At 70.7% G+C, this 56451-nt stretch carries 55 protein-coding genes and 3 pseudogenes (1 of these 58 only partly in view); 27 read left to right on the top strand and 31 right to left on the bottom strand.

All coding sequences use genetic code 11. From position 1 onward, the window contains the following. The 3 genes in view from VIG79_RS03325 to VIG79_RS03315 are tightly spaced (at most 27 nt apart) and all read right to left on the bottom strand, a layout consistent with a single transcriptional unit that may run on beyond the window. On the bottom strand, positions 1-99 hold the 5' end (the start) of the coding sequence (locus tag VIG79_RS03325) for an HD-GYP domain-containing protein (protein WP_331882112.1). It extends 1227 nt beyond the left edge of the window; only the first 99 of its 1326 coding nucleotides appear in the window; its start codon is at positions 97-99; its stop codon lies beyond the left edge, outside the window. Next, complete coding sequence (locus tag VIG79_RS03320; protein WP_331882109.1) at positions 96-1607, bottom strand: HD-GYP domain-containing protein; 1512 nt, start codon at positions 1605-1607, stop codon at positions 96-98. The genes VIG79_RS03325 and VIG79_RS03320 overlap by 4 nt, the downstream gene beginning before the upstream one ends. Before the next feature lie 27 nt (positions 1608-1634). After that, entirely contained in the window at positions 1635-1760 is a 126-nt protein-coding gene (locus tag VIG79_RS03315; protein WP_331882106.1) for a hypothetical protein, read from the bottom strand. 317 nt (positions 1761-2077) lie between these two features. Between VIG79_RS03315 and VIG79_RS19705 the strand changes: the two genes are divergently transcribed. After that, positions 2078-2152, top strand: coding sequence for a 50S ribosomal protein bL37 (locus tag VIG79_RS19705; protein ID WP_414672574.1), 75 nt, complete (start codon positions 2078-2080; stop codon positions 2150-2152). Positions 2153-2244: 92 nt separating this feature from the next. On the opposite strand, the gene rsrA is transcribed toward VIG79_RS19705, so the two are convergent. From rsrA to VIG79_RS03295, 4 genes are all read right to left on the bottom strand, one after another. After that, the gene (gene rsrA / locus VIG79_RS03310; RefSeq protein WP_331882104.1) at positions 2245-2556 is read right to left on the bottom strand and encodes a mycothiol system anti-sigma-R factor; all 312 of its coding nucleotides are present in this window, start codon (positions 2554-2556) and stop codon (positions 2245-2247) included. After that, the gene (locus VIG79_RS03305) at positions 2553-3326 is read right to left on the bottom strand and encodes a sigma-70 family RNA polymerase sigma factor (protein WP_414672572.1); all 774 of its coding nucleotides are present in this window, start codon (positions 3324-3326) and stop codon (positions 2553-2555) included. Before VIG79_RS03305 ends, rsrA begins: the two co-directional genes overlap by 4 nt. 102 nt (positions 3327-3428) lie before the next feature. Next, positions 3429-3998 (bottom strand): alpha/beta family hydrolase, encoded by a 570-nt coding sequence (locus VIG79_RS03300; protein WP_331882099.1) that lies wholly within the window; start codon positions 3996-3998, stop codon positions 3429-3431. 98 nt (positions 3999-4096) lie between these two features. Then, complete coding sequence (locus tag VIG79_RS03295; protein WP_331882097.1) at positions 4097-4936, bottom strand: SOS response-associated peptidase; 840 nt, start codon at positions 4934-4936, stop codon at positions 4097-4099. Positions 4937-5079: 143 nt separating this feature from the next. Here VIG79_RS03295 and VIG79_RS03290 point away from each other — a divergent pair, with 143 nt between their 5' ends. The 6 genes and pseudogenes from VIG79_RS03290 to hisN all read left to right on the top strand — a co-directional run bounded on the left by VIG79_RS03290 (position 5080) and on the right by hisN (position 9791). Then, entirely contained in the window at positions 5080-5583 is a 504-nt protein-coding gene (locus tag VIG79_RS03290; RefSeq protein ID WP_331882095.1) for a DoxX family protein, read from the top strand. A 16-nt stretch (positions 5584-5599) separates the two neighbouring features. Then, on the top strand, positions 5600-6985 hold the full coding sequence (gene aroA / locus VIG79_RS03285; protein WP_331882093.1) for a 3-phosphoshikimate 1-carboxyvinyltransferase: 1386 nt from the start codon (positions 5600-5602) through the stop codon (positions 6983-6985). A 6-nt stretch (positions 6986-6991) separates the two neighbouring features. After that, a pseudogene (rsgA, locus tag VIG79_RS03280) lies at positions 6992-8031 on the top strand (ribosome small subunit-dependent GTPase A). An 83-nt stretch (positions 8032-8114) separates the two neighbouring features. Next, positions 8115-8543, top strand: coding sequence for a DUF2231 domain-containing protein (locus tag VIG79_RS03275; RefSeq protein WP_331882090.1), 429 nt, complete (start codon positions 8115-8117; stop codon positions 8541-8543). Positions 8544-8683: 140 nt separating this feature from the next. Next, positions 8684-8974: pseudogene (locus VIG79_RS03270) on the top strand (phosphatase PAP2 family protein); the annotation flags it as partial. Between the two features lie 22 nt (positions 8975-8996). Next, positions 8997-9791, top strand: a complete 795-nt coding sequence (hisN, locus tag VIG79_RS03265) for a histidinol-phosphatase (RefSeq protein ID WP_331882087.1) — start codon at positions 8997-8999, stop codon at positions 9789-9791. A 97-nt stretch (positions 9792-9888) separates the two neighbouring features. On the opposite strand, the gene VIG79_RS03260 is transcribed toward hisN, so the two are convergent. Beyond that, a complete protein-coding gene (locus tag VIG79_RS03260) occupies positions 9889-10803 on the bottom strand; it encodes an alpha/beta hydrolase (protein ID WP_331882084.1) in 915 nt (304 codons plus the stop codon). Between the two features lie 120 nt (positions 10804-10923). On the opposite strand from VIG79_RS03260, the gene VIG79_RS03255 reads away from it, so the two are divergent. Beyond that, positions 10924-11559: a TetR/AcrR family transcriptional regulator gene (locus VIG79_RS03255; protein WP_331882082.1), complete on the top strand. Its 636-nt coding sequence runs from the start codon at positions 10924-10926 to the stop codon at positions 11557-11559. 159 nt (positions 11560-11718) lie between these two features. Here VIG79_RS03255 and VIG79_RS03250 read toward each other — a convergent pair whose 3' ends face one another. The 6 genes and pseudogenes from VIG79_RS03250 to VIG79_RS03225 all read right to left on the bottom strand — a co-directional run bounded on the left by VIG79_RS03250 (position 11719) and on the right by VIG79_RS03225 (position 21455). Next, positions 11719-12234 (bottom strand): methylated-DNA--[protein]-cysteine S-methyltransferase, encoded by a 516-nt coding sequence (locus VIG79_RS03250; protein WP_331882079.1) that lies wholly within the window; start codon positions 12232-12234, stop codon positions 11719-11721. Continuing rightward, positions 12231-13607 (bottom strand): pitrilysin family protein, encoded by a 1377-nt coding sequence (locus VIG79_RS03245; protein ID WP_331882077.1) that lies wholly within the window; start codon positions 13605-13607, stop codon positions 12231-12233. The genes VIG79_RS03250 and VIG79_RS03245 overlap by 4 nt, the downstream gene beginning before the upstream one ends. After that, complete coding sequence (locus VIG79_RS03240) at positions 13604-14890, bottom strand: pitrilysin family protein (protein WP_331882074.1); 1287 nt, start codon at positions 14888-14890, stop codon at positions 13604-13606. Before VIG79_RS03240 ends, VIG79_RS03245 begins: the two co-directional genes overlap by 4 nt. 137 nt (positions 14891-15027) lie before the next feature. Next, positions 15028-16404 (bottom strand): NAD(P)/FAD-dependent oxidoreductase, encoded by a 1377-nt coding sequence (locus VIG79_RS03235; protein ID WP_331882072.1) that lies wholly within the window; start codon positions 16402-16404, stop codon positions 15028-15030. A 120-nt stretch (positions 16405-16524) separates the two neighbouring features. Next, positions 16525-18013: pseudogene (locus tag VIG79_RS03230) on the bottom strand (purine-cytosine permease family protein). Positions 18014-18152: 139 nt separating this feature from the next. Beyond that, positions 18153-21455, bottom strand: coding sequence for an amidohydrolase family protein (locus VIG79_RS03225; RefSeq protein WP_331882070.1), 3303 nt, complete (start codon positions 21453-21455; stop codon positions 18153-18155). A 194-nt stretch (positions 21456-21649) separates the two neighbouring features. Between VIG79_RS03225 and larC the strand changes: the two genes are divergently transcribed. Then, positions 21650-22891, top strand: a complete 1242-nt coding sequence (gene larC, locus VIG79_RS03220; protein WP_331882142.1) for a nickel pincer cofactor biosynthesis protein LarC — start codon at positions 21650-21652, stop codon at positions 22889-22891. A 144-nt stretch (positions 22892-23035) separates the two neighbouring features. On the opposite strand, the gene larB is transcribed toward larC, so the two are convergent. The 3 genes from larB to gndA are packed head-to-tail and all read right to left on the bottom strand — an operon-like array spanning position 23036 to position 25984. Then, positions 23036-23695: a nickel pincer cofactor biosynthesis protein LarB gene (larB, locus tag VIG79_RS03215; protein WP_331882066.1), complete on the bottom strand. Its 660-nt coding sequence runs from the start codon at positions 23693-23695 to the stop codon at positions 23036-23038. Then, positions 23688-24518: an ATP-dependent sacrificial sulfur transferase LarE gene (gene larE / locus VIG79_RS03210; RefSeq protein WP_331882064.1), complete on the bottom strand. Its 831-nt coding sequence runs from the start codon at positions 24516-24518 to the stop codon at positions 23688-23690. Before larE ends, larB begins: the two co-directional genes overlap by 8 nt. Beyond that, positions 24515-25984, bottom strand: coding sequence for an NADP-dependent phosphogluconate dehydrogenase (gndA, locus tag VIG79_RS03205; RefSeq protein WP_331882062.1), 1470 nt, complete (start codon positions 25982-25984; stop codon positions 24515-24517). The genes larE and gndA overlap by 4 nt, the downstream gene beginning before the upstream one ends. Before the next feature lie 163 nt (positions 25985-26147). Between gndA and VIG79_RS03200 the strand changes: the two genes are divergently transcribed. The 6 genes from VIG79_RS03200 to VIG79_RS03175 are packed head-to-tail and all read left to right on the top strand — an operon-like array spanning position 26148 to position 32227. After that, positions 26148-27506, top strand: coding sequence for an ABC transporter substrate-binding protein (locus VIG79_RS03200; RefSeq protein ID WP_331882059.1), 1359 nt, complete (start codon positions 26148-26150; stop codon positions 27504-27506). A gap of 13 nt (positions 27507-27519) precedes the next feature. Further along, positions 27520-28500: a sugar ABC transporter permease gene (locus VIG79_RS03195; protein ID WP_331882057.1), complete on the top strand. Its 981-nt coding sequence runs from the start codon at positions 27520-27522 to the stop codon at positions 28498-28500. Continuing rightward, the gene (locus VIG79_RS03190) at positions 28500-29414 is read left to right on the top strand and encodes a carbohydrate ABC transporter permease (protein WP_414672571.1); all 915 of its coding nucleotides are present in this window, start codon (positions 28500-28502) and stop codon (positions 29412-29414) included. The genes VIG79_RS03195 and VIG79_RS03190 overlap by 1 nt, the downstream gene beginning before the upstream one ends. A gap of 4 nt (positions 29415-29418) precedes the next feature. Continuing rightward, positions 29419-30246: a sugar phosphate isomerase/epimerase family protein gene (locus tag VIG79_RS03185; RefSeq protein WP_331882055.1), complete on the top strand. Its 828-nt coding sequence runs from the start codon at positions 29419-29421 to the stop codon at positions 30244-30246. Beyond that, entirely contained in the window at positions 30243-31349 is a 1107-nt protein-coding gene (locus tag VIG79_RS03180; RefSeq protein ID WP_331882053.1) for a Gfo/Idh/MocA family oxidoreductase, read from the top strand. Before VIG79_RS03185 ends, VIG79_RS03180 begins: the two co-directional genes overlap by 4 nt. Beyond that, entirely contained in the window at positions 31346-32227 is an 882-nt protein-coding gene (locus VIG79_RS03175) for a sugar phosphate isomerase/epimerase (protein WP_331882050.1), read from the top strand. The genes VIG79_RS03180 and VIG79_RS03175 overlap by 4 nt, the downstream gene beginning before the upstream one ends. A gap of 18 nt (positions 32228-32245) precedes the next feature. Here VIG79_RS03175 and VIG79_RS03170 read toward each other — a convergent pair whose 3' ends face one another. The 4 genes from VIG79_RS03170 to VIG79_RS03155 form a co-directional block, all read right to left on the bottom strand. Continuing rightward, positions 32246-32716, bottom strand: coding sequence for a VOC family protein (locus tag VIG79_RS03170; RefSeq protein ID WP_331882047.1), 471 nt, complete (start codon positions 32714-32716; stop codon positions 32246-32248). An 82-nt stretch (positions 32717-32798) separates the two neighbouring features. Beyond that, positions 32799-33629, bottom strand: a complete 831-nt coding sequence (locus VIG79_RS03165; protein ID WP_331882045.1) for an alpha/beta hydrolase — start codon at positions 33627-33629, stop codon at positions 32799-32801. 29 nt (positions 33630-33658) lie between these two features. Continuing rightward, on the bottom strand, positions 33659-34444 hold the full coding sequence (locus tag VIG79_RS03160) for an SDR family oxidoreductase (RefSeq protein ID WP_331882042.1): 786 nt from the start codon (positions 34442-34444) through the stop codon (positions 33659-33661). A gap of 4 nt (positions 34445-34448) precedes the next feature. Continuing rightward, on the bottom strand, positions 34449-35285 hold the full coding sequence (locus VIG79_RS03155) for an alpha/beta hydrolase (RefSeq protein ID WP_331882040.1): 837 nt from the start codon (positions 35283-35285) through the stop codon (positions 34449-34451). 189 nt (positions 35286-35474) lie between these two features. Here VIG79_RS03155 and VIG79_RS03150 point away from each other — a divergent pair, with 189 nt between their 5' ends. Both VIG79_RS03150 and VIG79_RS03145 read left to right on the top strand, forming a co-directional pair. After that, positions 35475-36518 carry a LysR family transcriptional regulator gene (locus VIG79_RS03150; protein ID WP_331882038.1) on the top strand — a complete coding sequence of 348 codons (1044 nt, stop codon included), beginning with the start codon at positions 35475-35477 and terminating at the stop codon, positions 36516-36518. Between the two features lie 9 nt (positions 36519-36527). Next, positions 36528-37433: an NAD(P)-dependent oxidoreductase gene (locus VIG79_RS03145; protein WP_331882035.1), complete on the top strand. Its 906-nt coding sequence runs from the start codon at positions 36528-36530 to the stop codon at positions 37431-37433. 110 nt (positions 37434-37543) lie between these two features. Here the strand turns inward: VIG79_RS03145 and VIG79_RS03140 are convergent, their stop codons facing one another. Continuing rightward, positions 37544-37735, bottom strand: a complete 192-nt coding sequence (locus VIG79_RS03140; protein ID WP_331882033.1) for a hypothetical protein — start codon at positions 37733-37735, stop codon at positions 37544-37546. Positions 37736-37742: 7 nt separating this feature from the next. Continuing rightward, positions 37743-38201, bottom strand: a complete 459-nt coding sequence (locus VIG79_RS03135) for a nucleotidyltransferase domain-containing protein (RefSeq protein WP_331882030.1) — start codon at positions 38199-38201, stop codon at positions 37743-37745. A gap of 123 nt (positions 38202-38324) precedes the next feature. On the opposite strand from VIG79_RS03135, the gene VIG79_RS03130 reads away from it, so the two are divergent. From VIG79_RS03130 to VIG79_RS03115, 4 genes are all read left to right on the top strand, one after another. Then, entirely contained in the window at positions 38325-39326 is a 1002-nt protein-coding gene (locus VIG79_RS03130; protein WP_331882027.1) for a Gfo/Idh/MocA family oxidoreductase, read from the top strand. 41 nt (positions 39327-39367) lie between these two features. Continuing rightward, on the top strand, positions 39368-40399 hold the full coding sequence (locus tag VIG79_RS03125) for a zinc-dependent alcohol dehydrogenase family protein (protein ID WP_331882024.1): 1032 nt from the start codon (positions 39368-39370) through the stop codon (positions 40397-40399). 142 nt (positions 40400-40541) lie between these two features. Beyond that, positions 40542-41135 (top strand): hypothetical protein, encoded by a 594-nt coding sequence (locus tag VIG79_RS03120; RefSeq protein ID WP_331882022.1) that lies wholly within the window; start codon positions 40542-40544, stop codon positions 41133-41135. 62 nt (positions 41136-41197) lie between these two features. Next, on the top strand, positions 41198-41629 hold the full coding sequence (locus tag VIG79_RS03115; RefSeq protein WP_331882020.1) for a DUF6992 family protein: 432 nt from the start codon (positions 41198-41200) through the stop codon (positions 41627-41629). 23 nt (positions 41630-41652) lie between these two features. On the opposite strand, the gene VIG79_RS03110 is transcribed toward VIG79_RS03115, so the two are convergent. Next, on the bottom strand, positions 41653-42918 hold the full coding sequence (locus VIG79_RS03110) for a helix-turn-helix transcriptional regulator (RefSeq protein ID WP_331882018.1): 1266 nt from the start codon (positions 42916-42918) through the stop codon (positions 41653-41655). Between the two features lie 131 nt (positions 42919-43049). On the opposite strand from VIG79_RS03110, the gene VIG79_RS03105 reads away from it, so the two are divergent. The 5 genes from VIG79_RS03105 (at position 43050) to VIG79_RS03085 (ending at position 48216) form a co-directional block, all read left to right on the top strand. Then, complete coding sequence (locus VIG79_RS03105) at positions 43050-43319, top strand: hypothetical protein (protein ID WP_331882016.1); 270 nt, start codon at positions 43050-43052, stop codon at positions 43317-43319. 504 nt (positions 43320-43823) lie between these two features. Next, positions 43824-45686 (top strand): glycoside hydrolase family 3 protein, encoded by a 1863-nt coding sequence (locus VIG79_RS03100; RefSeq protein ID WP_331882013.1) that lies wholly within the window; start codon positions 43824-43826, stop codon positions 45684-45686. A 457-nt stretch (positions 45687-46143) separates the two neighbouring features. Further along, positions 46144-46866, top strand: a complete 723-nt coding sequence (locus tag VIG79_RS03095) for a TIGR02206 family membrane protein (protein ID WP_331882010.1) — start codon at positions 46144-46146, stop codon at positions 46864-46866. A 285-nt stretch (positions 46867-47151) separates the two neighbouring features. Further along, positions 47152-47844, top strand: coding sequence for a hypothetical protein (locus VIG79_RS03090; RefSeq protein WP_331882007.1), 693 nt, complete (start codon positions 47152-47154; stop codon positions 47842-47844). A gap of 90 nt (positions 47845-47934) precedes the next feature. Then, a complete protein-coding gene (locus VIG79_RS03085) occupies positions 47935-48216 on the top strand; it encodes a hypothetical protein (protein WP_331882005.1) in 282 nt (93 codons plus the stop codon). Between the two features lie 114 nt (positions 48217-48330). On the opposite strand, the gene VIG79_RS03080 is transcribed toward VIG79_RS03085, so the two are convergent. From VIG79_RS03080 to uxaC, 6 genes are all read right to left on the bottom strand, one after another. Continuing rightward, positions 48331-48786 carry a MarR family winged helix-turn-helix transcriptional regulator gene (locus VIG79_RS03080; protein ID WP_331882003.1) on the bottom strand — a complete coding sequence of 152 codons (456 nt, stop codon included), beginning with the start codon at positions 48784-48786 and terminating at the stop codon, positions 48331-48333. A gap of 26 nt (positions 48787-48812) precedes the next feature. Beyond that, positions 48813-49187, bottom strand: coding sequence for a cupin domain-containing protein (locus VIG79_RS03075; protein ID WP_331882001.1), 375 nt, complete (start codon positions 49185-49187; stop codon positions 48813-48815). A 223-nt stretch (positions 49188-49410) separates the two neighbouring features. Next, on the bottom strand, positions 49411-50148 hold the full coding sequence (locus VIG79_RS03070; protein WP_331881999.1) for a GNAT family N-acetyltransferase: 738 nt from the start codon (positions 50146-50148) through the stop codon (positions 49411-49413). A gap of 128 nt (positions 50149-50276) precedes the next feature. Then, entirely contained in the window at positions 50277-51293 is a 1017-nt protein-coding gene (locus VIG79_RS03065) for a Gfo/Idh/MocA family oxidoreductase (RefSeq protein WP_331881997.1), read from the bottom strand. Then, positions 51290-52681: a mannitol dehydrogenase family protein gene (locus VIG79_RS03060; protein ID WP_331881994.1), complete on the bottom strand. Its 1392-nt coding sequence runs from the start codon at positions 52679-52681 to the stop codon at positions 51290-51292. Before VIG79_RS03060 ends, VIG79_RS03065 begins: the two co-directional genes overlap by 4 nt. Then, the gene (uxaC, locus tag VIG79_RS03055) at positions 52678-54105 is read right to left on the bottom strand and encodes a glucuronate isomerase (protein WP_414672570.1); all 1428 of its coding nucleotides are present in this window, start codon (positions 54103-54105) and stop codon (positions 52678-52680) included. Before uxaC ends, VIG79_RS03060 begins: the two co-directional genes overlap by 4 nt. Before the next feature lie 91 nt (positions 54106-54196). Here uxaC and VIG79_RS03050 point away from each other — a divergent pair, with 91 nt between their 5' ends. Next, entirely contained in the window at positions 54197-55516 is a 1320-nt protein-coding gene (locus tag VIG79_RS03050) for a lactate racemase domain-containing protein (RefSeq protein ID WP_331881990.1), read from the top strand. Here the strand turns inward: VIG79_RS03050 and VIG79_RS03045 are convergent. Beyond that, positions 55417-56451 (bottom strand): LacI family DNA-binding transcriptional regulator (locus VIG79_RS03045; protein WP_331881987.1); only part of this gene is annotated, 1035 nt, incomplete at its 5' end. The genes VIG79_RS03050 and VIG79_RS03045 overlap by 100 nt on opposite strands.

Below are 56451 nucleotides of genomic sequence, written 5' to 3'. Positions count from 1 at the left end.
CGCCGCGGCGACTGCGGCCGCCGCCACGGCGATGCTGACGACCGGTAGCAGGCGGTGCAGTCGTAGGCGGCTCGGCAGGTCGCGCAGCGCGGGCCTCACGGCGCCCTCACCTGCTCCACGACCGGGACGTCGTCGGGTTGGCCGGCGACCCGGTGCGGGGGCGACGGCACGTCGGCCACGGGGTGAGGGCTGGACCCGGGCCAGGGCACGCCCGGTCGCAGCGGCGGCGTGCTGGCCCAGACCTGCTCCCAGGCGATCGGGTCGTCGTGGTCGAGATAGCCGCGCATCCGGTCCAGCTCGTCCTCGTCGGCGCTCGTGACCGGCCAGTCGTGCCGCTCGAGCACCGTGACGAGCGCGGCGACGACGTGCGGGTCGAACTGGCGCCCGCGCCGCTGCTCGATCTGCCGGAGGGCCTGCTGGGGAGCGAAGGCGGGTCGCTCGGCGCGGTCGGTGGTGAGCGCGTCGAAGGCGTCGGCGACAGCGATGACCCGGGAGATGAGCGGGATCTCGTCGCCGGCGAGGCCGTCGGGGTAGCCGAGGCCGTCCCACCGTTCGTGGTGGTGCCGGATGCCGGCGAGGGAGCCGTTGAGGAACTCGATCTCGCGCACCAGGACGACGCCCAGCGCCGAGTGGTGGGTGAGCGCCTCGACGTCCGCCGGCGTCCAGGTCCTTGGCCGGCGCAGCAGGCGGGTCGGGACCCCGACCTTGCCGACGTCGTGGAGCATCGCCGCATACACGAGGGCCTGGACGTCCTGCGTTCCCATCGACAGGTGCTCGGCCATCCACTCGGCGAGCCGCGCGATACGGCCGCTGTGCCCCGCGGCGGAGGGGTCCTTGGTCTCGACGGCGGTGACGAGCGCGCTGAGCGTCCGCTCGTGGGCGCGCTGCTCCTCCCCGTACTGGACGAACGCCCATCGCGCGACGTAGAGGGGCGCGAGGATGAGCACCGCGCTGAACCAGCCGACATCGGCGGGACCCCACAGGATGACGAACAGGAACCCGATCACGCCGTAGCCGATGTAGGCGACGCCCGAGTTCGTCACCATCTGCACGATGAACCGACGGGGCGGGATCCCGGTACTGAGTCGGACCACCCCCGCGAGCAGCACCGCGTTGACGAGCATCTGCGCCACGTCCGCGACCATCAGCGGTAGGCCGACGTGCATGATCAGGGCGGCCGCGCCAACGACCTCGTCCAGATCCATGCTGCCGCCGACGGCGAGATAGACCATGCCTCCCACGACCCCTTGCAGCGCGAACATGCTCGCGTTGAAGAGGCGGGCGTGAAGGGTGCGCGTCCCGCGTTCGAGCCCCATCGAGAGGGCTCCGACCAGCGCGCTGCCGACCGGACCCACCAGGACGACCGACGCGATGACGATGATGCTGAGGAAGGAGAAGGTGATGTTGGCGCCGACGTCTCGTTCCCGCACGAGCATGCTGAGCACCCCGAGAACGAGCAGGGTGATGAGGGCGACCGGTTCGGCGAAGGGGTTCGCGGCATCCCAGGCCCACCAGATGCTGAGGACGGCGGCGAGGGTCGTCGCCGCGATGTAGAGAGGCACGGCCCGCGAGGAACCCGGCTCCCGCGCGGCACCCGCCTTACTCATACACCTACGGTACGGCTCAGCCGAGCGTCACCCACCCCATCCCCAGCCGGCCTCCGGACCGATCTGCGGCTTGAGGGCCGGACCGGCCGTGTTCCAGGAGGGGGTGGCGGGCTTGGACAGCATGGTCTCGAGGACCTTGGCGATCGTCTTCATGGCAGGGGGCAATCCTTCTAGCCGCTCGGGGCGTGCGGCCTGACGGGGACACGCCGCTGACCTGCGGCGTTGCACGAAACGTGCATCAATCAGGGTCACACAACGTGGCGTCGCAAGGCGCCGAAGGTGACGTCGCGTATAGCCGTCTTTACCAAGATTTGAATCGGTTGGCGGGCAGCCGCCACGCCGGAGTCGTGGTATGTCGCCCTCACGGCTCCGGGCGGAGGACCGTCACCACTGTGGGAGACTTGCTGCAGAGTGGGTCAAAACCGGCGAAAGGGCCGGCTGGTGCCCTCGCAGACCCGGAAGGAGCCCAGATGAGCAAGCGGTCCAGGAAGCGGCGCAGCCGCAAGAGCAACTCGGCGAACCACGGTCGGCGTCCCAACGCCTGACCGGGTTCACGCCGGAAACCGACAGTGGGGCGTCCGGGGATCCGGACGCTCCACTGTCGTTGAGGACGCCGCCTCGGCGGGAGACCTCTCGGTCAGTCGCTCGTCTCGATCCGCACCATGGTCAGCCGGCGAAGGATGGTGGTCCGCAGCTCGACCGGGGCCGTCTCGCAGCCGCAGGAACGCTTGACCACCATCTTCAGTGCCTGGTCGACGTGGTACTCGCGCAGACAGGGGCCGCACTCGTCGAGGTGGGTCTGCATCCGGCGGCAGTCCTCGGGACTCATCTCCCCGTCGAGGAACTCGAAGATCCGCATGACGGTCTCCGAGCAGTCCGTGACGGTGACGGCCGCCGCCGGGTGACCGCGCAATCCGTCGGCCGAGGCGGGAGGCTCCTGCTCGCTCATGAGTCCGATCCTTCCGTGGACGCGCCGGCGACGCTGCCGGCCTGAGGTGAGGGGGCGCCCGAGATGCCGCGGTCGGACGCATACTCGCTGAGCAGCTCGCGCAGCTGGCGCCGGCCGCGGTGCAGCCGGGACATCACGGTGCCGATGGGCGTGCCCATGATCTCCGCGATCTCCTTGTAGGCGTAGCCCTCGACGTCGGCGAAGTAGACCGCCAGCCGGAAGTCTTCGGGGATCTCGAGCAGGGCACGCTTCACGTCGCTGTCGGGCAGGTGCTCCAGCGCGACGTCCTCCGCCGAGCGCAGGCCCGCCGAGCTGTGCGACTCGGCGCGGTGCAGCTGGTAGTCCTCGACCTCCGCGGCGTCCGACTTCAGCGGCTCGCGCTGCTTCTTGCGGTAGGTGTTGATGTAGGTGTTGGTGAGGATGCGGTACATCCACGCCTTGAGGTTGGTGCCCGGCCGGTACTGGTGGAAGGCGGCGTAGGCCTTGGCGTAGGTCTCCTGGACGAGGTCCTCCGCGTCGGTCGGGTTGCGCGTCGTGCGCAGCGCCGCGGAGTACATCTGGTCCAGCAGCGGCATCGCCTCGCGCTCGAAGCGCGCACGCCGCTCGTCGGTGGTCTCGGTGGCGACGTCCACCGTGGCGTCGTCCACCCCGAGCCCCTGCTCTGTGTTGGTGTCGGTCATCCCTCCCCAGCCTAGTCGCGGCGACGTGAACGTCTTGCCGACACTGGTCCCCGGGCTGATCGGGCCGCCGACGGCGGGGACGGAGAGCATGAGCACGATGGCGTCAACGCCACCACGGGCGCGACCCATTCCCGGGCCGTGTGGTTGTTCGGCACCCGTCGCAAACTCACGCGGCTGGAGCGGGAGCGGCGGTCAGTCGCGCAGCGGGGCGGTGAAGTGGAGCACGGCCGCGGCGACGGCGGCGGCGCTCCCGCGGGGGATGCTGTGGGTGCCGGTCACCGGGTAGACCGCGCCCTCGGGCAGGTATGCGGCGAGCTCGGCGGCCGTGCCGAAGGCATCGGTCTCTCCCTGCACCGCCGCGATCGGCCGGCCCGCATCCGTGACCAGCCGCAGCTCGGGCGCTCGGGACTTGTCCGGCCGGTCGGCATACCCCGGCAGGTGCAGGGGGAACGACAGGCAGAGGACCGCGGCGGCTCCGAGGACCTCGGCCGTGCGACAGGCCACCCGAGCACCCGCGCTGCGGCCGCCGACGACCAGAGGCCCGCGCACGGTCGCCAGCGCGCCACCGCGGGCCCGCAGCGCCTGCACCAGTGGAACCCACGCCGCGTCGAGAGTCGGCGGTGGTCCGGCGACGCGTCGGCCGGCGACCAGCCAGGGCTGCTCGACCAGCCCCGTCGCCCACCCCTCCGCGTCGAGCAGGGACACCGCAGCCGTGAGGTCCACCGACCTCAGGCCGCCGCCCGCGCCGTGACCCAGCAGCACGGTCCCACGTGCCCCCCGGGGCCGCCGGACGTGGACCCGCGCCGGACCACCCGGGGTCGGAACCTCGACCACGACCGGGCCTCCACGCGTACCGGCCGTCATCGGGCGCCGACGACCTCCCCGGTCACGATGTCGACGACGCCGTGCAGCTCCTCCGCCGACAGCGGCAGCAGCAGGTCGGGACCGTTGTTGCGGGTGTTGTTGACCTCGGTCGAGATCGGGTAGGCGTCGAACCGGCCGGGCTCCTCGAAGGCCAGCAGCCGTCGGACGGTCTCCTCGTCGGTCTCCGGGTCGAGCCAGGCCGCCCAGTCGGAGCGCTCGAGCACGAGGGGCTGCCGGTCGTGGATCCGGTCGAGGCCCGGCTCGGCGTCGGTTGTGATGATCGTGAACGAGGTCAGCCAGGCCTCCGCGTCGTCGGGGTCCTCGATCGCCTTGTCGCGCCAGAACTCGTAGAGCCCCGCGAAGGCCATGACGTCGCCGTCGGCGCGGTGCGTGTAGAACGGCTGCTTGCGCGGCTTGCCCTTGGCGTCCATCTCGGTCGGAGACTTCTGCCACTCGTACCAGCCCTCGGCGGGCACGAGACAGCGCCGGGACTTGGCGGCCCGCTTGAACGCCGGCTTCTCCAGCACCGAGTCGGCCCGGGAGTTGATCATCCGGTTGCCGATCTTGACGTCCTTGGCCCAGCTCGGGACCAGCCCCCAGTTGACCAGCCGGAGCTGGCGAACCGGTGCCGCCCCGTCGTCGGCCCCGCGCGGTGGCCTGGACATCACCACGGGCGCCTTCTTGGTGGGCGCCATGTTGTAGTCGGGCTGCCCGGCGGGCGGGTTCTGCTGGTGAGTCATCACCGCGCGGGCGGGCTCACCGGTGGCGTCGACCTCGACCTCGAACTCCTCGACGAGGTCGCCCTGGTTCTTCGTCGCGGCGTACCGACCACACATGCGCGCCACTGTAGGGCCGGGCTCCGACGGTCGCCGACCTGCTCCTCGGCGGGAACCAGCCGGAGCAACTACGGTGGACCCCACACCCGACCCCGTGAGGAACTGCCGCTGCGATGATCATCGTCCGACGTGTCGCCCGCCCCATGATTGCCGCCATCTTCATCGTCCAAGGTCTCGATGCCTTCCGGCATCCCGGTCCCCTGGCCGAGCGGTCGTCGCCGCTGCTCGACAAGGCGATCCCCCTCCTCGGTCTGCCGGACGACAAGGCGCTGCTGGTCCGCGCCAACGGGGTCACCCAGATGGTCGGTGGCGCCATGCTTTCCGCCGGCTTCCTGCCCCGTGTCGGCGCCATGGCGATCGCGGCGTCCCTGGTCCCGACCACGTTCGCCGGTCACCCGTTCTGGAAGGAGGAGGACCCCGCCAAGCGCAAGGCGCAGCGGATCCAGTTCCTCAAGAACATGGCGATGATGGGCGGCGTGCTCCTGGCCGCCGTCGACACCGCGGGCAAACCGGGGCTGACCTGGCGCGCCCAGAACCTCGCCAACCGGGGCCAGCGTGAGGCCAAGCACACCCTGAAGTCCACGGCCCGCGAGGCGAAGATCGCCAAGCGGGGCGCCCAGATCAAGGTTCAGGACGCACTGAGCTGACCGGAGCCGAGCACCCGTGACGGCCTCCGCGCCGACCGCGACCGGAGAGCCCGGCGATCCCCGCCATCCCGGCGACTGGGCCGCGCCGACCGCGCGCCGACCCGTCGAGGCAACGGTCGCGCTGCCCGGCAGCAAGTCGCTGACCAACCGGTTCCTCGTCCTGGCCGCGCTGGCCGGGGACTGGTCCCGGCTCCGCCAGCCGCTCCGCTCGCGCGACACCCTGCTGATGGCCGCCGGGCTGCGCGCACTCGGCGTCGAGATCGAGGATGTCCCCGCGGAGGGACACCACGGTGCCGGTATGCCGGTCCACGAGGTCTCCGCGGTCGCGGACTGGGTGGTCCGGCCTCCGGAGACCCTCCGGGGTGGCGTCCACGTCGATGTCGGGCTGGCCGGCACGGTCATGCGGTTCCTGCCGCCGGCCGCTGCCCTGGCGCGGGGGCGGGTCGAGTTCGACGGCGACCCGCAGGCCCGGGTCCGGCCGATGGGCCCCGTGCTGGACGCCCTGCGCACCCTCGGAGTGGCGTTGGACGACGGTGGCCGTGGATCGCTCCCGGTCGTCGTCGACGGGACCGGTTCGGTCCGAGGCGGCCCGGTGACCCTCGACGCCTCCTCATCGTCTCAGTTCATCTCGGCCCTCCTCCTGGCCGGCGCCCGTTACGACGAGGGTGTCACCGTCCACCATGACGGCAAGCCGGTGCCGAGCGAGCCGCACATCGCGATGACCGTGGAGACGCTGCGCGACGCCGGTGTGGTCGTCGACGACGCCGAGCCGAACACCTGGCGCGTCGAGCCCAGCGAGATCCGCTCCCTCGACGTGCTGATCGAGCCGGACCTCTCCAACGCCGGGCCGTTCCTCGCCGCCGCGCTGGTCACCGCCGGACGGGTCCGGGTCCCCGACTGGCCACAGCACACGACTCAGGCCGGCGACGCGCTGAGGGACATCCTCGACGGGATGGGTGCCGACGTCAGCCTCGACCGGAGCGGCCTCACCGTCACCGGCACCGGTGAGATCGAGGGCATCGACGTCGACCTCCACGACGCCAGCGAGCTGACCCCGGTCGTCGCCGCACTGGCCGCCCTCGCCCAGTCCCCGTCGTGGATCCGCGGCGTCGCCCACATCCGCGGCCACGAGACCGACCGGATCGCAGCGCTCGCCACCGAGCTCAACGCCCTGGGCGCGTCGGTGACCGAGACCGAGGACGGTCTCCGGATCACGCCGAAACCGTTGCGCGGCGGGCGGTTCCACAGCTATCACGACCACCGGATGGCGACCGCCGGTGCGGTCCTGGGCCTGCGCATACCCGGCGTCGTGGTCGAGGACATCGCCACGACGGCCAAGACCCTGCCTGACTTCACCGGACTCTGGCGCGCCATGCTCCGCGTCGACGCTGTCCGAGCCTGAACCCCGATGAGCTGGCAGCACCTCGACGAGTCCGACATCCGCGTGCGCCCGAACCCGCGCGGGTCGCGGCGTCGTACCAAGACCCGACCCGCCCACGAGGACGCCGTGCCCGGGTTCGTCACGGGCGTCGACCGCGGCCGGTATGCGGTTCTGCTCGGCGCCGGGGTAGGCGGCAAGAAGGCCCCGGAGCGGATGATCACCGCGATGCGCGCGCGTGAGCTCGGGCGCAAGAGCGTGGTCGTCGGCGATCAGGTGGCTCTGGTCGGCGACACCGCCGGCGGCCCGGACGCGCTGGCTCGCATCGTCCGCGTCGAGCCTCGCCAGTCGACACTGCGGCGCAGCGCCGACGACACCGACGCCGTGGAGCGCGTCATCGTCGCCAACGCCGACCAGCTCGTCGTCGTCTCAGCGCTGGCCGACCCCGAGCCCCGGCCGCGGCTGATCGACCGCTGCCTCGTCGCCGCCACGACGCCGGCCTCGACCCCTTGCTCGTCCTCACCAAGGCCGACCTTGTCGAACCGGACGCGTTCCTCGCGGCCTACGCCACCCTGGCCGTCCCCTACGTCGTGACCCGCCGGAACCCGAACGACCCGGCCGACCTTGTCGGGATCGAGGAGGTCCGCGACCACCTGTCCGGCCGGGTTTCAGTGCTCATCGGTCACTCGGGGGTGGGCAAGTCGACGCTGGTCAACCGGCTGGTCCCGGATGCCGAGCGAGCAGTGGGGGTCGTCAACACCGTGACGGGTCGCGGCCGGCACACCTCGACGTCGTCGGTGGCCCTGCCGCTGCCGGGCGACGACGGCTGGGTCATCGACACGGCCGGCATCCGGTCGTTCGGACTGGCCCACGTCGAGATCGCGCGGATCATCACCTTCTTCCCCGACCTCGAACCCGGGACCGCCGAGTGCCCTCGTGGCTGCACGCACGACGAGGAGGAGTGCGCGCTCGACGCCTACGTCGCCACCGGCGCCGCCGGCCCCGCGGGCGTCTCACGGCTCGACTCCCTGCGCCGGCTGCTGCGCGCGCGTCTGGGCACGGACGAGTGAGCGGACGGGTGAACCGACCTCTCTAGGCTGTCGTCACCCCGGAGGACCTTCCGCACCGACAGGCCCCACCGACAGGAGTGACCATGTTCGACACGATCACCGGCCTGCCCGTCCACCCGCTCGTCGTCCACGCCGTCGTCGTCGGGATCCCCGTCATGGCGATCCTCACCATCCTCGTCGCGGTCCGCAAGAACCTTCGCGAGAAATACAGCTGGTGGGTGGCCGGCGCGAACTTCCTCCTGTTCCTGGTGACCCTGGTGGCCAAGGAGAGCGGCGAAGCGCTGCAGGAGGCCAAGGGCGGCCAGCTGGCCATCGAGCACGGCCAGCTCGGAAGCGTCCTGCCCTGGTTCGTCCTGGTCATGACCGCCGCCTCGGCCGCGGTGGCGGGCACGAGCAAGAACCGGGCTCTCGGCCCGATCGCGGTCGTCCTCGCCATCCTCTCCTCGGTCGCCGCGGTCTATTGGACGGTCCGGACCGGCGACGCGGGCGCGCGCGCCGTATGGGGGTCGTGACTCGCTGACCGGATGAGGTCGGGCGAGCAGCGTCGCGCCACTCCGCCCGACGGGCCGGCGCCGACGTCCCAGGTTGAGGCCGGCCGGGCTCGGCCACCGCAAGCGTTCGCAGTGCCGCCGTAGAGACGAGCCCGTCGTTCCCCAGCGGGCACACCCTGAACTCGACGGTCATCGCTATCGTCCTCGCCTACTGGTCCCTGCTCCATGTGAAGAGCCGGACGGGACGCGTCCCCACCGTGTCGCTGCTCGCGTTCTACGCGGTGGCCATGGGGCTGAGCCGGGTCTTCCTCGGGCACCACTGGTTCACCGACGTCGTCGCGGGGTTCATCTCCGGGACCGCCTGGGTGATGGTCGTGATCCTCGCCCACCGGCTGCTCCTGCGCCTGCAGCACCTGCGCGCGCAACGGTCCGGGGCCCGACCCGCGCCCTAGGTCTCGTCTAGGTTGTCGTCTCGTGCCCTCGACTCCCCACTACGACGACGACCTCCGCCTCGCTCACGTCCTCGCCGACGCCGTGGAGCGGGTGACGATGGCCCGGTTCCGCGCGGAGGACCTCGTCGTCGAGCGCAAGCCCGACCTGACCCCGGTCACCGACGCCGACCGGACCGCCGAGGAGCACATCCGGGCCCAGCTCAAGCGGACCCGGCCTCGCGATGCCGTGGAGGGTGAGGAGTTCGACACGACCGGGCACGGTCCCCGTCGCTGGGTCATCGACCCCATCGACGGGACCAAGAACTTCGTCCGCGGCGTACCCGTATGGGCGAGCCTCATCGCCCTCGTCGACGACGGTATGCCCGTGGTCGGGCTGGTCTCGGCGCCGGCCCTCGGGCGGCGCTGGTGGGCGGCCACGGGCTCCGGTGCGTACTCCGGCCGGTCGTTGTCGTCGGCCAAGCCCATCCACGTGTCGAAGGTCGCCTCGCTCGAGGACGCGTCCATGTCGTACTCGTCGACCGCGTCGTGGCGGAAGGTCGACCGGTACGACCAGTTCATCGGCCTCGCCGACACCTGCTGGCGGACCCGCGCGTACGGGGACTTCTGGTCCTACATGCTCGTCGCCGAGGGCGCCGTCGACATCGCCGCCGAGCCGGAGCTCGAGGTCTACGACATGGCCGCCCTCGTCCCGATCGTCACCGAGGCCGGCGGCCGGTTCACCTCGCTCGACGGTCGGGACGGCTGCTGGGGCGGCAACGCCGTCGCCACGAACGGCCTGCTCCACGACGAGGTCCTCGGCCGGCTGGGTGCCGTGTAGCTCACCCTTCGCCCGGTCGGGGTTCACCCGCACGGGTGCGGGGGGGACGCGGCCGCCACGGCCCCGCCTGGCTGCGGTCCGGCGCGGCCCGACCTGGTCAGCCGGCCGGGACCCGAGCCCGGTCCGCGTTGTCGCGGAGGTGCCCAACGAGCGTCGGCCATAGTGGCCGGGGCAGCTCGTGCCCGACACCGGGCAGGATCACGAGGCGGGCGTGGGGAACCTGCCGGGCGATCGCGCGGGCCGCCGACGGGCGGCCGACCGGGTCCGCGTCACCGTGCAGGACCAGCGTCGGAACGGTCAGGGTGCGCAGCTTCGGGCCGTGCCATGGCGCGCGCAGCTGGCGGGCCTGTGCGGTGCCGTCCCGGACGCCGTCGACGGGCGCGTGCTCGAGCCAGGCCCGCATCTCCGCCTCGTCCAGCGGATATGCCGGTGAGGCGCAGAGCCGTGCGACGGCCATGGCGGTCTCGACGTCACCCTCGGGGGTGTCCGGGAAGTCGAGCCTGCTGGTCGCCCGGATGAAGCCCAGGTGGAGGTAGCGCAGGCTGCCGAGGCCGCTCGCGTCGCTGGGCATCGCGCTCATGGTGGCGAGCGAGAGAACCCGGTCGGGATGGCGCAGGGCGATGCGCTGCGCCAGGAGGCCACCCATCGAGAGGCCGAACACGTGGGCCCTGCCCCATCCGACGGCGTCCATGACGGCGACGGCGTCGTCGGTCATGTCCTCCGCGCTGTAGGCGGACGTCCCGCCACCGATCAGGCCCCGGAACGGGCTCTGCGCGGCCACGGCGTCGGTGAACCGGGTCGAGGCGCCGACGTCACGGTGGTCGTAGGTCACGACGTGGAAGCCGGCGTCGACCAGCGCGGCGATGAACGGCGGCGGGTAGGAGCCGCGGCCGCCGCCGAGCCCGGCCACCATGAGCAGCGGTTCCCCCTCGCTTCCGGCCGGCCTCCCCCAGTCCAGGAACGCAAGACGAACCTCGCCGTTCTGGGCGAGCTGGACGGTCGGCTCGGACATGACACCCTTTCGCGTGGTACCTGGTTCGCTAACGATGTTCGCGAACGTTGTACGCATATAATAGCGGAACCGTTCGCCACCAGGCACATCCCTGCGGACCAAGGAGAGACCCTGAGCACGGTGTGGCTCCGGCCAGAACAGTCCGGCGTCGGGCGTCCGGCCCGACGCAGCCGGGCCGAGCTCACCGTTGCCGCGGTGCATGTCGCCGACCGCGAGGGCCTCGACGCCGTGACGATGCGGCGGGTGGCTGCCGAGCTGGACACCGGCGCCGGGAGCCTCTACCGGTATGTGGAGAACCGCGAGGAGCTGCTCGATCTCATGGCCGACCACGTCGCCGGCGAGTACCGGTTCGCCGAGCCGACCGGCGACTGGGTGGCCGACCTCGTCGACGTGGGCCTGCAGGCTCGCGACATCCACCGCCGGCACCCGTGGCTGCCGGACCGCACCCTGACGGCACCCGGTGTCGGACCGAACGCCGTCGACCTCGTCGAGCACTACCTCACCGTCCTCGACGGACACCCGGCCGACGACGCCACCAAGCTCGTCGCGATCGGAGCGGTCAACGCGCTCGTCGCCGCGGTCGCTCGCAGCGAGCAGTCCACGGTCCGGGTGGAGCGCAACGCCGAGTACCTGGCGCACGTCGCGGCGTCGGGGACGCACCCCCACCTCAGCGCCCTGTCCGCGCCGCCCTTGGGGGGCACGGACCCGCTTCCGGCCATCATCCGGGGTGTCCTTGTCGGGCTCCTGCCCGCCTAGCCGACCGGTCAGATGCTCAGCGACTCGTCGTGCAGCTGCCGGGTGCGAGCCGGAGTCCCCTGGGCGTCGACAGCGGTTCGTCAGCAAGGAGGTCCGCCTGGAGCGGGAGACACCGAGCGCTGTTCGGGCCGTCGGCCGAGGTGCGTCGGTCGACGTGGGTCAGTCGAAGAGGACCAGCTGGTCGCGTTCGGTCGCAACCCCTTCGATCCGCAGCAGCGCCGACTTCCGCGGCAGGCCGCCGCCGTAGCCGGTCAGCGTGCCGTCGGCTCCGATCACGCGGTGGCACGGCACGAAGATCGAGAGCGGGTTGGCGCCGTTCGCCGCGCCCACCGCCCGGGACGCGGACAGCGGCATCCCCAGCGCCGTGGCGATCGCACCGTAGGTCGTCGTGGTCCCCCAGGGGATCGCGGAGAGCTGGTCCCAGACCGCCTTCTGGAACGTGGTTCCCTTGGCGCGCAACGGAAGGTCGAACGACTGACGCTCACCCGCGAAGTACTCCGCGAGCTGCACGGTGGCGGCCGCGAGCACCTCCGCGTCCGCACGCGGCAGTTCGGCCTCGTCGGCCGACGCACGACCGAGGCCGTCGAACCAGACATGGGTCAGCGCCCCCTCGGAGGCAACGAGGAGCAGCGGCCCGATCGGCGTGTCGACGACGACCTCGGCCACCGGGCTCACCCCGTGACGACGGTGACGTCCTGCGCCACCGGATGGGCCAGGGCTCTGATCCCGTCGGCGTGCGCCGCAGCGTCGCCGACGACGACGACCGTCCACGAACCGTCGGCGAACCGCCCGTAGGCGTCGACCATCCGTTCCGGGTCGACCGCGGCGAGGTCGCGCAGCGTCGCCGTCGTGAACTCCGTGGTCAGCCCCTCGAACGCCAACGTCGCCGCCTCGTCGGCGATCGCGTCCGCCGTCGCATACCGGCTGGCCGCGGTCATTGCGATGTAGTCGACGCCCTGCTTGGTCTCGATGTCGGTGAAGCCCTGCCGCGCGCCGTCGAGGATGGTGAGCAGGATGTCGAGCGACTCCACCGTCACGTCGCCACGCACGCTGCCGCTGGTGAGGAACAACCCGCCGCGGCGGCGCGGCCGGAACACCGACCGGATGCCGTAGGTGTAGCCCTTCTCCTCGCGCAGCACCGCGTCGACGCGGGCATTCGGGGATCCGCCCAGCACGAACCCCAGGACCGGGTAGGGGGCCCAGCCGCTGTCCACCCGCCGGTCCGGACCGGGCGTCGCCACGATCAGCTCGGTCTGGACCGAACCGGGCCGGTCGACGAGGACGACCCGGCCCCGGTTCGCCGCCGTGCGTGCGGCGACCGGCTCGGGCGGAGCCTCCCAGCCGTCCGGCGCCGACCAGCCGCCGAGGGCCGCCTCGATGGCGGCGAACGCGTCGACGTCGTCGAGGTCGCCGGCCAGGACCAGGGTCGCCCCGACCGGGGAGAACTCCCGGGCGTGGAACGCCGCCACGTCGTCGCGGGTGATCGCTGCCACGGTGTCCCGGGTTCCGGCAGTCGGACGGCTGGAGCGCTCGTCGGGGTCGAAGAACGTCGCGATCAGCTCGATCGCCCCGCGCTGCGCGGCGACCGACCGCTCCTGCTCGATCTCGGCGAGCCGCTGCTTGACGTGCCGAGCCACCTCGGCCGCCGGGAACGCCGGCTCGGTGAGGGTCTGGCGCAGGAGGTCCAGCGCATACTCGAGATGCCGTTTGGCGACGTCGACGTCGACGCTGATCCCGGCCTCGGACGCACCCGCGCCGAGCGCGACGCCCTTCCGCTCGAGCAGCAGAGCGAACTCGCTCGACGAGTGCGTCTCGGTGCCCTCGTCGAGGGTGCGCGCCATGATCGTCGCGACGCCCTCCCGCTCGCGGGGCTCCCGGGACAGCGGGAGCGGGACCGACAGGCGTACCGAGTGCACGTACTGGCCCGGCACGTCGTAGACGACGACGTCGAGGCCGTTCGGCAGGGTGCGCCGCTCGGCCACCGGGAAGGTGTAGGGCTCCGGCGGGAGGACGTCCGGGCGCGGGATGTCGACGGTGGGCGTACTCATGCCGCCGCCTCCTGCTCGTCGACGAGGTAGGACACCACGGTGCGCGAACGGGGCTGGAGGTAGGCGGCGGCGGCCGTCTTGATCCGCTCCCGTCCGATGGCGCCGACCCGGTTGAGCAGCGTGTTGACGTAGTGGCTGTCGTCGGCCAGCAGCGTGTAGTGGCAGATCAGGTCGGCGCGCTCCTCCTGGCTGGCCAGCGAGCTGAGCCAGGAGCGTTCGGTCTCGGCCAGCGAGCTCTCCAGCTCGACGTCGGTCGGACCTTCGGCGATGAGCCGCTCCAGCTCCTCGACGACGGCGGACTCCACGGCCGACGCCTCGGTGCCGGCGGCGACGTCGATGATGAGCAGTCCGAGCGAGACGCCGTCGACGAACCCCATCGTGTGCGCGTGGACGGCGGTCGCCGACTGCTCGTCGCGGACCAGCCGCTGCACCAACCGAGACGTGCTGAGCCCACCCAGGACGTCGAAGGCCAAGGAGCAGGCGAGGTAGTCCTCGTCGCTGTCGACGGGCAGCCGCCACGCGAGGTGCAGCCGGTCGTTGGGCACGTCCTCGAGACGCTCAAGCCGGGCCGGCTCCGTGAGCGGGTCGAGATGGTGGACGTCGCGCGGTGGGGGCTGTGCCGAGGCCGGCAGCGACCCGAAGTAGGTCTCCACCTTGGCGAACGCGTCCTCCGGCTCGATGTCGCCGACGATGGTCAGCACCGAGTTGTTGGGGCCGTAGTAGTGGCGGAAGAAGGCGTGGACGTCCTCGAGGCTCGCGGCGTCCAGGTCCTCCATCGACCCGATCGTCGGGTGGTGGTAGGGATGGCCGTCGGGGAAGACCGTGGCGTAGACGTCGGTGAGGGCGTTGCCGTAGGGCACGTTGTCGTAGCGCTGCCGCTTCTCCTCCTTGACGACGTCGCGCTGGTTGTCGAGGTTCTCCTGGGTCAGCGCGTCGAGCAGGTGCCCGTGCCGGTCGGCCTCCAGCCAGAGCGCGAGGTCCAGGGCGCCCTTGGGGATCGTCTCGAAGTAGTTGGTCCGGTCGAACCAGGTCGTCGCGTTGAGACGGCCGCCCTCGGCCATCAGCGCGCTGAAGTGCTCGCCGCTCTTCACGTTGCGCGATCCCTGGAACATCAGGTGCTCGAAGAGGTGGGCGAACCCCGTCCGCCCGGCCGGCTCGTGCCGCGACCCGACGCCCACCCAGAGGTTCACGGTGACAGTCGGAACGGTGTGGTCCTCGGAGACGACCACCCGCAGGCCGTTGGCCAGCGTGCGCTCGGCGATGGGGTACGCGATGTCAGCCACGGGGCGACGATACGCGACCCGTCCGACCCCGCTGTTCCCGACTTCCAGACCACTGTTGTTGCCAGTTTCGCGCGGCGAGACGGCGCGAAACTCAGCACAACGGTGGTCTGGAAGCGGGAGGGGTAGGCGTGAGGGCGCTACGGGAGGTGGGGCTGGTGCGCTTCGCCGAGCCGCTCGATCGCCTCGCGGGCGAAGACCTGCTGCTCGGTGATGGCCCGCTCGGACCGACCGCGGCCGAGGAACGAGATGAACCAGTGCAACAGCGTTGTTATCCGGGACTTGAACCCGATGAGGTAGAAGAGGTGGATCACCAGCCAGAGCATCCACGCGACGAACCCGCCGAACCGCAGCCGGCCGACGCTGGCCACCGCCGAGAACCGCGACACCGTCGCCATCGAGCCCTTGTCGACGTAGTGGAACGCCGGGTCGGTGGGCTTCCCGGCCAGCCGGTGCTTGACCTGCCTGGCCGCGAACTTGCCGCCCTGGATGGCCACCTGGGCCACACCGGGCAGGTCGTCGAGCGCGATCATGTCGCCGAGGACGAACACCTCGGGGTAGCCCGGCAGGGTCAGGTCGGGGTCGACCTTTACGCGGCCGGCGCGGTCGGTCTCGGCGCCCGCCTGCCGGGCGACGGTGGGGCCGAGCGGGCTGGCCTGCACGCCGGCAGCCCAGACCTTCGCGACGGCCTCGATCCGCCGCGCGTAGCCCGACGGGTCGTTGACGTCCTGCACCTCGATGCCGGTGGCGTCGACGTCGACGACCTTCGCGCCGAGCTGGACGTCGACGCCCATCTTCTCGAGGCGGCGCTGGGCGATCTCACCGAGCCGGTCGCCGAACGCGGGCAGCACCTGGGGCGCGGCGTCGACGAGGGTGACCTGGGCCATCGTCGGGTCGATGTGCCGGAAGTCCGACTTGAGGGTCCGCTTCGACAGCTCGGCGATCTGGCCGGCCATCTCGACACCGGTGGGGCCGGCGCCGACGACGACGAACGACATCAGCCGCGCGGCCTCCTGCTTGTCGCCACGGATCGCCGCAAGCTCGGCCTGCTCGAAGCTGCCGAGAATGAGTCCACGCAGCTCGAGGGCGTCGTCGATGTCCTTCATCCCCGGTGCGTAACGGGCGAACTGGTCGTTGCCGAAGTACGACTGGCCGGCCCCGGCGGCGAGGATCAGCGTGTCGTACGGCGTGACCGCGGTGCGGCCCAGGCTGTCGGACGTGACCGTCCTGGCCGCGATGTCGATGTCGGTGACGTCGCCGAGGATCGTCGTGATGTTGCGCTGCTTGCGCACGATCTCGCGGGTCGCCGGCGCGATCTCCCCCTCGGAGAGGATGCCGGTCGCGACCTGGTAGAGCAGCGGCTGGAACAGGTGGCTGGTCGTGCGGGCGATGAGGGTGATGTCGACGTCCGCGCGCTTGAGGGACCGGGCGGCGAAGAGGCCGCCGAAGCCGGACCCGATGATGACGACACGGTGCCGTGGAGAGGTGCTGGTGGGAGGGGTGGTGGTCTGTGGCATGGCGCTCACATCAGGGGCAACCGGGGCCGCATACCGCTCATTCCGCAACGGTATGCGACCTCTGTCACCTCCCAGAAGACGGGTTTCTCCCCGCTTCGGAAGGGGCCGGACACGCCCCGGTCAGGCCCGGACGAGCGGCGGGTCGGCGGGCAGGACGTGCTCCGCGTGCATGTCGGTGCTGAGGCACAGCGAGCAGATGTGCGCCTCGTGGGCGAAACAGGCGACCATGTCGGGTCGTTCGTACTCGTGGTGGCAGACGTGACAGGTGAGGTGCTCGCCAGAGGGTTGCCGAGCTCGTCGTCCATCGGAAGGTCGATGCCGTCGTCACTGCGCCGTAGGTAGTACCGGCCCTTGGTCCCGAGCGCGATGACCGGTGGGAGGACCAGGGCCAGCCCGATGGCGACGAGCGGCGAGTACGGGCGGATCCCCGAGCCGAGCGCCCCGAAGAACGCGGCCATCGAGACCCCCGCCGCGATGAGCATCGAGCCGAACCCGACCGGGTTGACCGCGTACACCATGCCGCGGCGGAACTCCGGCCGCTTCGGGGAGATCGTCAGCAGGTACTTGTTGATGGCGATGTCGGAGGCGACCGCCACGACCCAGGCCATGCCGCAGTTGGCGTAGAACCCGAGGATGGTGTTGAGGAAGTCGAACATGTTCGCCTCCATCAGCACCAGCGCGATGAGCAGGTTGACGCCGAGGAAGACCAGCCGGCCCGGGTAGTGCTTGGTGACGGGCGTGAACGAGTTGGTCCAGGCCAGCGAGCCGGAGTAGGCGTTGGTGACGTTGATCTTCACCTGGCTGAAGACGACCGGGCAGACCGCTAGCGCCGGAGCGGCCCAGTGCGGCATGAAGCCCTGGTAGATCTCGAGGAACTGCTGCACCGGCTGGTTGGCGAACGCGGCGCCGCCGGCGACGGTGGCGATGAGGTAGACGGCAAGGAAGAGCCCGATGACCTGCTTGATGGCGCCGAAAATGACCCAGCCGGGGCCAGCCAAGAGCATGGCGCTCCACCACTGCCGGGCGTTCTCGGGCGTCTTCGGCGGCATGAACCGCAGGTAGGCGAACGGCAGGACCATGAGGATGAGCCAGAGCGGCGTGGTCCAGAGCTGCAGCTTCGACAGCGCCTTCATGCCGTAGATGACCAGCGGGAAGATGATCAGGGTCGACGCCGCATACCCCGCCCAGAGCGGGATCCCGAGCCCGAGCTGCAGGCCTTGGGCCATGATCGAGCCCTCGAGGGCGAAGAAGATGAACGTGAACGTCGCGAAGATGACATTCGTGACGACCGAGCCGTAGTACCCGAACCCACTACCCCGGGTGATGAGGTCGATGTTGTAGCGCGCGGCGTAGTACGCCACGGGCAGCCCGGTGACCACGATGACCACCGCGAAGACGAGGATCCTCCAGAGGGCGTTCGTCGTGCCGTAGGAGATGCCGATGTTGGCGCCAATGGCGAGTCGGCGAGGTAGGCGATGCCGCCCAGCGCTGACACTGCGACGACGCCGGTGGACCATCTGCGATAGCTCCGCGGCGCGAACCGAAGGGTGTAGTCCTCCAGGGTCTCCTTGGTGGCGGTGAGCACGTCGTGCTCGACCGGCTCGCTCAGGTTGTTCTAAGACGCGTTCTGGGTCATCCGGTCTCCCGAGGGGTGCGGCCCGGGCGCGGGCACCGCGCCCGGCCCGGGAACCGACCCTAGGAACCCACCGTTTCGCCCGTGTCTCCGTCGAGTTACGTGTGCTGGCGCCTCATGGCGTCGAGCAACAGGACTCCCGGGCGGCCGCGAGGACCTCCGGCGCGTTCCACCAGAACCCGCGTTGCGACGCGTGCTTCGGTACGGCCGGAAGGACCCGGTTGCGACCGCCGGAAGACGTGGCCTGCGGCGCCTGCTGGGTCTGCGGCGCCGCGGCGGCACCAGCACCGCCGGTCGTCGCGGTCGCACTCGTATAGGGCGCCAGCAGGTCCTCGACGGTTGCGTATGCGCCGTTGGTCACCACCGCGGTCACCTTGGCCGCGTCCGCGATGTTGCCCAGAGGGTTGCCGTCGACGATGGCGAGGTCGGCGTAGAAGCCGTTCGCGATCCGGCCGAGCTGATCGCCGAGGAAGGTGCCGGAGGTGCTCATCGCCGTGATGAGCGCCTCCTGGGGCGTCATCCCGAAGGTGACCATCGCCCGCAGGTTCATGTGGGTGCTGATGGCGAGGTGGTCGATCGGCGAGTCGGTGCCGGTCGTGACGACCCCTCCCCCACGGACCATGGCCTTGACCTGGGCCACCTGGTTCGCGAGGTTGGCTCGCGCCACGGTCTGGTCCGTCGTCTTCGCGGCGGTGACCGTGGCGGCGAGCGCTGCCTGCCGCCACGGCGGGTACAGCCGCGTCACCCGCGGGTCGGTGACCAGCGAGGTGTCGTCGCGGTAGAGCGTCGTGCTGCCGAAGAGCGTGGGCGTTCGTGCCATCTTCGACTGGTTGAACATGTCGATGACATCCGAGTAGCCGCTCCCGACGTTGGTGACCGTCCGGGAGTACCCGAAGCGGTTGGTCGCGCCGATGTGCTCCGTCCCGTCGCCGCCCAGCGCCATCGCCGGGTAGTGGTAGTGCGACGTGACCGGAAGCCCGCGCGGGTGCGACCACTCGATGACCTGCTTGTGCCACGCGACCGGCAGGCGGACGTAGCACTTCATGAGGTCGTAGTCGAGGGCGGCAGCGCGAGCCAGCTCCTTGGTCAGCTGTCCCTGGCTGAACGTCGGTCGCATGAAGTTGTAGTAGATGCGCGCGCCGTCGACGGCCTCACCCGTCCCGAAATACCTTGGTGCGACACGCTTTCCGGACTGCACCGACTCGCGCTCCTCGACCATGTGGTAGGCCGGGCTGCCGGGCGACCGCGTCGTCGTGATGCCGAGCGCCAGCCACAGCGGACCCTGCCGCGACCCGTAGGAGTAACCCTGCATCTCTCGGTGATGGTGGATGTCGATGATCCCCGGCATGACGAACCGGTTGCTGGCGTCGACGACCTGACCCGGGCGCCCGGCGCGGTGCGGCTCGATGCCGACGATCCGGTGGTTCTGCACGAGGATGTCGACGTTCTCGCGGACCGCGGCGGCGGTGCCGTCCCACATCCGGCCGGCGTGGATGACGAGCCGGTCGGGGCCCTTCGCGTTGACCCAGGTCAGCGGCAGGTCGACGGGCTTGCTCTCGCGGGGCTTGCCCTTCCCGTTGACCTTGACCGTCTGGAGCTTGCCGTTGCTGAGGTAGAGCACCGTCTTGGAGTCGCCGGCCCACGAGGGCGCATCGCTGACGTCGGTCGTCAGCTGCCACGCCGGACCCGTCGGCCGGCCGTCACCCCCGACCGGCAGGACCCAGAGCACGCTCTCCATGGCGAAGACGAACATCGTCCCGTCCGGCGACCACACCGGCCCGTCGTCGCCGCGGGTCTGCAGCGACCGGTCCGGAGCCGGGTCGACGTAGGTCGCCTCGCCGGTACGCCGGTTGACGACCAGGATCTTGCTGAGACCCTCGCGGTAGCGGCGGGAGTACGGCTTGACCGCCGCGAGCGCGATGACGTTGCCGTCCTTGGACCAGGTCGGCCGGCCCGGCTCGAAGGTCGCCTCGAAGACCTGCTGGACGTCGCCGCTCGCGACGTCAACGGTCCAGACCGCACCGTTCTGGTCGAGGTAGGCGAGCATCCGGCCGTCGGGCGACCAACGGCAGGACACCGCCGCCGACTCGGTGAAGAACGTCACCTGCTGGTCGGTGCCCGACTGCAGGTCGCGGACCCAGAGGTTCAGGGTGCCGGTGCGGTCGGAGGCGTAGGCGAGTCGACGCCCGTCCGGGGACCAGTCCGGGTCGCTCTTCCACCACCGGTCGCCGAACAAGGGCTCCGGCTTCTTGCCCAACCGGCCGACGTAGATGTCGTTGAGCGCTCGGAACGCCACCGAGCGGCCGTCCGGCGAGATCACCGGACTGCCGATTCCCACCACCTGCTGCGGCTTCGTGGAGTCGAAGTCCCGACGCTTCTTCGCATACTCGGGGGTCACGGTGGACACCGCCGCGGTGAAGCCGACCGTCGCCGGGGCTGCGGTCGAGCCGAGCTCGCGGCGCCGGACCTTGCCGTCGGACGTGTAGTAGAACCGACCGCCCGCCGTGAACGAGATCCGGAACGGGAACGCCTCCTCGCCGGTCACCACTGCCGTGGTACCGACCATGATCTCGTTGAGGCCGGCGTGGAGCAGGTGGTACGCGACGGTGCTCCCGTCGGGCAGGAACTGCGGCTGGTGGATCACCTGGCCGGCCGGCACGGTCACCAGCGTCGAACGCGCCGAGGTGGCGACGTCGACGACGTCGATGCGAGTATCGGCAACCACGAACGCGATTCGCTTCCCGTCCGGCGACCAGGTCGGCTCGTACTCCTCCTCCGCGGTCTCGACCACCGCCCGGATGACGCCGGTCGTGGTGTCGTAGGTGTAGACGCCGTAGCTGCCGCGCAGGTCGCTGGAGAAGGCGATGTAGCGGCCGTCCGGGGAGTAGCGAGGCTCGCGGTGGTCGTACGGACCCTGGGTGAGCTGGCGGGCCTGGGTGCCGTCGGGGGTGATGGTCCAGAGGTTGAAGACGCCGTCGCGGTAGGACTGGAACACGAGGGTGCGGCCGTCCGGCGCCCAGTCCGGCTGGGCGATGTCGTAGAGGTCGCTGGTCAGCCGAGTGGCGTCACCACCGGACGACGAGTAGGTCCACAGGACGCCGAGCAGGTCGAGGGCGAGCGTCGCGCCGTCCGGCGACACCCGGGCCGAGAAGTCGGTGCCCGCCCCGATGCGGCCGAGCTGCTCCGCGGCCGCCAGCCGAGCGGCGTGCGCCTCCCGGGCCGAGCCCGGCCCGGCGAGGGTGAGCGCGGTCGCGCCGGCCGCCGCGCCCAGGACCACGCGGCGCGAGACCACGGGATCGCGCCAGGGCCCCCCAGTACCGGCTCCCACCGGGTGCTCCGAGTGCTGGTGCACCGAGTGCTCCGGGTGCTGGTCCTCCGACTGGAGCTGCTCGTCGTGACGGGTCCGGAACTGGCGCATCGGTGAGCCTTCCTGGTTCGCGTCCGGCCGCATTACCGGACATCTCCGGCATACCGAGAGCTCGGTCAACGGGGGGTTTTCGGCCCTGGAGACTGCGCTGGAAGGTTGGTTTCCTGCGACGACCGGTCAGTATGCGGAGGTTAGTGACCGACAGGCGGACCGACCGCCGGGCCGAGCGCACTAGCGTGAGCGGCATGCCGTATGCGGGTGTGTTGGCGTGGTTCGACGTCACCGCCGGAGTGGCCGGGGACATGCTCCTCGGGGCCCTCGTCGACGCCGGCGCCGACCTCGCCGAGGTGCAGCGGCTGGTCGATCTCGTGCTCCCGGAGACGGTGCGGCTGGAGGCGAGCACAGTGCAGCGCGCCGGCCTGCGGGCCATGAGGGTCGAGGTGCTCTCCATCATCGAGGACCACCCGCACCGCCGGTGGCCGGAGATCCGCGCCCGCATCGCGTCCGCCGGTCTGCCCGAGCCGGTGGCGGACCGCGCGACGGCGGTGTTCCTGCGGCTGGCCGAGGTCGAGGCGTCGGCGCACGGGGTGCCGGTCGAGGACGTCGAGTTCCACGAGGTGGGGTCGTGGGACTCGGTCGCCGACGTGGTGGGGACGTGCGCGGCCCTCCATCTGCTGGGCGTCGAGGAGGTCGTGGCGACGCGAATCGCGTTGGGGTCAGGGACGGTTCGTACCGTCCACGGGCTGCTCCCGGTGCCGGTTCCCGCCGTGCTCGGCCTGGTCGACGGGTGGCAGGTGGAGGCGGGCGGCGACAGTGAGCTGGCGACCCCGACCGGCGCGGCGCTGGTGACCACGTGTGCGACGGCCCAGGGTCCGCTGCCCGCCCTCGACGTGATCACGTCGGGGGTCGGAGCCGGCACGCGCGACCCGGCTGGACGAGCCAATGTCGTCCGCGTGGTGCTGGGCACCCGGCCGAGCGCAACGGCGTCGGGCGCCCCGCGCCCGATGGTCGTCCTCGAGGCGAACGTCGACGACATGGACCCGCGGGTATGGCCGACGGTGCTGACCACCCTGATGGACGCCGGCGCCGCCGACGCGTGGCTGACGCCGATCCTCATGAAGAAGGGCCGACCGGCCCACACGCTCTCCGTCCTCGGTGACCCGGACCAGGCGCCGGCCCTCCGCGATCAGATGCTGCGGCTCACCAGCACGATCGGCGTCCGCCAGACGGCCGTCGACCGCTGGGCGCTGGGCCGCGGCTGGACCGACGTCTCCGTCCACGGACAGGCGGTGCCGGTCAAGGTCGCCCATCAAGACGGCGTCGTCGTCCACGCGACTCCGGAGTTCGAGGACGTCGCGCGGCTCGCGGCCGGATGGAGGCAGCCGATCCGCGACGTCCTCGCCGTCGCGATCGCATCGGCGGAGGCCTCTGGGCTGACCTCGGGAGCCGACGTACCCGCTGACCTGCGCCCCACACATTCGCCATAGGGGCGACCGGCCGGCCGCCCATCCGAACAGTGGTGTGGCGGCGCTCGGAAGAGCGCTGGGGCACCACTGACCCCTAGGTGTCATCCGATGGAGCCGGCAGCGCGCGGAGATGGTGTCGCCCGAGGTCTTGTCGGCGGTCAACGATCAGAACGGCGACGCGATCTGGGCGGCCAGGTGCCCCGCGCCGTACCCGTTGTCGATGTTGACGACCGCCACCCCCGGCGCGCACGCGTTGAGCATGGCCAGCAGCGCCGCGAGCCCCTCGAACGCCGCACCGTACCCCACGGAGGTCGGTACGGCGACGACCGGCGCCGACACCAGTCCGGCGACGACGCTCGGCAGAGCGCCGTCCATCCCGGCGACCACGACGATGACGCGGGCCTCGCGCAGCTGCTCCAGCCGCCCCAGGACGCGGTGCAGCCCGGCCACCCCGACGTCGACGACCAGCTCGGCGTCACGGCCCAGGTGCTGCGCCGTGAGGAGGGCCTCCCGCGCGACCGGCAGGTCGGACGTCCCGGCGCACAGCACGAGGACGCGACCGCCGACGGGCTCCGGAGGTGAGGGCGGCCAGGCGACCAGCCGCGCCACCTCGTCGACCGCCGGGTCGGGCAGCACGTCGCGCAGCACGGTGACCTGCTCCGCCGAGCACCGGGTGAAGAGCACCGGTCCGCCGGCCGTCCGGAGCGCGGTGGCGATCGCCCGCAGCTGCTCGACCGACTTACCCTCCGCGTAGACCGCCTCCGGGTACCCACGGCGGGATGCGCGTGCGAGATCCAGCTCGGCGATCCCGTCGAGGTCACCCATGCGATACGGCCACCAGCGGGAGGGTGAACGCCCCCGACTGGATCCCGGCCAGGTCGACGGTCACGAACCGGAAACCTGCCGCGCGAACGCCCTCGACCAGCCGCCGGCGCAGGCCCGGCTCCATGACCCGGTCCAGGTCGGCCTCCAGCAGCTCCACCCGGGCCACGTCGCCGTGGTGCCGCACGCGGCAGTCGGCGAACCCCAGCGCCCGCACGGCGGCCTCGGCGGCCTCGACCTGAGCCAGCTTGGTCGGGTCGACCTCCGAGAAGTGCGGTATGCGAGAGGCCAGGCACGGCGCGGCCGGTTTGTCAGCGTTGGGGAGACCCAGCTGCCGGGCCAGGTCGCGGACGTCCGCCTTGGTGAGACCCAGGTCGGCCAGGGGGCGCAGCACCGCGTGCTCGGTCGCCGCCCTGCTGCCCGGGCGGTCCGGTCGCCGTGCGTCGTCGGCGTTCTCGCCGTAGGCCACCGCGTCGAGCCGGAGCCGCTGGACCACCTCGTCGGAGATGCGGGTGAACAGCTCGTCCTTGCAGTGGAAGCACCGGTCCGGGCCGTTCGCTCGGTATGCGGGCACGTCGCCCTCGTAGGTCGCGACCTCGACCACGCGGACCCCGAGGCCGGCGGCGACGTCGTGGGCCGCCTCCCGTTCAGTGCCGGCCAGGCTGGCCGAGACCCCGATGACGCCGACGACGTTCGCGGGTCCGAGGACCCGGGTCGCGAGGCCGAGGAGGACCGACGAGTCGACCCCGCCGGAGTAGGCGACGCCGAGCCGGTGGACGCCGGCGAGCAGCGGGGTCAGTCGGGCGACGGTCTGGTCCAGGGTCATGCGCCCGCCTCGCGTGGCTTCGGGTGCGCGTCCGCGTCGATCTCGGTCCGGTCCCCCGACCACAGCGTGTGGAAGGTGCCGTCCCGGTCGGTGCGCTGGTAGGTGTGAGCCCCGAAGTTGTCGCGCAGCCCCTGGACCAGTGCGGCCGGCAGCCGGTCGGCCCGGACCGTGTCGTAGTACGCCAGCGCCGACGAGAACCCGGGGACCGGGACCCCCGCGGTCGTCGCCGCCCCGACGACGCGACGCCACGCCACCTGCCGCTCCCCCAGCCCCGAGGCGATGCTCGGGGCGACGAGCAGGGTCGCCAGCTGCGAACCCGCATACTCGTCACTGATCTGGGCGAGGAGCCGCGCACGGATGATGCAGCCGCCGCGCCAGATCCGCGCCACCGTGGCGATGTCGACGCCCCAGTCGTAGCTCTCGCTGGCCTTGCGGATCATCTCGAGGCCCTGCGCGTAGGCGACGACCTTCGACGCCCAGAGCGCGTCGCGCACGTCGTCGACCAGAGCCTGGCGTTCGTCGGCGGGGATGCGGCGCTCCGGCCCGGTCAGCACCGGCCGGCTCGCCTCGCGGATGGCAGTGTCGCCCGAGGCGGACCGCGCGAAGACCGCCTCGGCGATGGAGGGCACGGGGACCCCGAGCTCCAGGGCGATCTGGACCGTCCAGCGGCCGGTGCCCTTCTGCTCCGCCCGGTCGAGGATGCGCTCCACCAACGCCGCTCCGGTCTGCGCGTCCACCTGGTCGAGGACCTCGGCAGTGATCTCGACGAGGAAGGAGTCGAGGTCGCCCTGGTTCCACTCGCGGAACACGTCGGCGCACTCGTGGGCCGAGAGGCCGGCTGCGCTGAGGACGTCGTAGGCCTCCGCGATGAACTGCATGTCGGCGTACTCGATGCCGTTGTGGACCATCTTGACGAAGTGGCCGGCGCCGTCCGGACCCATCCATGCGCAGCACGGCTCACCGTCAACGTGGGCGGAGATCGACTCGAGCAGCGGCCCGAGGGACGCATAGGACTCCTTCGAGCCTCCCGGCATGATCGACGGACCCTCGAGCGCGCCGACCTCACCTCCGGAGATGCCGCTTCCGACGAAGTGGATGCCGTGCTCGCGCAGCGCCTGCTCGCGGCGGCGGGTGTCCTCGAAGTGGGCGTTGCCGCCGTCGACGACGATGTCGCCCTCCTCGAGGAGCGGGACCAGCTCGTCGATGACCGCGTCGGTGGGGTCGCCCGCCTTGACCATGACGACGATCCGGCGCGGCTTCTCCAGCGAGGCGACAAACTCCTCCGTGGAGGTGCTCGCCACGAACGACCCTTCGTCACCGAAGTCGCGGACCAGGTCGTCGACCCGGCTCTGGGTGCGGTTGTGCAGCGCAACGGTATGCCCGTGCCTGGCGAAGTTGCGGGCCAGGTTGCGGCCCATGACGGCGAGACCAGTGACCCCGATCTGCGCGGTGGCGGACGTGTTCATCCTGGCAGTCTCTCCCTCCCTCCCGCGGCGCCACAGAGCGCAAGACAACAAATGGCAACTCATTGTTGCCCGTGGCGGCGGCGCGGAACCATCCGGTAACGCCCTACAGATGGCCGGATGCCGTCTGTTACCGCAGGGCCTTTGCTTAAAGGAGAGCAGACCCATGGTTCACACGACGATGCGCTCGGTCGCGGTCCTAGGGAGTGTCGGCCTCGTGGCCGTGGCCCTGGCCGCCTGCAGCAGCAGCAACAGCGGGGGCAGCAGCTCCGGAGGCGACACGAACTCCGGCGCCGGGAAGACGTTGAACGTCTACATCGGCAACAACACTCAGTTCCCGGCCGAGCAGAAGGCCTGGTTCGACTCGACGTCGGCGAAGTTCAAGGCCCAGACCGGGGCCACGGTCGCGTGGGAGACGTTCGCCTCGGCCAACGACGAGCTGACCAAGATCCAGACCTCGGTCGTGTCCGGGCAGGGCCCCGATGTCTACAGCCTCGGCACGACCTTCACCCCGACCGCCTACGCGACGGGCGCCTTCGTCAAGCTCGGCGACAAGGAGTGGACGGCGGTAGGCGGGAAGGACAAGTTCGTGCCGGCGACGCTGGGGATCTCGGGTCCGGACCCGAACAACCTGGTCGGCATCCCCTTCGCGAGCCGGCCGTTCGTCATGGCCTACAACAAGGACCTCCTCAAGGCGGCCGGCATCGACAAGCCGGCGACCACGTGGGACGAGCTGGGCGCGCAGGCCAAGAAACTCACCACCGGCGGCAACTACGGGCTGGCGATCGCCTACAAGGACGGCTTCGACCCGTGGAAGTTCGCGTGGGGCATGTCGATCCAGGCCGGTAACCCGATCATCGACGGCAAGACCGCGAAGATCGACGACCCGACGACGAAGAAGGCGTACGACACGTACTTCGGCTGGCTGACCAAGGACAAGGCGGTCGACCCGGCCTCGATCGGGTGGTCGAACACCCAGGCGCTCGCGGCGTTCGCGGCCGGCAAGGCGGCGTACTTCCCGATGACGACGTACACGTCGGCGCCGACGCTCGACAAGAGCGCCATCAAGGACAAGTACGCCTACACGTTGATGCCGACCATCCCGCCGGGCGCGACCTCGCTCCCCGCGGGCGGCAAGGAGGCGGCCAGCATCCTGTCCGGCGACAACGTCGTCGTGGCGGACTACAGCCAGAACAAGGACCTGGCCTTCCAGTTCGTCAAGATGCTCACCGATCCGGACATCCAGGCGGAGTACTTCAAGATCTTCGGCAACCTTCCGGTCAACGCCCAGTCGGCGGCGGCCCTGAAGTCGGACCCGAAGCTCACTGTGTTCACTGACGCGTCGGCCAAGTCCGTCGCCACCCCGTTCACGGGCGCGTGGGGTGACACCCAGCTGGCGCTGACCAACGTCGTCGTCCAGTCGATCCCGGACCTGTCGAAGGGCTCGGTGTCCGACGCTGACCTGTCGGCCCGGCTCGCGACCGCTCAGAAGGCGGCCCAGTCGGCCGTCGACCGGGCCAAGTAGGAAGTAGAGCGCCATGAGCAGCGCCAAGGCCCCTGAGGCCGGGCAGGGGGTGGCGGTTCCGGCCGCCGCCCCCGGCCCGGCCGGGCAGCGGCCGGCCCCCAAGAAGGTCAAGCCGCTGTCCCAGCGACAGCGCCCGCTGTGGATGCTGATCCCAGGCGGGCTGCTGATGACGCTCATCATCGTCATCCCGTTCCTGATCGGCGTCTGGATCTCGCTGACCGACCTCGACCAGTACACCCTCCGCCGCTGGCTGAGCGCCCCGTTCGTCGGCCTGGCGAACTACGTCGAGTCTTTCAGCGCCGGGCTGCCCGCCGCGATCTGGATCAGCATCTCGTTCGCACTGATCAGCACCATCGTGACCGTCCCCATCGGGGTGGCCGCCGCGATCGTCACGCAGAACAAGTACCGCGGTCGCGCCCTGATCCGTGCGATCTTCCTCATCCCCTACGTGCTGCCGTCCTTCGTGGTGGCGACGGTCTGGCGGACCATGCTGCAGCCCGACGGCATCGTCAACAGCCTGCTGAACAAGGTCGGTATCGGCGACCAGCTCTGGCTGAGCGGCCCGACCGCCTACTGGACGCTGATCCTCGTCGAGATCTGGGCGGCCTGGCCGTTCATCTACCTGCTCGCCCTGTCGGGACTGCAGTCCGTAGACGGTGAGGTGCACGAGGCGTCGGCGCTGGACGGGGCGCCATGGTGGCCGAAGCTGCGCTACATCGTGCTGCCGTACTTGAAGGGCCCCCTGGCGCTGGCCTTCCTGCTGGCCACCCTCAACCACATCAACAACTTCACGCTGCCGTTCGTCCTCTTCGGGGCACCCGCCCCCGAGTCCGTCAACGTGATGCCGATGATCGTCTACGCCACGAGCTTCACGAGCCTGCGGTTCGGCCTGTCCGCCGCGATGGCCATCGTCTCGTTGATCATCATCGCCATCCCCCTGTTCATCTACCTGCGGGCGGTCCGGCTCGATGTCCACGAAGAAGGAGCCAAGTGATGGCCACCGCGACTGCCACCGCCCCACCGGCGCCGCGCAAGGGCAAGGGCCGAGCCGGTTCCGAGGAGGCCCACCGGCTGATGCCGACGCCGCTGTTGGCCACCCTCACCACGCTGCTGTGCCTGATGGTCCTCATCCCGGTGGCCTACATCGTGCTGGCCTCGCTCAACTCCGATGCCGGGGTTGCGTCCGGGGAGTTCTGGCCGAGCAGCTTCTCCGGGGAGTCCTACACGCTGATCTGGTCCACGGTCGGCCTCAGCAAAGCCCTGGTCAACAGCCTCATCGTCGCCGGCTCGGTCGCCATCGCCTCCGCCCTGCTCGCGGTGCCGACGGCCTACGTCCTGGTCCGCTATGCGTTCCGGGGCCGGGTGACCATCCTGCGGGGCCTGCTCGGGTTCCAGAGCATCCCCGGCACCCTGATGCTGCTGCCCGTCTTCGTGCTCTTCTCGTCGATTGGCAGCACCCTCGGGATCGCCATCATCGGCACCCTGTGGGGGCTGTTCATCGCGTACCTGACCTTCGCCCTCCCGTTCTCGACGTGGGTCATGGTCACCTACCTGCGCGGGCTGCCCAGGGAGCTGGAGGAGGCGGCGCGCATCGACGGCGCCTCCAACATCCAGATCCTTGCCCGGATCATCTTCCCGCTCAGCGGGCCGGCGATCGTCGTCTCCGGGATCTTCGCCTTCCTCCTCGGCTGGAACGACGTCCTGTTCGCCTCGGTGATGACCCGGCCGGACACGCATACGGCCGCCATCGCCCTCCAGGTGTTCGGCGCCAGCATGGAGGGCGGGGCCATCCCCGTGTACTCGCAGATGATGGCCGCTTCCCTGGTCTGTGCGGCACCGGTCGTCATCCTCTACTTCGTCTTCCAGCGCTACCTGGTCGGCGGACTGACCGCAGGGAGCGTGAAGTAACACGATGTGGACTCTGTCCGGATTCGTCGACGAGATCTCCGAGGACTTCGAGACCCAGTGCTCGGTGGCGGCGGGTCTCGGCCTGAAGTACGTCGAGATCCGCAGCGCCTGGGGCGTCAACATCCTCGACCTCGACGACACCCAGCTCGCGACGGTGCAGGAGACCCTGGACCGGCACGGTCTCAAGGTCTCCAGCATCGGCTCGCCGATCGGGAAGATCTTCGTCGACGAGGACTTCGAGCCGCATCTCGAGCGCGCTCGACATGCGGCCGATGTGGCGAAAACCCTTGGTGCGCCCTATATCCGGCTGTTCTCGTTCTTCATCCGCCCCGGGGACGACCCCAAGGACCATCGCGACGAGGTGCTCCGCCGTATGCGTGCCCTCGCCGACGTCGGCGAGTCCGCCGGAGTGGTCCTCGTGCACGAGAACGAGAAGGAGATCTACGGCGACACCCCGGAGCGCTGCCTCGACATCATCGAGTCGGTCGGGTCGCCGAGCCTGCGCGCGGCGTGGGACCCGGCGAACTTCGTCCAGGTCGGGGTCCGCCCCTTCACCGAGGGGTACGCGTCGCTGCGTCCGCACCTCGAGTACATGCAGATCAAGGACGCCCACGCGGCCGACGGGACTGTCACGGTCGCCGGCGACGGCGACGGCCAGCTGGTCGAGACCATCCGGGCCTTGCGCGAGGACGGCTTCGACGGGTTCTTCTCCCTCGAGCCGCACCTGGGCGACGTCCACGCGCTCGGTGGCTTCTCCGGCCCCGAGCTCTTCACCCGCGCGCACGCCGCCTTCACGGGGCTGCTGCAGAACGAAGGAATCGAGTACGCATGACCAACGCGGTAACCGAGACACCAGACCGTCCCAAGTTCGTCATCGTCGGCGCCGGGGTGATCGGCAAGCAGCACGGCAAGGTGATGACCGAGCTCGGCGACCGGGTCGAACTGGTCGCCGTCGCCGACGTCGACCTGTCACGCGCCGAGGCCCTGGCCGCTGAGCGGGGAGGCCGCCCCTACGCCTCCCTGGCCGACGCCCTGGCGTCCGAGGACATCGACGTGGTCACCGTCTGCACGCCCACCGGCCTCCACGGCGTAGTCGCCAAGGAGGCGCTCGCCGCCGGCAAGCACGTCATCATCGAGAAGCCGGCCGAGGTGACCGTCGAGAAGACCGACGAGATCATCGCGGCGCAGCGCGAGGCCGGCACGCTGGTCTCGGTCATCTCGCAGCACCGCTTCGACCCGGCCACGGACATCGCCGTCGCCGCGATCGAGGCGGGCGAGCTCGGCCGGCTCACCTCGGGGATCGCGTCCATCGACTGGTGGCGTGGACAGACCTACTACGACTCCGGCGACTGGCGCGGAACCTGGGAGCTCGACGGCGGCGGCGCCATGATGAACCAGGGCGTCCACACCGTCGACCTCCTCATCGCCGCGATGGGCCGGCCGGTCGAGGTGTTCGCCTACACCGGCACGCTCGCCCATGAGCGCGTCGAGACCGAGGACGTCGCGGTGGCCGTCGTGAAGTTCGAGAGCGGCGCGCTCGGCGTCATCCACGCCACGACCGCCGCATACCCGGGACTCAGCGCCCGGGTCCAGATCCACGGCGACAAGGGCTCCGTGGTCATCGACAACGACGAGCTCGCCTACATCCACCGAGCGGCCTACGCCGCCGACCAGCGGGACGTGTCCTACGGCGCCAACTCGGAGACCGACAACCAGAAGGACAGCCTCGACCTTCCCGAGAAGGCCACGGCCGGGGCCGGTCGCGACCCGGGCCAGCTGTCCGACGCGCACCGCGCCCAGTACCTCAACATCCTCGCCGCGCTCCAGGGGCGCGAGAAGCTGCGGGTCGACCTCGAGACCAACCGCCAGGCCATCTCGGTCATCACCGGCGCCTACGAGTCGGCACGCACCGGACAGCCGGTGAAGCTCACGTGAGCGGCCCTCGTATCGCGGCCAACCCGATCCCCTACTGGGCCAAGGCCGGCAAGTCACGCGAGGTGTTCGAGCAGGCCTTCCGCGACTTCTCCGACATCGGCTATACCGCAGTCAAGGCGGACATCCCCGAGGGCATGTCGGCGGCGGAGTACCTCGAGTGGATCGGCGGGTACGGCCTGGCGCCGGCGCTCAGCCTCTACAGCTCGGCGTTCGACGAGACGGTCGACGCAACCCAGGAGCTGGAGTCGGTCAAGCGCTTCGCCGACGACCAGGCGTCCCTCGGCATGGACCGGACGATGGTGTCCTCGATGGCCGTGCCGGCCCGGCTGGCGCGTCCGGCGGTGGGTGCCGACTTCGACGAGGGCCGCCTGTCCCGAGCCATCGAGCGCGTTGGGCAGGCCTGTGCGGCCTTGCAGTCCGCCGGCATCCGCCCGCTGCACCACTCCCACATCGGCGGGGTCTTCGAGACCGAGTCCGAGATCGTCCGGCTGCTCGACGACCTCGGACCGGACGTCATCGGCGTCGGTCCGGACACCGGTCACCTGCGGTGGGCCGGGATCGACCCGGCGACGTTCATCGCGCGGTACGCCGGCCGGATCGGGGGCATCCACATCAAGGACTGCTTCCCCGACTTCCTCGACGGCCGCCTGGATCCCGCGGACGGGCGGAGCTACCACGAGCTGACCGGGACCAAGCGGCTCTGGGCCGAGCCCGGGCTGGGCGTCGTCGACTTCGACGCCGTTCTCGCCGCGCTCCCGGTCGGCTACGACGGCGACCTGATGATCGAGATCGACGAGCCGAGCGTGGACTCGAAGTACGAGTCACACCGGATGGCGTTCGAGTGGGCCCAGCACGGCCTGGCGCCGGTCACGGGCTGACGAGGCCCGTCGAGGTCGCTAACCCTGCTGCAGGATGCGAACGGGGTTGCCGAAGGGGTCCCGAACGCCCATGTCCACGCCGTAGAAGTGCTCCGTCGGCTCCTGGGTGAAGTCGGTGACGCCGCGCTCTCGAAGTGCGTCGTAAAGGGCGCGGACGTCGTCCGTGAGGAGGACCAGGCCGTTGAGCGCCCCCTTGGTGACCAGCTCGCGGAGCTGCTGAGCGGTTGCCTCGTCGTGGAGCGGGGGGCCGGGCACCTCGAGCGAGACTTCGGTCGGGTGGTCGCCGCCGGGCACCCGCACGGTCAACCAGCGGTAGTCGCCCTGCGGCACGTCGTTGCCCTTCTCGAGCCCTAGCTTGTCGACGTAGAACTCGAGCGCCTGCTCCTTGTCCAGGACGTGGATGGACACCGTGTTCAGCCTGCGGATCATCGTGTACTCCCGCGTTGTTCCGACCAGTTCCGGCCGATCCTCCTCGACGGCGCGGCTCACCCCCGACGCTAGCCACGACGACAGGGGTATGCCGCGTTTCACCGGCTGACGTCCCTCGATCGTCGCTCACCGCCGGTGCCCGTCACCTACTCGTCGCGGCCTTCTCGACGAGCTTGACGAACCGCGACGAGTAGTGGGTGAAGCCGCCGGAGTGGCTGGCGTCGTCGAAGGTGACGACGGTCGACCCGGCCCGGGTGGCCATGGCGCGCTGGAGGGCCGGGTCGATGACGCGGTCCGCGCCGGAGACGGCATACCAGGACGGCAGGTCGCGCCACGCGGGTGGCCCGGACGGCGTGAAGAGGATGCTGAGGCTGGTGGGCGTCTGAGCGGCGGCCATCGACCCCGCGAGCTTCGGGTTGAGGTCCTGCGCGAAGTCCTCCCGGTAGTTCGCCGGGGTGATCGTGGCGACACCGTTCTGGTCGACGACGAGGTGGCCGGGTGCCAGGAAGGATGCGGGGGCATACCCGGTGCCGAGGCCGACGATCGTGTCGCCATCATCGGGCAGGAACGCCGCGGTGAACACGAGTCCGACGACGTCGGCGCGACCGGTGGCGGCGTTCGAGACGACGAGCCCGCCGTACGAGTGGCCGACGACGATCTTGGGGCCGGGGGTCGCGTCCAGGGCGGCCCTCACCGTGGCCACGTCGGCGGAGAGACCCGAAAGCGTGAGGGCAGGGGCGACAGTGGTGTAGCCGTCCTTCCGCAGACCGGCGGCGACCTCGTTCCACGCCGACGACCCGGAGAAGGCGCCGTGGACGAGGACGATGGTGGGCCGCGGCGTGCTGGCCTGCGCAGGCGCGGCGATGGTGAACACGACGGACACCAACGCGGCGACGGCGGCGGTGGCGAGGATGAGGAGCCGGCGCGGACTCTGGAGGTTGAGGGACGGGGCGCGAGCAGGGTTGTGGGGCACGGCTTCTCCTTGGAGGACTGTTCGGGCGGTTACGTGGTGGTGGTGAGCCCGCCGTCGATGGTGACGTCGGTCCCGGTGACGTTCCCGGCGGCGTCACTGGCCAGGAAGGCCACCAACCGGCCGATCTCGCCCGGTTGGGTGAACCGCCCACTGACGCTGGCGGCCGCCGCCCCGGCGGCGACCGTTGAGGGGTCGGCGCCGTTCTCCGCGGCGAGGGTGTCGGCGACCCCGCCAGGTCCCAGCCAGAGGTCCGTGGCGACGGGGCCGGGACTGACCGTGTTGACCCTGATGCCCTGGCCACCCAGCTCCTTGGACAGCGCCTTGCAGAAGTTCGTGAGAGCGGCCTTGGCGGCGCCGTAGTCGATCACCAGCGGGTCGGGCAGGAACGCGTTGACCGAGCTGACCGTGACGATCGAGCCGTGGCCGGCCGCAAGCATCATCGGCAGGGCCGCCCGAGTGGTGCGGACGGCCGCCATGACGTTGAGCATGAACGCGGCCTCCCACTCGTCGTCGGTCACGGTGAGGAAGCCGCCGGGCCGTGGGGTGACGGCGCCGACGTTGTTGACCAGGATGTCGAGCCGTCCCCGGCCCGCGGCCGCGTCGATGAGGTGGGCGGGCCCGTCGGCGGTGGACAAGTCGGCGGCGACGAAGTCGACGTGTCCGGTTCGCGCCAACCGCATGAGCTCGGGCGAGGCGCGGCGGGCACCGGCGACGACCGCCACCCCCTCGTCGACGAGGGCCTCGGTGACGGCCAGCCCGATGCCCTTGCTCGCCCCGGTGACGATCGCGACCTGCCCGGTCAGGCCGAGCTCCACGACCTCAGAGCCCCTTGTCGCTCAGCCAGGCGAGTACCGCGTCGGCGACGTCGCGCCACCCCGCGTCGATGGTCAGAGAGTGGCCGCGCCCCTCGAACTGCTTGAGCTCGGTGACCGCCGTCGAGCTCCGGTACTGCTTCAGGGTCGAGCGGGTCACGACGTCGGGCACCGTGTGGTCCTCCAAGCCGGAGATGAGCAGCAACGGCCCGCGGGTGCTGTTGTCGGTGTCGACCTTGGCTTCGGAGTGCATCGAGAAGTTCGCGGCCGCTGCCTGGAACAGCGGCCGAGCCGGGGACGGGATCGTCCACCGCTCGTACAGCTCGTCGGACAATTCCGGGGTCAACGCGTTTCCGAAGCCGAAGCGAAACTCCTTGGCGGTCAGCGAGACCGCCTTGTGCCGGTTGGCTGGGTTACCGAGGGCCGGGAAACCCGCTCGCAGCTGCGCGAGCGGCAGGGGCAGCACGCCCTTGATCTGGGCAGGGTCGATGGCCACGGCGGCTGCGCCGCGACCCTCGCCGAGGAGCTTCTCGGCGATGAGCCCGCCGAAGGAGTGGCCCACGATGACCGGCGGCTGCTCGAGGCCGTCGATGATGGACGCGAAGTGGCCCGTGGCGTCGTCGATCCCCACGTCGGCGACGGCCTCCGGGTCGGCCCGGGCGGCCTCGACGGTAGGCGGTTCGCCCGGCCAGCCAGGAGCCACGGGCTGGTAGCCGGCCTCGCGGAACACCGTGACCCACGGGTCCCAGCTGGTCGCGTGCAGCCACAGGCCGTGGATGAAGACGACCGGGCGCGGTGATGCACTCGGTGATGCACTCGGTGATGCACTGGGTGATGCACTCATGGGTACTGCCTCTCCTGTTGCTGCGCTGGGGCTTGTTGAGCCAGGGTCCACCCCGCAGTCGTCGTGGGTCCAAGACCGATTCGGTGCCGATCGATAACCCGCCAGTCTGGGGGTGAGCCTGCTGGCGCTAGCGTGTCGGCAGAGGGAGACCGTCGAACCCGCCCGGACGGCGCCTTGTCGGAGGCGACTGTGGAGTTGGACCTGCGCCTGGTGCGCTCCTTCGTTGCGGTCGCCACGGAGCTGCACTTCGGACGGGCCGCGGCCCGGTTGTACGTCAGCCAGCCGGCGGTGTCCAAACAGGTTCGCAAGCTCGAGGACCAGCTCGGTGAGCCGCTCTTCGAGCGCGACAGCCGACACGTCACCCTCACGGCCCGCGGTCGTCAGTTCTACGACGACGCCCAACGTCTGCTGGCCATCGCGAACGCGATGCAGCACCCGGCCCGGACCGACGGCGTCCGGATCGCGCACATCCACGAGCTGTCGACCAGCCGTGCGGTGGCCGACGCCTTCGCGCAGGCCCACCCGGACGTGCCGCTGCTCGAGCACGCGATGGACAGCGTCACCCAGCTGAACGCCCTCCTGGAGCGCCGCATCGACGTGGCGATCCTGCGAGTCACCCCCCGGATGCGCGTGGCCCATCCGGCCGGCTGGCGGCACCGACTGTTGCGTCTGGAACCGATGGTGCTGGTCGGGCCACGGGGCGACCCGCCGATGACCACGGTGTCGTTCCACGAGCGCCCCCTCGACGTCCTCGCCGACCCTCCCCAGTCCGGCGCGTACAACGCCCACGGCCAGTACCTCACCGCCCTCGAGCACGACCTCGGCCTCACGATGAGCTGGCTCGGCACCCCAGGGGCGTTCAGTCACTGCCTCGCTCTCGTCAACCGGGTGCCGTCCCGCAACCGCCACCTGGAGTTCCTCAGCTACGCCGAGATGTACGTCGAGGCTGGTCTGCCGATGCACTGGCCCGAGGAGGTCCAGCCCTACTACCCCTGGGCCCTGGCCTGGCGGGACGACGACGAGTCGGTCACCACGCGGAACCTGCTCGAGGTCGCCGCCGGGCTCGCCCGGGAGCGCGGCTGGCTCGATGTGCACCGCGCCGACCTTCCGCTGGCGCCGCCCTGGCTACCGCCCGACGAGCCGGTTCGGGCCGACCCGCTGTGGCGGGCGGCCGAGAGTGGCCGTGCCACGACCCGGGGTCCGGCAGGGGTAGAGACAACGGTCTCGGGGTAGGGACGGTAGATGCGCATCTTCTTCACCGGCGGTAGTGGCAAGGCCGGCCGGCACGTCGCCCCGTACCTCGTCGAGCAGGGCCACCAGGTCACCAACGCCGACCTCGTACCGCTGGGACACCCGTCGATCGCCGACCTTCGCATCGACCTGACCGATGCCGGTGAGACCTACTCGGCGCTCGCTGGGCCGGCGACGTTCGCGGAGCTGGACCTGCCGGAACAGCCGACGTATGACGCCGTCGTCCACTTCGCCGCCGTCCCGCGGATCCTGCTCACGTCCGACGCGGCCACGTATGCGACGAACGTCGTCAGTACCTACAACGTGCTCGAGGCCGCGACCCGGTTGGGAGTGCGCAAGATCGTGTTCGCCTCCTCGGAGACGACCTACGGGATCTGTTTCGCCCAGGGCGAGCGGCGCCCGCTCTACGTGCCGGTCGACGAGGAGCACCCGACGGTGCCCGAGGACGCCTACGCGATGTCGAAGGTCGCCGGTGAGGTCACGGCGCGATCCTTCCACGCCCGCACGGGAGCGGACATCTACGGCCTGCGCATCAACAACGTCATCGAGCCGCACGAGTATGCGGAGAAGTTTCCGCCCTTCCTCACCGACCCGGCTCGGAGACGGCGAAACCTGTTCGCCTACATCGACGCCCGTGACCTGGGGCAGATGGTGCAGCGCTGCCTGGAGACCGACGGTCTGGGCTACCAGGTCTTCAACGTCGCCAACGCCGACATGTCCGTGGCGGTGACGACGCAGCAGATCCTGGACCGGTTCTACGACGGCGTGGACCTGCGCCGCGAGATGAGCCGCGACGAGACCTTCTACGCCATCGACAAGGCTCGGGACCTTCTGGGGTACGCCCCCCGCCACTCCTGGCGGGATGTTGTGCCCGACCCCGGATCTGGTCCCGCCTGAGCGACCGCCGTCACGACGTCGGCACGACCTCGTCGCGGCGGCGACGCACTCTGGGCGGCATGCTGGTGCAGCCGTTGACCACCGAGCACGACGAATGCCGCATGCCGGGGTCAGCGCGCGGGACGCCGGGATCGCTTGGCCAGCGCGCCCAGCCGCGTGCTGTCGGCATCGATGCCCATGAGGGGTCGGCTCTGCGCGATGGTCACATCGTCACAGCCGGCGTCGTGCACGGCACGGAAGATCCGGTCTGCGGCGGCGCAGGACGCGATGAACATCAGGTAACCGAGCCCTGAGAGGTCCACGGGCTGGTCACCCTCCGGGGCGACATCCTGGTCCAGCCGAGACCCCACGGGCCGTGGTCACAACCGGGCCGAGCAGCGCGCGAGTCACGTCGCCGAACGGGATGGTCGACCACACCGCCGGACCGTCGGCGAACGGGACCAGCACCCGGCCCTGGTCGTCGCTCTCGACGAAGGTCAGCTCGAGGAGCACGTCGTCCCGGCGGTACCCCGCTCCGATCGCCTCGTCGTCGACCGGGGCCGGCTGCCAGCCGTCGGCGAGCAGGACCTCGTCGATGAGGGGACCGTCGCGAAGCCGCACCGCCAGGTCGACGTCACCATGCTCGCGCGTCATGCACCCCACCCAGAGGTCGACCGCCCATCCACCGAAGAGCCAGTGGTCGACACCACGCTCCCGGAACAGCCGCGCAACGCTCGCGATCGCGTCGAGCTGCTCTCCCGCCAGCGAGCTCGCGCCGGCCTGGCTCATGGTGGGCGAGAGTAGCGCGGCGCAGGGCGCCCCCGCGTCGGTGTAGCAACGGCGATGTCCCGCAACGCATACCGCGTTGCGCTGGCCGATGCTCGGGAAGCCGGCGCGACTACCCTGGCGACCGTGAAGCGGGTGCGGTGGGGAATCATCGGCGTCGGCGATGTGACGGAGCGCAAGAGCGGGCCGGGCTTCCAGCAGGCCGAGCGCTCCGAGCTCGTGGCGGTGATGCGCCGGAACGGTGACCTCGCCGCGGACTACGCCCGGCGACACGGCGTTCCGCGTTGGTTCAGCGACGCGGACGAGCTGATCGACGACCCCGAGGTCGACGCTGTGTACGTGGCCACTCCGCCCGACTCCCATCGGGACTACGTCCTGCGCGCCGCGCGGGCCGGCAAGCCGGTCTATGTCGAGAAGCCGATGGCGCGTACGGCGGCTGAGTGCGAGGAGATGATCTCCGCCTGCGAGGCCTGCGGGGTGGGGCTGTTCGTGGCCTACTACCGTCGCGCGATGCCGCGCTTCGCCACGGTCAAGGAGCTCCTGACCAGTGGCCGGATCGGCGAGCTTCGTGCGGTCGCGATCCGCAACGAGCGGCCGGCGCCGGCCGATGGGACGGCGTCGGAGGGGTGGCGGGTGGATCCTACGGTCTCCGGCGGAGGCCACTTCGTCGACCTGGCCTCCCACACCCTCGACCTGCTCGACTGGCTCCTGGGACCGGTCACCCACGCGTCCGGCGTCGCGACCAACAGGGGCGGCCGCTACCCCGCCGAGGACCTCGTCACCGCGGCTCTCACGTTCCGCTCCGGCGTGGAGGGGGTCGGACTCTGGAACTACGACTCGTACCAGAACACGGATGACATCGAGATCGTCGGCACCCAAGGATCGCTGCGGTTCTCCTGCTTCGCGGGTGAACCCCTGCGACTGGTGACGGCTGAGGGGACGGAAGAGATCGAGGCGCCCTACCCGGAGGTCGTCCAGCTGCCGCTCATCCAAGCCGTGGTCGACGCCCTGACCGGGGTCGGGGCGTCGCCCAGCGACGGACGCAGCGCCGTGCGAACGGCCCGGGTCGTCGACACGCTGCTCTCGGGGTACCGGGACAGCCACGGGATCACCTACTCGAGCCGCTAGGCCCACCGGACCGGAGCCGGGCACTGCTGGTAGAAGAGACTGTGCGCGCGGTTGCCTTCGACTCCATCGGCGGGCCGGTGCGTGTCGTCGACGTCCCGCGCCCGGACTGCGCTCCGGGCGGCGTGGTCATCGACGTGCGGGCGACCGGGGTATGCCGCTCCGACTGGCACGCCTGGCGAGGACACGATCCCGTGACGCTGCCGCATGTGCCCGGCCACGAGTTCGCCGGTGTGATCGCCGACATCGGCTCTCAGGTCTCACGGTTCGCCGTCGGAGACCGGGTCACGGTGCCGTTCGTCGTGGGCTGTGGGCTCTGCGAATGGTGCCGGTCAGGGCACGCCCAGGTGTGTCCGGACCAGACCCAACCGGGCTTCACCCAGGCCGGTTCGTTCGCCGAGCAAGTGGCGATCGGCGCCGCGGACTTCAACCTGGTTCGGCTCCCCGACGAGCTGGACTACGTCACCGCGGCCATGCTCGGCTGCCGGTTCGCCACCGCGTTCCACGCGCTCACCGCGCAGGCACAGGTTCAGCCGGGCGAGTGGGTCGCGGTCTACGGCTGCGGCGGGGTGGGCCTCTCGGCGGTGATGGTCGCCACCGCGCTCGGGGCGCGGGTGGTCGCGGTGGACCCTGCGTCGGCCGCGTTGGCTCGAGCCTCGGACCTCGGCGCGGAGGCGGTGGTCGCCGACCCGGACCCGGTGCCGGCGGTCCGCTCGATCACGACGGGCGGCGCGCACGCCACGATCGACGCGTTCGGGTCCGGGGTCACGGCGAGCGCGGCGGTGCGGAGCCTGCGCCGCCGGGGCCGGCACGTCCAGGTGGGTCTGATGTTCGGCGACGACCGGCATACGCCACTGCCCTGGGAGCTCGTACTCGCCCACGAGCTCCGGATCCTCGGGGCTCACGGGATGGCCGCGCTGGACTACCCGCCGATGCTCGACCTGATCGCGAGCGGCCGACTTCAGCCGAGACGCCTGCTGGGATCGGTGATCACGCTGGACCAGGTCGGCGCTGCACTGATGGCCATGGACGAGCCCATTCCAGCGCAAGGGGGCTTCTCCGTCGCCACCGTGTGACGGCGTGGACGACGCCGACGACTGCCGCCCTCTGTGCCGACCGGGGACTTGGCGTATCGTCGATGAACGACGGCTTCGGCTCGGCACAACCCGTGCGCTCGCCGATTCCGTACCAGGACAAGCACCTTGGGTGGGCTGAGCCATGATCATCCTCATCGTCGCGACGCTCGTCTTCATGGCCGTCAGACTGGTCGTCACGTTCCTCGCCGCCCTGGTGGCCATCCGGATGTCGTTGGACGACGGCCGAGGGGTTGCCGTCACACACCAACGGCCTGAGGGCGTTCCCCTGATCGGCCCGTGGGACCCGGTCCGGGGGCCACAGGACGCCCCCCGCCCACAGGACGCCAGGACCGACCCGACGGTTCCGCGGCCCCAGGACGCGTCCGGCTCGCCTCAACGGGGGTCGTCGGCCCCGCAAGGTGCGCCGACCCTCCGATGGCTGCCGTTGCTCATCGCGGCTCGCGCGGGGGCCGGTTCCGGTATGCCGGTCGGTACCCCGTGTGCCGAGCAGGCGATGGCCGGCCGTACGACCGTCCTAGATGTGGTGCCACGCCCGACCACCGGCCCGGCCTACCTCGGTGGCCGGGACGACGCCGCCTACCTCCGCGGCTGGGACGACGGAGTCGACTGGATCCGGGAGGGCAACCCGGAGCGGGAGCCCAGCTGGAGCAGCGCGGCCTACATGACCGGCTGGAACGACTCGGTGAAGGCCATCACCAAGGCTCGATGCGGTTGACCGCCTGCGGAGCAGGTGTGCCCGTCGCGCCCTGAGTCCGCGACGGGTGCTCTGATCGTGCCGTGGACATCTGGGAGCGCGAACGGGCGTTGGCGCGCACGACGGTGGCGTGGGGAGTGGTCAGCGTCCTGGCCGGCCTCGGCCTCGCGGCGACGACTCGGTACCCTTGGCGTCGCTCGTTCGCGCTGCAGACGGCCGGATGGGGCGCCGTCGACCTCGGGATCGCGACGCTGGGCTCACGGCTGCAGGATCGGCGGATGCGCCGACTGCCCGACGCGTACGAGCCGTCAGCTCAGGAAGCGGAACGCGTCACGCTGCGGCGGGTGCTGCTCGTCAATGCGGCCGCGGATGCCGGCTACGTCGCGCTGGGGGTCGCGCTGGCCCGTGACCCTCGTCCCCGTCTCGCCGGTGCCGGTGTCGCCATCGTGATGCAGGGCGCCTTCCTGCTCGTGCACGACAGCCTCCACGCTGCCGGCGCTCGCCCGGCCACCTGATGCCCTGCGCCTGGACATCACAGCTAGATGAGGATCTCGACCTGCTGCCGGGCGAGCGTGAGGATGTCGTCGGCGACCTGGATCAACGAGGCCTGTTGGCCTGCAGGGGCGGCGAGGAGCTCGGTCATGTTGATGCTGTCGACGCATACCTGGCAGGCGGCGACCTCGACGAACGCTTGGTACTGGCGCTGTTGCTCACGTCCGAGGTCGGACCAGCGGATCGCCGGGGTGGTGAGCTGGGCATGCCACCGGCGCAGCGCGTGGCCGGCGTGCGTCGCGATGTAGCCCATGAGCTCGGTCGCGCGGCCAAGGATGTCCATGACCGCGTCGAAGCCGAGCTGGGTGGCGGCGAGGTTGGCCTCGGCCTGGTCCAGCTCGATGCGCAGCTGGTCGTTCTGTCGGCGGCTGCGACGGGCCAGCCAGGCGAGGGTGCCGGCGGCGAACAGTGGTGATGCGGCCGAGGCCACGAACCCGGTCAGCAGCATCGTCCCGGCGGCGATGCCGGTCCGGCCGGAGTGGGTGGTGCCCCCGCCCAGGAGGGCCCGGGTGGCTCGCGCGGTCGCGCCGGCCTGCTGGACTGGATGTGCTGCTGACGGGGCGGGAGTGAGCATGGCCGCCGCGACCACGGCGCTGTAGGCGGCCTCGGGGTCCGTCTCGCTCTCAGCCGCCGCGGCGCCGGCCCCCGAGGCGAGCGTGGCGGCGATGCCGTGGGCCGCCACCTGACGCCTCAGCGCGACCTCCGTAGTGGGGCTGAGACCCCTTTCGTCGGGGACTGCGCGGGTGGCCGGGGTCTGCGGTACCGGCAGGCCGGTGATCGTGCTGGATCGGGCGACCAGCTCCAATAGGAAGTCGTCGCGCGCGCTGTCGTGGGCGGCGTTGAACGCAAGGCCCTTCGTGACCGCCTGGGTGTTGCGCCGGTCGAAGTCACCCTGAATGCGTCTCATCCGGTCCTTGGTGGACTCGCCGTCGCGGCGCGTCACCGGGGTTTCCGGCGGTGCCGCAGCCGCCCGGCCCGCCCGCGGCTGGGGCTCGCCCCGTCGGCCCGGCTCACCCGACCGCTGCGCGCCGCGAGTCTCCAGCTCCCGCACGGTCAGTCCCAGCGTACGCGCAATGCCCTCGAGGCGCTTGGGGCCGGGGCGGGTCATGCCGTTCTCGATCCGGGACATCGACACTCCGGCACCCGTCCGGTAGCCGGCCTTTCTCCCGAGCTCTTCCTGGCTGAGCCTGGGCGCCCGGGCTTCACGAAGTTCGCGGATCACCTGACCCAGGGCCTCCCGCGAGTACTCCATAGCGTCGGAATCTAGCAGGTTTCGACCCTAAGATATGACTTAGCATTTACATATTGACTAAGTCACTAAGAACGACGTATGGTCTCTCACGTCGGGGGTGACCGGCACCCCTACAGACGGTGGGAGCACCGATGGCTCGGATCAACATCAACGAGTTCAGCGCACAGGCCGGAGGCCTGGCGTCCCGCGCGAACCAGGTTCGCACCGACCCGGCCGTGGTCAAGGCGGCCCAGGACGCCTGGGTCGACCTCAAGGATGCCAGGAGCTCCTGCGCCGTCCTGGCCAGGGAGGCCAACGCCGCGTGGCAGCGCACCCGCGCTTCGGGGCCGAATGCCACCGCTTACCAGGCATACTCGGCCCCGGACCCCATCCAGGACCGGCCCACGGTCGTCGCCCCCTAAGCGGCGGACGCCACCCGGACGGCGCCGGCCCTGCCGACGCCGTCCCGCTGTGACCACCTCGGCTGAGGACCCCCATCGCGTCGAGCGGCGATGGGGGTCCGACGTTTCGCGGTCAGCGCGGTTCGCCCCGTGGCGTGGAGCAGCACGCGTGCGGGATCCCCGTTCGGCGCCGGGAAGAGCCGCTCGATGACGGCTCGGGCGTAGGCGGTCCGGAGGGACCCGTTCGAGGCCGAGTCCGCCGGCGCTGTCGTGCCCTAGAACAAGGGTCTCAGTGCGCCCATCGCGGCGAGGCCATCGTGTTCCGAGGTTCCTCGGGGATGCCCGGGTGGAGTGCCCGGTCCAGCTCGTCGGTGGCGGCACTGACCAGGCCACCCATGGAGGGCACCTCCGCACCCTGGTTCCGGACCGACGGCACAGCCGGCGCGATGTCTCGCTCTTCCCAACCGGACGCGTCCGCACTAGGGTCGTTAGATTCTTACGCGAAGTCCGAGTCGGGAGGTACTAATGTTCGATCGCTCAGCATCCTCGACCCGCCGTGGCCGGCTGCCCGTCCGGCTCCTGGTCGTCGGGCTGTGCCTGGCGGTGCTCGCGGCCTTCGGGCCGGCTGCGGCCGCTGCGGGCGATCCGGGACACTCTGGGGACGCGCCGTACCGCGGCAAGGTGATCTCGCTGATGCGGCACATGACGCTGGAGCAGAAGGTCGGTCAGCTCTTCGTCATCGAGGTGGCCGGTCGCGACGCCAACTCGGTGAGCGACACCGCCAAGGGGGTCAACCAGCGGTTGTTCGGCGTCGACACGCCCGCCCAGGCGATCGCGAAGTACCAGCCCGGTGGCGTCATCTACTACACGACCCGCAACAACGACGACAACATCGGCGACCCCGCGCAGGTCGCCACGCTCTCCAACGGCCTGCAGACCGCCGCCATGGCGCAACCGGCCCGCATCCCGCTGCAGATCTCGGTCGACCAGGAGGGCGGCGCACTCGTCGCGCGGTTCGGCGGACCGGCGACCCAGATGCCCGGCAACATGGCCCTCGGCGCCGGGCGTTCCGCGTCCGACGCCCGTCGCTCGGCCGAGGTCATCGGTACCGAGCTCGCGGCCGTGGGCGTGACCCAGGACTACGCGCCGGTGTCCGACGTCAACATCAACCCGAACAACCCGGTCATCGGGATCCGTTCCATCGGGGGGGACCCCGGTCTGGTGTCCTCCCTCGCCGCTGCGCAGGTGGCGGGCTACCACGACGGTGGTGTCGCTGCGGTCGCCAAGCACTTCCCGGGCCACGGCGACACGGGTGTGGACAGTCACTTCGGCCTGCCTGAGGTGACCCACTCGCTGGACCAGATCCACCAGATCGACCTGCCGCCGTTCAGGGCGGACATCGCCGCCGGCGTCGACACGATCATGACCGCGCACGTCGTGATGCCCGCTATCGACCCAGGGGTCCCGGCGACGATGTCGCACAAGATCCTCACCGGGCTGCTGCGCGACGAGCTCGGCTTCGACGGACTGATCGTCACCGACGCCCTCGACATGGCCGGCGCCACGGCCACCTACCCGCCGAACGTGGCTCCGGTCAAAGCGCTGATGGCCGGTGCGGACCAGCTGCTCGTCGCGCCGCAGATGGACACGGCATATGGCTCGGTCCTCGCCGCAGCCCGCAGCGGTGAGATCAGCGCGAAGCGACTCGACGAGTCCGTCTACCGGGTGCTCCTGCACAAGTTCCAGCGCGGCCTGTTCGGCGACGCGCTCGTCGACCCCGCCGCCGCACCGCAGGTCCTCGGCGCTCCGCAGCACCTGGCGGACGCTCAGGCGATCACCGACCGCACCACGACCCTGGTGAAGAACGACCGCAGGCTCCTTCCGCTGACGTCCGGACCCCGCAACGTGCTCGTCGCGGGCTGGGGTGTGGGCACGACCCAGACGATGGCGGCCGCGCTCGCTGCGCGCGGAGCCACCACACAGGTGCGCGAGTCCGGAACCACCCCCTCGGCGAGCGCCATCGACCTCGCCGTCGCGTCCGCGCAGAATGCCGACCTCGTCGTGGTCACGACCAACAACGCCTATGCCGTGGATGCGACCACCAAGCTGCCGGCCCCCGCCGCCGCCGCGCAGACGAGGTTGGTCCAGGCCCTGCTGGCGACCGGAAAGCCGGTGGTGGTCGCCGCGATGCGCAACCCGTACGACGTGGCGTCGTTCCCCGAGGCGCCGACAGTGGTCGACACCTTCGGCTACACCACCCACCAGGTCGAGTCGCTGGTACGCGTGCTCTTCGGCGAGGTGAACCCGGCTGGCCGGCTGCCGGTCTCGATCCCGCGTACGGACGGCACTGGCGACCTGTTCCCGTTCGGCCACGGCCTGAGCTACTGAATGGCCCAACAGGGAGGCACCTCACTGTCGGGTCGGAGCATGACCCGTGACGTTGTCTCGGGGCGACGACCTCGTTCGTAGCGTTGGTGATGACGTCGGCACCACCGCCGTCGACCAGCCGCATTAGAGTCGGGCAGTGACGCGACGATGAGCAAGATGGACGACACACGCGCAATGCGTGAAGCTCGGCACGAGGCATACCGAGCCCGTGTCGCACAGCCCAGCGCAGCGCCCGGGGCCCAGCCACCCGTTCCGGAGCGCGCACCCAAAGCCGACGCGGCTCCAGCACCCGCGCCGGCCGATGACGGGCTGTGCGGGCATCGAGCCATCAGCGGCCGCACGTGCACCCGCGACAAGGGACACGCCGCCAAGAGCCACCGCTACTCCTAGAGGGGGGGCTCGGCCACTATCCGGGCATCGGTCGGGTCGAACCGGCGTCGCCGAGGGATGATGGAGCGTGAGCAGTCCGCTCCCCTACTGGCTCTTCGTCACGGCAGCCGCGGTCGTCGCGGTCGTCCTCTGTGTGGCGTGCCGGCGGTGGCCGGGTCCCTGGGTCCGGTGGGCCGGCCGAGCTCTCGCGCTGGTCCTGGCCGCCGACGCCGTCGTGTTCGTGGTCCGCCAGGGCCTCGGCGGCACCTGGTCGGTGCAGAGCTCGTTGCCGTTGGCCCTGTGCGACGTCGCTCTCGTGGTGGCGGCCGTCGCCTGCTGGTACCCGAGCTGGTCCCTCGGCGTCGAGCTGACCTACTTCTGGGGGTTGGCCGGGACCCTGCAGGCGGTCCTGACGCCGGATCTGCACGTGGGGTTCCCGAGCATCGAGTTCGTCCTGTTCGTGGTCGGCCACCTCGGCATCGTGCTGGCCGCGCTGTACCTCGTCGTGGGCCTGCGGATCGTTCCCCGGCCCGGAGCAGCGGTCCGCGTGTTCGGCATCACGGTCGCGTATGCGGCGGTCATCGGCGCCTTCAACTGGCTCACCGGCTCCAACTACATGTACCTCGCTGCTCCGCCGGAGAACCCTTCTCTGCTGTCACTGCTCGGCCCGTGGCCCTGGTACCTGCTCAGTGCGACGGGCGTCGCGATCGTCCTGTTCGCGGTCCTGGACGCCCCGTTCCGCCACACGCGGGGCCGGGCCCCCGTCGACGCCAATGCCCCAGGGTGTACGCCCACGCCTATGTCCGGTTGACGGGCGTTCGGCGAGCGGCGAGCGGTCAGCATGGGCCGGTGGTGCAGGCGGTGCTGGAAGCCGATTACGTGGTGGTCGGCGCGGGTGCGATGGGGATGGCGTTCAGCGACGCCCTGGTCGGTCATGCGGACATCGGCGTGGTCCTGGTCGACGGCCGGTACGGCGTCGGCGGGCATCGGCTGAACGCCTATCCGCTCGTCCGACTTCACCAGGCCTCCTCGACCTACGGGTGGCGTCCACGCTGCTCGGCGACAACCGGCTCCAGGAGAGCGGTGCCGAGGCGGCATGGACGAGCGGGCCTCGGCGTCGGAGATCTGCCTGTACTACGCGCGTGTGCTGAGGGAGCGACTGCTCGACTCCGGCCGGGTTTCCTTCTACCCCAACTGCGACTACATCGGCGAGGGGCGGTTCGTCTCGCAGGTGTCGGGGCCGCAGTTCGAGGTGCGCGGCCGCCGACGCATCGTCAGCGCCCACTACCTCTCGCCGATGATCCCGGCGACGAGCCCGCCGCCCTTCGGGGTCGCAGAGGGGGTTCGGGTGCTCCCGGTCAACGACCTGGTCGACCTGGTCGACCTGGTCGACCTGGACGAGGCGCCGTCGCAGTACGTGGTCGCCGGCTCGGGCAAGACCGCTACCGACGCCTGCATCTGGCTGCTCGACCGCGGCGTCGATCCCGAGGCGATCGTGTGGGTCCGCCCACGCTACCCGTGGATGATCAACCGCGGCCGTCCAGCCGGATCCGGTGGTGTTCTTGACCACCGAGGCCGAGATCATGGAGGCAGCGGAGGCGGCCGGCTCTCCCGACGATCTGTTCTTCCTCATGGAAGAGGCCGGGGTGATGGTGCGGATCGACCGATCCATGACTCCGACGATGGCCAAGATCGCCACGTGGGCCCCACTGGGAGCTGGATCGACTCCGCACCATCGAGCGGGTCGTCCGGCTCGGCCACATCGTGCACGTCAAGCCCGGACGGTTGATGCTCGCCGACGGCGAGGTCGGGATCGCCCGGGACGCCGTGGTCACCCACTGCGCCGCTCGGGATCTGCGGTTCCCCCACTGGTGCCCGTGTGGCGACGGAGGCGATCACGCTGCAGACGATCCGCAACACGTATGCCTGCTTCGGTCCCGCACTCGCGGGCTACGCGGAAGCGAGGGTGGAGGATGACGCCGAGAAGAACCGCATGTGCCCACCGGTGCCGCTCTCCAGCACCACCGCCGACTGGGCTCGCCAGCAGGTGTTGGGCGCCCGGGCGTCCTTCACATCACACCCTCACGTCGACGAGTGGGCCGACAGCGTGTCGCTCAACCCGGCCCGCGTCCGCCGGCGCTGGTCAGGTCTCCGGCCGTGACCGCCGCCGCCCAGCGGTTCCGTCAGCACGAGGGTCCGGGCTGGCCATGCTGGCCGCGCTTGCCGAGATGCATCCGCTGAGGGCCTGACCCGTCGCGGTCAGGTCCTCGGCGGGTCACCAGAGCGGACGGACTGGTGGTAGCTCTCCGTTCTCCTGGCTCAGGACTCTGACGAGGTCGCTGCGCAGGACGTCCAGGTGGTCTGCGCCGATCCTCGCTGCCCACCGGCTCTCGAGGTCGGCGTAGATCTCCTCGGCGGCCGCGAGCAGCTTCCGGCCGCGGTCGGTGAGGGCGATGGGGCGCAACCGAGCGTCATGGCTGCCGGTGGATCGTTCGACGTACCCAGAGCTGACCATGTCGTCCACCAGCTTGGCGGTCGCCTGCTTGGTCATGCCCAGGACCGAGGCGAGGTCCACTCCGGTGAGCGGCCCTTCGCGCAGTGTCAGCAGGGTGAAACCGGTGGCGGGGCGCAGGTCGGTCCACCCTCGATGCTCGAGCTCGTCGTGCAGGTCCAGCACCAGCCGGCGGTAGGCAATGGCGAACAGCCGGGCCAACGGGACCGATCCGTCCACCGCTCGCACCCGCCCGCCCCCGCGGGTCACTGCGACCAGGGCGGCGTGATGACGGTGCCGTCGTCGAGCCGGCCCTGGCCGCCGACGGGCATGCAGCAGAGCAGCTCCAGGGGCCCGTCGCCCGCGTTGCGCAGCTCGAAGCGCTGGTCGGGCGGGACCACGATCGCGTCGCCGACCCGGGCGGTCGCCCGGGTGGTGCCGAGGGTGACGTCGGCGGAGCCTACGAGCACCACGAACACCTCCTCGCGCGTCAGCGAGTGCGGCGTCGGTGGCGCGCCGGGCGGGATCTGCACCCGCCACACCGCCGACTCCTGGCTTCCCCGACTCGGCGTGGCCAGCGAGGTGAAGTGCGTGCCGTGCAGCGTGTGCGTGGGTTCGGCGGGGGCGGCGATCACCGGCATCAGGAGTCCTCTCGGGTCGTCAACGATGTTGACGATTCTGGCAGTCGACGACCCAATCGTCAATCAGGTTGACGATGTGGCGGGCGAGAGCTGCCACGGCCGAGGTGGGGCTTCGCATCCTGACGTGGTACGCGGTCGTTCTAGCCATGTCGCTCGTCGTCGGCGGGGCGGCGTGGCGTGGGTTACCCGGCAGGTGTCGTCGTGGATCGATCCCCTTCGCGGCTCAGTACCCGGTGCGGTGCACGACCCAGACGTTCGGCTCGACGTACACCGCGACTCCGTGTTCGACGTCGCAATGGACCGGAGTCAGTGCTCGCGGCACGACGACGGGGCCGGTCTCGTCGAACGGCAGCCCGGTCCACTCACGCCACTCCGCGAGGGTCCCGGGGACGACCATCGAGCGCGGGGCCACTGCGGTGATGCGGCCACCGGCCCGCACGTGTACCCGGAGCCAGGGGTCGACGGGAAGGCCGTCCTCGCGCACGCGGAGTGCGTAGGTCGACATCGGCTCGAGGACGTCGGTCCTCCCGTTGGGACGGACGGGTGCGACGAGCTCGGCGAAGCCCCACCTCGCCGCGTTGTCGCGCATCGCTGCGAGCATCTGTCCGGAGAGACCGGTGCCCTGGTGGTCGGGACGGACAGCGATCTCGACGGCGGAGATCGCGTCGGGCTGCCGGCCGCTGAGGCTGGCGAGCAGCCCGTTGCGGATCACGAAGTCCCACCCGTTGTCAGGTAGGGGGCCGCCGCCGAGCACGAAGGGGATGGAGTATGCGCACGCGACGACCTCGCCGGCATCGTCTTCGGCGACGAGGACGAACTCGGCAAAGCGCGTTTCGACGTTGCCGTAGAACAGCCCGCCGATCGGGTCGTGACGCATGAACTCCGGCCACGAGTTGGGCATGCTCCACATCGCCCCGGCAAGGTCCGGCCGGTCGGCGAGCAGGGAGATGGTGAGCGGCACACCCACATCGTGGCGGGTGCTGAGGGTGTTGGTCGCCTCGATGATGGAGATCAACGCTATCCGCCGCTCGGGGCCGCGGTCGGCGTCATGGCGTCGGCCCTCATCGAGCCATGTCGGTGCGACCGAGATCAGGCGCCCGGGTCCGCGAGCACGCCGGCATCTCGATACACCTGGTCGAGGACAGCCAGCGCCGCCAGCCCCTCCGCGGGGCCGATCCAGAACGGCTCCGGGTCCTCGAGGGTCCGGTAGAAGTCCGCGACCAGCAGCTCGTGGGAGACGCCCCAATAGGCCCGGCCGGTGGACGTGGCGCGGCGCTCCTCGACGACGTCAGTGCGGCCGTCGGCGTAGACGACCGTGAGGTCGCCGCGGATGAGCAGCCGCGCATGCTCGGTGTCGATCTCGATCGTCACCGGCGAGTCCACGGAATTGGCCAAGGTCGCGAACAACACACTGCGGGAACCGGATTCGTGATCCATGACCAGCTGAGCGGTGTCCTCGACGTCGACGTAGTCGCCGAGCGCGAGCGTGCCGATCCGGCTGCCCACCTGGGCGACCGGTCCGAGGAACCACTGAACGAGATCCAGCGTATGGATCGCCTGGTTCATCAGCACGCCGCCGCCGCTGCGTCGACGCTGGCCGCGCCACGGACCGCGGGCGTAGTACTCGGGAGTGCGGTGCCAGGCAACCGTGGCGGACGCTCCCCGGATCGCGCCGAGGGATCCGTCGTGGATGAGCCGGTGCGCCTCCTGCGACGCTCGGTTGTAACGGTTCTGGAAGCAGACGGCCACCTTCACTGCGGGGTTAGCGAGGTGAGCGTCCAGCACCGGCTGCGCGTCGGAGAGGGTGTGCGCGACCGGCTTCTCGAGGATGACGTGAACTCCGCTTGCGATGCAGTCCACCGCGACCGGCGCGTGCTGGTCGTGCGGCGTGCAGACGTGCACGACGGCGGGCCGGAGTGAGTCGAGCATCTCACGATGGTCGGTGTAGGCGACCGTGCCCTGAGTGTCGGCGGTGGCCTGGGCGCGGGCGGCGTCCACGTCACAGACGCCGACGAGCTCCACGCCGTCGAGGTCGCGCAGCGCCGCCAGGTGGACCGCCGAGATGTCGCCGCACCCGACGACTGCCGCGCGGACCCGCGCCGTCACGGGTTCGTGCTCCGGGCCTCGAGCTCGGCCACCTGCTGCTCGACGAGCGCGCTCACCTCGAGGTCGTCGACGCCCAGCCACTCGAGCACCGCGGCCACCCCTTCGCGGACCGGACCCTGAGCCAACGCCGTCAGCGCCGCACCGTCCACGTCGTTGACCGGGGCACCGTTGCCGCGCAGGTGCGCGATCCAGGCGGCCACGAATCTCGTTGCGCCGCTGGGCAGCTGGCCGTTCGCGCGGGCGGCGCGAAGGACCGGGAGCGCGCGGATCGGGACCTTCTGCGACCCGTCGGCCGCGATCTGCGCGAGCAGGTGCCGGATGTTGGGGTTCGCGAACCGGTCGAACAGCGCCTGCCGGTATGCGGCGACCTCTTCCTCGGGGAGGGTGAGGTACTGCGCGGCACAGTCCCACCAGTCCTCCACCCAACCGAAGACCTCGGGATCCATGATCGCCTCGGCGACGGTCTCGTGCCCGACGATCGAACCCGCATACGCCATGATTGAGTGAGCACCGTTGAGCAGCCACAGCTTTCGCGTCTCGAACGGTTTGACGTCCGAGACGAAGCGAGCCCCTGCGGTCTCCCAGGCGGGCCGTCCGGCGGGGAAGTCGCCGGCCAGCACCCACTCGGTGAACGGCTCGGTGACGACCAGTGCGGCGTCCTCGACGCCGGTCAGCGCGCGGGCGTCGGCCAGGTCGGCGTCCGTCGCCCGCGGGGTGATCCGGTCGACCATGGTGGTGACGAACGAGACGTTCGCATCGACCCACCCGGCCAGGTCGGGATCGACCTGCTGCGCGAGCTCGGTGACGATGCGCTGGGTCATGGCGCCGTTGTGGGGAACGTTGTCGCAGGAGACGACGGCCAGCGGGCCGGCACCGGCGTCACGTCTCGCCGACAGCCCCGCGACGAGCCGGCCGGGGACGGTGTCGAGGCTGTCGGGGCGACCGGCGCGCAGGGCGGACACGTCGGCCTGCACGGCGGCGGACCCGAGGTCGAGGCCACCCTCCTCGTTCCGGCAGTAGCCCGCCTCGGTGACGGTGAGGGTGACGACGCCGACGTCGCACGACGCCATGTGGTCCACCAGCGCGGTCAGGTCGGACCCGACGTGCACGGCACTCACCGACCCGATGACCTCGGGCAGGCTCTCCGACTCATGGCGGACGAGCAGCGTGTAGAGGCAGTCCTGCGAGGCCAGCTCGTCGGCGGTGCGACGCGAATGACCGGTGAAGGCAGCGATCCCCCACTGGTCGGCGTCGTCGGAATGCTCGGTGTACCACGCCTGGTGGGCCCGGAAGAAGTTGCCAACCCCCAGGTGGACGACGCGCACAGGGGCCGCCGGGCGGCCGTCGTCGGCCCGGCTCAGGTGGCGGGTGGGAGCGATCGCGCTCACAGCTTGAACACCTGACGCGGGATCGTTGTCACGAGGTCGACGCCGGTCTCGAACGCCTCGTCCTCGTCGAGCCGGTGCTGCACGACCAGCTCGGCGAGGTAGGCGCTGTCGAGGCGGCGGGACATGTCGTGCCGCGCGGGAATCGAGCAGAAGGCACGGGTGTCGTCGATGAAGCCGGAGGTCCGGTAGAAGCCCAGAGTCTCGGTGACGGCTCCGCGGTAGCGACGGATCGCCTCTGGCGCGTCGAGGAACCACCAGGGCACACCGGCATACACCGCGGGGTAGAAGCCGGCGAGTGGCGCGATCTCCCGCGAGAAGACGGTCTCGTCGACGGTGAACAGGACGAGGTGCAGCCCGGGCGCGGTGCCGAACCGGTCGAGCAGCGGCTGCAGCGACCGGGTGAACTCGACGGCCACGGGGATGTCGTGACCGGTGTCGGGGCCGAACGCCTTGAGCGTCGGGGAGTGGTGGTTGCGGTGCACACCCGGGTGCAGCGTCATGACCAGCCCGTCGTCGACCGACATCTGGGCCATCTCGACCATCATGTGGCGGCGCAGCGCGGTCGACTCCTCGGTCGACGTCTCGCCCCGCAGCGCCGCCGCGTAGATCCGGGCCGCCTCCGAGGGGGCCAGCTCGAGGGTCACGACGTCGGCGTGGCTGTGGTCGGCGGAGACGGCGCCGTGCTGCTTGAAGTGGCGACGACGCTGGGCGAGCGCCCGCAGGTATCCCGGGAAGTCGCCGGTGTCCTCCCCCGACGCCTCGGCGAGGCGGTCCATGAGCTGGGAGAAGCCCGGACGGCCCGGCTCGAGGTAGCGGTCGGGACGGAAGGTTGGGACGACACGACCGTCGAAGCTGGGGTCGGCGGCCAACGCCGCGTGGTGCGCGAGATCCGCGCACGGGTCGTCGGTGGTCGCGAGCACGTCGATGCCGAAGCTCTTGAACAGCTCGCGCGGCCGGTACTCGTCGGACGTGAGGCACTCCGCCACCCGGTCGTAGATCGCGTCGGCGGACTCCGCGCTCGGTCGCTGGGTGACGCCGAAGATGCTGCTGAGGACGCTCTCCATCCAGAACCGGCTGGGCGTCCCCCGGAACAGGGCCCAGTGCTCGCAGAACGCCCGCCAGGCCGCCCGGCTCTCCGCGTCGCTCAACGTCTGGTCGCCGACACCCAAGGAGCCGAGCGGAACCCCTGCTGCGTGCAGGAGCCGGAAGATGTAGTGGTCCGGGGAGAGGAGCAGGGCGGTGGGGTCGGTGAACGGGATGTTGCCCTCGATCCACTCGACCGGCACGTGGCCGTGCGGGGAGATGATCGGGAGGTCGCGCACCTGCTGGTAGAGGCGTCGCGCCAGGTCGCGCACCGCAGGGTCGGCCGGGAGGAGCCGGTCGTCATGGGGATGGAGACCGGGGAGCTCGGACATGGCAGTCATGCTCCGGCTCCGCCGAAGTGGGTCGCCACAAGTTGCCACTAGTTGCCGTGAACGCTTGCCGGTGGGTGAGACTCGCGGCCAGAGTGATGGGGTGAGCAGTACCAGCACCTCATCGACCTCGACCCTGCCCGAGCCCGTGGTCCTCCCCGCCACGACGGTCGGCGATGCCACGGGAATCCTGTCCTCCGACGAGGTGTCGGCGTTCGTGCGCGAGCAGCTCGACGCATACCCGGTCGACGGGCGCAGCGTCTGTATCCTCGTCCCCGACGCGACCCGCACGGTGCCGCTTCCCTTGTTGATCAAGGCGGTTCACGCGTCACTGGCCGGCCGAGCCACGCGGATGACGGTACTGGTGGCGTTGGGTACCCACGCCGCGATGAGCGACGAGGCGCTGGCCGCCCACCTCGGCTACTCCGAGAAGGGGCTGGAGGCGACCTATCCGGGAATGACCGTCCACAACCACGAGTGGTGGGACCCGGAGACCTTCGCCGATCTCGGGACGATCCCGGCCGCCCGGATGCGCGAGCTGTCGGAGGGTCGGCTCGACGTCGACGTTCCCGTGCACCTCAACCGCGCGGTCGTCGAGCACGACATCGCGCTCGTCGTCGGTCCGGTGCTGCCGCACGAGGTCGTCGGCATCTCCGGCGGCAACAAGTACTTCTTCCCGGGGGTCGCGGGGCAGGACATCATCGACATCTCGCACTGGCTGGGCGCGCTGATCACGTCGGCGGAGATTATCGGGACCACCGCCCAGACACCGGTACGCGCCCTCATCGACGAAGGGGCGGCGCTCATCCCCGCGGACCGGCTGGCGTTCTGTGTCGTCGGCGCGGCCGAGAGCGACCACGGTTCGCCCGCCCTGCACTCGGTCTCGTTCGGGGACACGATCGCGTCCTGGTCCGCGGCCGCCCAGGTCTGCGCGGAGAGCCACGTGACCTACCTCGACGCACCGGTCCAGCGCGTGCTGTCACTGGTCCCGGCGATGTACGCCGACATCTGGACCGGTGCCAAGGGCTTCTACAAGCTGGAGCCGGTGGTCGCGGACGGCGGCGAGGTCATCCTCTACGCACCGCACATCACGCAGATCTCCGAGATGCACCCGGAGATCGTCGAGATCGGGTACCACTGCCGCGACTACTTCGTGAAGCAGTGGGACCGGTTCTCGCACCTGCACTGGGGCGTGCTCGCCCACTCGACCCACCTGCGAGGGGCGGGCAGCTACGACGCGGAGACCCGCGAGGAGCGCCTGCGGGTACAGGTCACCCTGGCGACGGGCATACCGGAGCAGGTATGCCGCGAGGCGAACCTCGGCTACCTCGACCCGGCCACCGTGGACGTCGGCGCCTTCGAGGCCGACCCGGGGACGTTGGTCGTACCCAACGCCGGCGAGGTCCTCTTCCGCCTGCGCTGAGCGGTCGAACCCCGGACGACGAGCTTGACCGGCAGGACGATCGGCTCACGGCTCGGTGTTGCTCCGCCGATGGCGGCGATGAGGTTCTTGACCCCGGTGATCCCCATGGCCCGCAATGGCGCCGCCACGGTGGTCAGCTCCGGCTCGACGATCTCCGACAGGACGACGTTGTCGAAGCCGATCACGCTGATGTCGTCGGGAACCCGGACGCCGGCTCGCCGCATCCCCTTGATGACGCCGATGGCCATCACGTCGTTGTAGGCGATCACCGCCGTCGGCCGTTGGGCGAGCACCGCCTGCGCGGTGGCGAAGCCGGCGTGCACCGTCGGCACGTTGCAGGGCCCGACTCGGCGGACCCGGAGCTCGAGCTCGTGCGCCGCTTCCATGAGCGCGACCCACCGCATCCCGTCGGCCCAGCTCGCCTCCGGTCCGGCGACGTAGGTGACGGTCTGGTGGCCGAGCTCGGCGAGGTGCTCGAGGGCCCGACGCATACCTCTGGCGTTGTCGGTGATGACGCAGGGCACCTCGGGGACGCGGCGGTTGAGCAGGACCATCGGTTTCTGCTTGGCGAGCATCCGGATCGCGTTGCCGGACATGCGCGAGCTGGTGAGCAGGACGCCCTCGACGGCGCCGAGCTCCCGCTCGGTCCAGTCGCGCTCCAGCTGGGCGTCCTCCTGGGTGTGCGAGAGCAGGATCGTGTAGCCCGACTCGCCCGCCGCCTCGTGGGCGCCGCGGATGATCTCGCTGTAGAAGGGGTTCGTGATGTCGGTGACGACGACCGCGAGGCTGCGGGTGCGCTGCCCGACCAGCCCGTGGAGCACCTCGGAGCGGTAGCCGACGTCGCGCGCCGCGGCGAAGACGCGCTCAGCGGTACGCGAGTTGACCCGGCCGGGACGCGAGAACGCCCGGGAGACCGTCGAGGGAGCCACGCCGGC

Origin of the sequence: Lapillicoccus sp., from assembly GCF_036559105.1 — a bacterium.
Taxonomy (GTDB): Bacteria; Actinomycetota; Actinomycetes; order Actinomycetales; family Dermatophilaceae; genus Lapillicoccus.
This window is presented reverse-complemented; position numbering and strand designations above follow the sequence as displayed.

Excerpts from the sequence above, each read along its gene's own strand:
- VIG79_RS03245 (WP_331882077.1), bottom strand. The coding sequence starts at position 13,607 with ATGAGTACGCCCACCGTCGACATCCCGCGCCCGGACGTCCTCCCGCCG.
- VIG79_RS03315 (WP_331882106.1), bottom strand. The coding sequence starts at position 1,760 with ATGAAGACGATCGCCAAGGTCCTCGAGACCATGCTGTCCAAGCCCGCC.
- larB (WP_331882066.1), bottom strand. The coding sequence starts at position 23,695 with ATGGGTGACCTCGACGGGATCGCCGAGCTGGATCTCGCACGCGCATCC.
- uxaC (WP_414672570.1), bottom strand. The coding sequence starts at position 54,105 with ATGACTGCCATGTCCGAGCTCCCCGGTCTCCATCCCCATGACGACCGG.
- VIG79_RS03235 (WP_331882072.1), bottom strand. The coding sequence starts at position 16,404 with ATGCCACAGACCACCACCCCTCCCACCAGCACCTCTCCACGGCACCGT.
- VIG79_RS03295 (WP_331882097.1), bottom strand. The coding sequence starts at position 4,936 with ATGTGTGGTCGGTACGCCGCGACGAAGAACCAGGGCGACCTCGTCGAG.
- VIG79_RS03090 (WP_331882007.1), top strand. The coding sequence starts at position 47,152 with ATGGACGAGCGGGCCTCGGCGTCGGAGATCTGCCTGTACTACGCGCGT.
- VIG79_RS03180 (WP_331882053.1), top strand. The coding sequence starts at position 30,243 with ATGACCAACGCGGTAACCGAGACACCAGACCGTCCCAAGTTCGTCATC.
- VIG79_RS03275 (WP_331882090.1), top strand. The coding sequence starts at position 8,115 with ATGTTCGACACGATCACCGGCCTGCCCGTCCACCCGCTCGTCGTCCAC.
- VIG79_RS03195 (WP_331882057.1), top strand. The coding sequence starts at position 27,520 with ATGAGCAGCGCCAAGGCCCCTGAGGCCGGGCAGGGGGTGGCGGTTCCG.
- VIG79_RS03155 (WP_331882040.1), bottom strand. The coding sequence starts at position 35,285 with ATGAGTGCATCACCCAGTGCATCACCGAGTGCATCACCGAGTGCATCA.
- VIG79_RS03305 (WP_414672572.1), bottom strand. The coding sequence starts at position 3,326 with ATGCTCTCCGTCCCCGCCGTCGGCGGCCCGATCAGCCCGGGGACCAGT.
- larC (WP_331882142.1), top strand. The coding sequence starts at position 21,650 with ATGCCGTATGCGGGTGTGTTGGCGTGGTTCGACGTCACCGCCGGAGTG.
- VIG79_RS03225 (WP_331882070.1), bottom strand. The coding sequence starts at position 21,455 with ATGCGCCAGTTCCGGACCCGTCACGACGAGCAGCTCCAGTCGGAGGAC.
- VIG79_RS03100 (WP_331882013.1), top strand. The coding sequence starts at position 43,824 with ATGTTCGATCGCTCAGCATCCTCGACCCGCCGTGGCCGGCTGCCCGTC.
- VIG79_RS03120 (WP_331882022.1), top strand. The coding sequence starts at position 40,542 with ATGATCATCCTCATCGTCGCGACGCTCGTCTTCATGGCCGTCAGACTG.
- VIG79_RS03110 (WP_331882018.1), bottom strand. The coding sequence starts at position 42,918 with ATGGAGTACTCGCGGGAGGCCCTGGGTCAGGTGATCCGCGAACTTCGT.
- VIG79_RS03200 (WP_331882059.1), top strand. The coding sequence starts at position 26,148 with ATGGTTCACACGACGATGCGCTCGGTCGCGGTCCTAGGGAGTGTCGGC.
- gndA (WP_331882062.1), bottom strand. The coding sequence starts at position 25,984 with ATGAACACGTCCGCCACCGCGCAGATCGGGGTCACTGGTCTCGCCGTC.
- larE (WP_331882064.1), bottom strand. The coding sequence starts at position 24,518 with ATGACCCTGGACCAGACCGTCGCCCGACTGACCCCGCTGCTCGCCGGC.
- rsrA (WP_331882104.1), bottom strand. The coding sequence starts at position 2,556 with ATGAGCGAGCAGGAGCCTCCCGCCTCGGCCGACGGATTGCGCGGTCAC.
- VIG79_RS03260 (WP_331882084.1), bottom strand. The coding sequence starts at position 10,803 with ATGTCCGAGCCGACCGTCCAGCTCGCCCAGAACGGCGAGGTTCGTCTT.
- VIG79_RS03145 (WP_331882035.1), top strand. The coding sequence starts at position 36,528 with ATGCGCATCTTCTTCACCGGCGGTAGTGGCAAGGCCGGCCGGCACGTC.
- VIG79_RS03290 (WP_331882095.1), top strand. The coding sequence starts at position 5,080 with ATGATTGCCGCCATCTTCATCGTCCAAGGTCTCGATGCCTTCCGGCAT.
- VIG79_RS03320 (WP_331882109.1), bottom strand. The coding sequence starts at position 1,607 with ATGAGTAAGGCGGGTGCCGCGCGGGAGCCGGGTTCCTCGCGGGCCGTG.
- VIG79_RS03185 (WP_331882055.1), top strand. The coding sequence starts at position 29,419 with ATGTGGACTCTGTCCGGATTCGTCGACGAGATCTCCGAGGACTTCGAG.
- VIG79_RS03135 (WP_331882030.1), bottom strand. The coding sequence starts at position 38,201 with ATGAGCCAGGCCGGCGCGAGCTCGCTGGCGGGAGAGCAGCTCGACGCG.
- VIG79_RS03190 (WP_414672571.1), top strand. The coding sequence starts at position 28,500 with ATGGCCACCGCGACTGCCACCGCCCCACCGGCGCCGCGCAAGGGCAAG.
- VIG79_RS03105 (WP_331882016.1), top strand. The coding sequence starts at position 43,050 with ATGGCTCGGATCAACATCAACGAGTTCAGCGCACAGGCCGGAGGCCTG.
- VIG79_RS03075 (WP_331882001.1), bottom strand. The coding sequence starts at position 49,187 with ATGCCGGTGATCGCCGCCCCCGCCGAACCCACGCACACGCTGCACGGC.